The sequence below is a fragment of the Mesorhizobium sp. M1342 genome (assembly GCF_040317955.1).
Taxonomy (GTDB): Bacteria; Pseudomonadota; Alphaproteobacteria; order Rhizobiales; family Rhizobiaceae; genus Mesorhizobium.
In genome coordinates, this window is sequence record NZ_JAMYLI010000017.1 from 113,322 (window position 1) to 158,134 (window position 44,813).

Genomic DNA, 44,813 nt, shown 5'->3' on the forward strand with positions numbered 1-44,813 from the left:
TCGTGCCGCCGAGCGCCACCGCTATGATGAGCGCGACGATGGCAAGCTCCAGCGTCGCCGGCAGCCGGTTGAAGACGAGACCCAGCACATCCTGCCGCAGCGAGATCGAGGTGCCGAAATCGCCCCTGGCGACGCCCGACAGCCAAATGAAGAATTGTTGCACGATGGTCTTGTCGAGCCCATAGAGCGCCCGCAGCCGGGCGAGGTCGGCATCCGTCGCGCCGGGCGGCAGCATCATGGCGATAGGATCGCCGGGCGCGACGCGGATCACGACAAAGACGACGACGGCCACGCCGAACAGCGTGATCAGCATCGTCAGCAGACGGATCAGGAATCTTTGTAGGAGCATTCCGGCGTAGGCCTACTGCGTTCGGTGGCTGATGGAACGAACAGCCCCCTCATCCGGCCGCTTCGCGGCCACCTTCTCCCCGAGGGGAGAAGAGGTCGCCGACGGCTGAGCCAAGTCTCTTCTCCCCAGCGGGGAGAAGGTGGCCCGAAGGGCCGGATGAGAGGGCCTGCGTCGTTAAAGAAGACACGCTACCTCACGACAGCGTGCCTTCCCATATCGGTCAGGCCGGGGTCATCAGGGCCGGCAGCAGCGCGCCGGACACATGCTGCACCACATTGACGCCCTTGGCATGCACGATCGGCTGCGCATACTGCATCAGCGGCAGCACATAGGCCTGCTCGGCGATGTATTTGTCGACCGCCTTCCAGCCGGCGATGCGCTTGGCCTCGTCCTTTTCGCCCCACAGCGGATTGATCATGTCGATCAAATCCTGGCTGTCCCACACCGAATGCGGGCTCGGGCCGTACATGGCAAAGCCGGTCGAGGTGGTCGGATCGCCGATGGCATTGCCCCAATTGTAGAAGGCCGCCGGCGCCAGCTTGTCGGCGGCGCGAAGTTCGTAGTGCTTGGCGATCTCGTAGACTTCGATCGTCGCCTCGATGCCAACCTTGCGCCACATGCCGACGATCGCCTGGACCATCTCATAGTCCTTGGGTTTGAAGCCCTTGGTCGTCTGGATGGTGAACTTGACCGGCTTTTCCGGCGAATAGCCGGAAGCGGCCAGCAATTCCTTGGCCTTTTCCGGATTGTGCTCGACCTTGATCGACGCGTCGTAGGATGCGTATTCCGGCGTTTCCAGCGTATCGATCGGCTGGCCGTAGCCGCGCAGCAGCCGATCGACCAGCAGCTTCTTGTCGACGGCCATCACGGCGGCCTGGCGGACGTTCTTGTCCAGCATCGCCTCGATGTCGTTGAAGAAGATCATGCCGATGTCGGAAACGTTCTTGCACGAGCCGGCCAGCCCGTCCTTGGCGATCAGCCGGTCATACTCCTCATAGGGGATTTCGAGCGTCACCTGCGAGGAGCCGGATTCGATCTCGGCGACGCGGCTTGCCGCGTCGGCGACGAACTTGATCGTCACATTCTCGAAGGCCGGCTTGCCGCCCCAATAGTTCGGATTGGCTTTCAGCCGCAGGAACGCGTTGCGCTCGAATTTTTCGACCATGTAGGGGCCGGTGCCGATCGGCGCCTTTTCGAAGCCTTCGGCGCCGACCTTTTCGTAGTAGGCCTTCGGCATGATGTAGCCGGTCAGGAACGACATCCATTTGAAATACACCGGGTCGAACTGCACCACGTCGCCGGTGATCTTGTTGCCGTCGATCTTGAAGTTGTTGACATTCTTCCAGACGAACTGGATCGGGTTGCCGGTCTTTTCGTCACCTGCCCGCTGCAGCGACCAGACCACATCCTCTGGCGTGAACGGCGAGCCGTCATGCCAGGTCACGCCTTCGCGCACCGTCATCGTGATCTTGGTGCGGTCGTCGTTCCAGCCCCACTCGGTGAGCAGGCCCGGCGCGAAGGACAAATCGGGCTTCTGCGGGATGAACTGGTCGAACACCGACTGGTAAAGCCCCTGGATGGTCGGGTTGACGGCCGAGGGGCCGGTGGTTGGATCCCAGGATGGCAGGTTGACGTTGTAGGCGATGGTCAGTTCGCCGGCAGCCGCCTTGGCGATCTGCGGCAGGCCGACGGCGGCCACCCCGAGTGCCGCGGCGCTGTATCCCAGCAATTCACGTCTGTTGATTGTCATGGTCGTTCCCCTTGTTGGTTTTGTTTCTGCGCGCGGCGTCTTAGGTCATTGGTTCAGGCTTCTTGGGCAGCAGCGCCTTGCCCCTCGTCGCCTCAAGGAAATCTCCGGCTCCTACCTCCCGCCAAGCTGTTGTGCGAGCATGAAGCCCGACGCCGCACCTGTGCCGGCGCCCGGCCATGTCGCGGCTCCGGTGAGGTGCAGATGCGCCACCGGCGTGTTCCAGCCGGCATAGCCGCGCGCAGGGCGGAACAAGAAATTCTGCGCCAGATGATGGCTGCCGCAGACCTGGTCGCCACCGACGAGGTTCGGGTTCTCGCGCTCGAGATCGATGGGCGAGAAGACGGCGCGGCCGAGGATCTTGTTGCGCAGGCCGGGCGCATAGGTCTCGATGATGTCGAGGACACGCTCGGCGTAGGCGTCCTTCACCTCGTCCCAATGCGCGGGTGCGATCTTGCCGGCGGCATCGCCTGTGATTTCGGCGGGCAGCATGCGCACCTGCACCCACAGCACATGCTTTCCCTGAGGCGCTCGCGAGGGGTCGATCGCCGTCGGCTGGCCGACCACCAGCGTCGGCTCGTCCGGCAGCATGCCCGCCATCGCCTGCTGATAGGTGCGCGACATAGCGTCGAGCGACGGCGACAGATGCACATAGGCGAACTGCCGCAACTCGGCTCCGGCGCGCCATTCGGGCAAATCGTCGAGCGCCAGATGGATCATCATCGTGCCCGGCGCGTGGCGGAACTTTTGCATCGCCGTGTCGAAGCCGGCGTTACCCGAACCATTGGGCAGCAGCTTGCCGGTCAGCGCCTTGGGCGCGACGCCGGCAATGACCGCTTTGGCGGCGGTAAGCGTCTCGCCCGAAGCGAGCCGGACGCCGGTCGCCTTGCCGGCGGAAACGGTGATCTCGGCCACTTCGGCGCCGGTGACAATCTTGCCGCCGGCGGAGGTCACCATGCCCGACAGGGCGCGGATGATGGTGTCGGCGCCGCCTTTGCCCAGCACCATGCCAAAGCTCTGGTTGGCCATTGATTCCAGATAGGGGAACACCGCACCCCCGGCGATGTCGGGCGCGAAGTCGAGATGCATGCCCCAGGTGGCGAGCGTTGCCCTGATATGCAGCGACTGGAAATTTTCCTCCAGCCAGGCGCGGGGCGAGGACAACAGCAGCCGGCCTGTATCGAGCGCCCCAGACATGCCCTTCTTGCGCCACAGGTTCCACGCGATGCCGGCAAGCGCGCGGGCGCTCATCGGCGAGCCCAGCAGCCGGAACAGATGTTCGGCCTCCGCCGGGAAGGCGGCGACCAGCCTGCGCCATGTCGTGGCGTCAGTGGCGGAGAAGGCGGCCATGCGCGCAGTGGTCTTTTCCATATCGTTGCTGACGCCGAACCAGCGTCCGTCCGGGAACGCGCTGGCAAAACAGTCGGCAACGGGCGCGAACTCCAGCCCCTGCGCTTTCAATTCATTTGCATATTTCCGGTGGAAGGCCGAGCCGGCGAACAGGCTCAGATTCATCGCGCCGAAATCGTGGCGGAAGCCGGGAAGGGTGAATTCGCGCGTCTGGACGGCGCCGCCGATCGCTGCGTTACGCTCGAAAATCCCGGTTTTCCAGCCTTTGAGCGCCAAATGCGCGGCGCATGCCAGACTGTTGTGGCCCGCCCCGACAAAGATGGCGTCGAACTCGCTCACGCTTCGTCCCCATTTCCTTTATGCTTAAAGATAATTGCAGATGCATATGTTTTCGTCTAGTAGGATATTAAGGGCCGAGACGAGCCTTGATCATCACACGAAAGAGGGAACTTCAGACCATGGACACGCAAAAACTCCTCGGCGAGGTCGCCGGCCAGCTTCTTTCAGGCGCCATCAAGGTGGTCGACCTGTCGGCGCCGCTCGGGCCGGACACGCCGTTGATCAAGCTGCCGCCGGAACTCGCCGTCGACACGCCGAAGGTCGAGATCCACAACATCTCCCGTTACGACAAGAACGGTCCGTGGTGGGCCTGGAACTGGCTGAAGCTCGGCGAGCATTCGGGCACACATTTCGATGCGCCGCAGCACTGGATCTCCGGCAAGGATTATCCGGACGGCGCCACCGACACCATTCCGGCGCAGAACTTCGTCGGCCCGGTCAATGTCATCGACTGTTCGAAGGAAGCCGCCGGCGACCCTGATTTCCTGCTCACCGTCGACCACATCAAGGCCTGGGAAGCCAAGCATGGCGCGATCAATGCCGGCGAATGGGTGGTGATGCGCACCGACTGGTACAAGCGCAACGGCTCGGAAGCCGAGTTCCTCAACGCCAACGAGACCGGCCCGCACACGCCCGGCCCGACGGCCGAAGCCATCCAGTTCCTGATCAGCAAGGACAACAAGGGCTGGGGCTCGGAGACGATCGGCACCGATGCCGGCAAAGCCGGTGGCATGGAGCCGCCATTCCCGGCGCACACGCTGATGCACAAAGCCAACCGCTATGGCCTCGCCAGCCTTTGCAACCTCGACCAGCTGCCGCCAAAGGGCGCCATCCTGATCGCGGCGCCGCTCAAGATCGAGCACGGCACCGGCAGCCCGATCCGCGCGCTGGCGCTGGTGTCGAAGGGCTAAGCGAAAGCGTTTGCCGTGACCCAGCCGGATCACATCATCGTCGGCAGCGGCATCAACGCGCTGGTCTGCGCGGCGATGCTCGGCGGCAAAGGGGCGCGTGTGCTCATCCTGGAGCGCAACGACCGCATTGGCGGTTGCATGCGCACCGAGGAGATCACCGCGCCCGGCTTCATCCATGATGTGATGGCGACGACCTTCGTGCTGTTCATCACCTCGCCGGCCTTTGCGGCGCTGGGCGCCGACCTTGCACGGCACGGGCTGGAGTTCTGCCACACGGGCACGCCGACCGGCGTGCTGCGGCCGGACGGCAGCCACGCCGTGCTGCGCACCGACCGCGCTGCCAACGTCGCGGCCCTCAATGCGATCGCGGCAGGCGACGGTGACCGGCACGCGGATGATGTCGGCGGCATCGAGCGCAATGCCGGCCTGCTGTTCGGCTTGCTCGGCGGCAGCCTGTGGTCCTATCCGACCGCCAAGCTGCTGGCCGGCGATGGCTGGCGGCGCGGCCCGCGCGGTCTTGCCGCCTTTCTCGGCGAGGCACTGGTGCCGGCGCGCGGCTGGCTGGAAAACACCTACCGGTCCGAAACCATCCGCGCGCTGTGGGCGCCCTGGGTGCTGCATGCCGGGCTCGGCCCCGAAGACGCCTTTTCCGGCCAGATCGCCAGGGTTATCGCCTTCGCGCTTGAGGCGGCGGGCGCGCCGATCGTCAAGGGCGGGGCAAAAAACCTGCTGGCGGCCTTCGAGGCTTTGATCCGGGAACGCGGCGGCGACATCCGCACCGGCGCCGATGTCGCTTCGATCGTTCAAAGCAATGGCCGCGCGACCGGCGTGCGACTGGCCTCGGGCGAGACAATCACGGCCAACAAGGGCGTCATCTGCTCGGTTACACCGACGCAGCTCTATGGCAGGCTGCTTGGCGCGGATGCACCCAAAGCCGATGTCGAGGCGACGCAAAAGTACCGTTATGGCAAAGGCAATTTCCAGATCCACTACGCCTTGGACAAACCGCCCGCATGGCGGGGCGAAGGCCTGGACAAGGTGGCGCTGCTGCATCTGACGCCGGGACTGGATGGCGTCTCGAAAGCCTGCAACGAGGCGGCGCGCGGCATGCTGCCGGAGGTGCCGACCATCTGTGCCGGCCAGCCGCATGCGCTCGATCCGTCGCGCTGCCCCGAAGGCAAGGCGATCCTGTGGCTGCAACTGCCCGAGGCGCCTCGCCACATCAAGGGTGACGCAGCCGGCAAGCTGCAGGCACCGGCAGACGGGCAGTGGACCGTTGCGCTACGCGAAGCCTATGCCGATCGCGCCGAGGCCATCCTCGCCGGCCATATCGACGGCTTCAGAGATAGCGTCATTGCGCGTCGCGCCTATTCGCCCGCTGACCTCGAAGCGATGAACATCAATCTGGTCGGCGGCGACCCCTATGGCGGTTCCTCGACCATCGACCAGTCGTTCCTGTGGCGGCCGTTCAAGAGCAGCCGCAACCATCAGACCGGCATCAAGGGCCTCTACCATATCGGCGCCTCGACCCATCCGGGTGCCGGCCTTGGCAGCGGCTCCGGCTTTCTCCTTGCGGGGAGGCTGTGATGGAAGAGAAGGTCACTGAGAAGCGCCAGCGCATTTCGACCCTGGGGCAGATCGGCCTGCAGCAATTCGCGCCCTATCTGATGAACCGCATCATGGGCCGCTATAACGCCACCTTGCGCGACGATTTCCGCAAGCAGGGCCTGACCATTCCGCAGGTGCGCACGCTGGCCGTGCTGTCGGTCACCGACGGCATCACCGTCAACGACCTCTCGGTCTATACGGTCATCGAGCAGTCGACCTTGAGCCGGACGCTCGACTCGCTGGAGGGCCAGGGCCTGGTACGACGCGAACAGGGCGTCACCGACAGCCGCATCCGCCACGTGTTCCTGACCGACGACGGCCGCGCCGAGTTCGCGCGCGCCTGGCCGGCCATGCATGACGCGTTCGAGGCGATGTTCGACGACATCGACGACGCCGAATATTCCGCACTTATCGCCACGCTTTTGAAGATGCTGAAGAACATTCGCAAGCACGACATCTAGACCTACGCGTCGCCAGCCTCGGGCGGTACCGGAAGGAGAAAAAAATGGCCGAACGCTCTTTTGCCAAGGAAGTCGAAAAGCTTCGGCTGGGTGCCGGCGAGGAATTTGCCGGCGAAGGCATCCTCGCCATCACTAAAGCGCTGCTGCAATGCGGCGTCGGCTATGTCGGCGGCTACCAGGGCGCGCCGATCAGCCATCTGATGGACGTGCTGGCCGACGCACAGGACATTCTGGGCGAGCTCGGCGTGCATTTCGAGGCCAGCGCCTCCGAAGCCACCGCCACCGCCATGCTGGCCGCCTCGGTGCATTACCCGATCCGTGGTGCGGCGACCTTCAAGTCGACGGTCGGCACCAATGTCGCCTCCGACGCGCTGGCCAACCTCGCCTCCGGCGGCGTCACCGGCGGCGCGCTGATCATCGTCGGCGAGGACTATGGCGAAGGCTCCTCGATCATGCAGGAGCGCAGCCATGCCTTCGCCATGAAAAGTCAAGTCTGGCTGCTCGACCCGCGCCCCAACCTGCCGTCGATCGTCAAGTCGGTGGAGGACGGTTTCGAACTGTCGGAGATTTCCAACACGCCGGTCATGCTGCAGGTGCGTATCCGCTGCTGCCACGTGCATGGCCATTTCATCGCCAAGGACAACAAGCGGCCGCCGATGACGGTCGCCGATGCGCTCGACGCGCCCCGCCGCGACACCGGCCGCATCGTGCTGCCGCCCGCGTCCTTCCTGCATGAGAAGGAGAAGGTGCAGAAGCGCTGGCCGGCGGCGGTCGATTTCATCCGCAAGAACAAGATCAACGAATTCTTCGGCTCGGATCATGGCTCGGTCGGCATCGTCATGCAGGGCGGCATGTACAATTCGGTCATCCGCGCGCTGCAGCGGCTCGGCCTCGCCGATATTTATGGCGACACCGATGTGCCGCTTTATGTACTCAACGCCGTATATCCGCTGATCGATGACGAGTTCCTGTCGTTCTGCGAGGGCAAGCAGTCGGTGCTGGTCGTCGAGGAGGGCCAGCCCAACTATATCGAGCAGGCCTTCGCTTCGATGCTGCACAAGGCCGGTCGCGGCACCAGGCTGGTCGGCAAGGAACATCTGCCGATGGCCGGCGAATACACCGGCCAGGTCATGCTCGACGGCATCGGCGCCTTCCTGCGCGCCGAGGCGCCGCATCTGCTGCCCGGCGAAGTGCGGGCGCCCAACAAGGTCGGCGATGGCGTCGACGCAGCCGACCTGATCAACGTCGTTCCAGGACGACCGCCCGGTTTCTGCATCGGCTGCCCGGAACGGCCGATCTTTGCCGCGACAAAACTGGTCGAGCAGGAACTCGGCAAACATCACATCGCCTCCGACATCGGTTGCCACCTCTTCTCGATCATGCCGCCCTTCGAACTCGGCGCCACCACCATGGGCTACGGGCTGGGGCCCGCCTCGGCCTCGGCGTTCAATTCGCCGGATGCCAAGCGCCGCTCGATCTCCTTCGTCGGCGATGGCGGCTTCTGGCACAACGGCCTGACCTCCTCGATCGGCAATGCGGTGTTCAACAAGAACGACGGCGTCATCGTCATCGTCGACAATTTCTATTCGGCTGCGACCGGCGGGCAGGACATCCTGTCATCGCGCGCGGGCAACAAGACCAAGTCGACGAAGCACCCGATCACCGAGGCGGTGAAAGGCATGGGCGTCAAATGGTTGCGCCATGTCGACCGTACCTATGATGTGACCAGGATGCAGGACACGCTGCGTGAGGCGCTGACGACGGAAGAGAAAGGGCCGAAGGTCATTGTCGCCTCGTCCGAATGCATGCTCAACCGGCAGCGCCGCGAAAAGCCGCTGGTCGACAAGGCGATCAAGGGCGGGACCCGTGTCGTGAAACCGAAGTTCGGTGTCGACGAGGATATCTGCACCGGCGACCATGCCTGCATGCGTCTGTCCGGCTGCCCGTCGCTGTCGGTGAAGTCGCTCGACGACCCGTTGCGCGACGATCCGGTGGCGCATATCGACCAGAGCTGCGTCGGCTGCGGCAATTGCGGCGAGGTCGCCGATGCGGCGGTGCTGTGCCCGTCCTTCTATCGCGCCGACGTCGTGCACAATCCGAGCCGCTGGGATCGCTTCCTGGAAGCCGCGCGCCGTGCCACCATCAGCCTGTTGCAGCGCCGCCGCGAAAGCCGGCGCCTGACCTTCGCCGATGCTTGACGCCGTCCCCCCACTTCGCGCCCGCGCCGGCGCTCAGGATAGCGAGCGTGTCATCAAGCTCGCCGTGCTGGCGGTCGGCGGCCAGGGCGGTGGCGTGCTCGCCGACTGGATCACCGATGTCGCCGAGCGCAACGGCTTTGTTGCGCAATCGACCTCGGTCGCCGGCGTCGCCCAGCGTACTGGCGCCACCATTTACTATGTGGAGATGGCCCGCGACACCGGCCGGCTGCCGGTCTTCGCGCTGTCGCCGTCGCAGGGCGACGTCGACATCCTGATCGCCGCCGAATTGATGGAAGCCGGCCGTGCCATCATTCGCGGCTTCGTCACGCCCGAGCGGACGACGCTGATCGCCTCCTCGCACCGCATCGCCGCCGTGTCGGAAAAGATCGAGCCGGGCGATGGCCGGGCCTCGTCCTCCAAGGTTCATGCGACGGCGGAAGCAGCATCGAAGCGCTTCATCGCTTTCGACATGGAAAAGATCGCCGCCGACAATGGTTCGATGATCTCGGCCAGCCTGCTTGGCGCGCTGGCGGGGTCCGATGCGCTGCCCTTCACCCGCGAGAGCTACGAACAGGCGATCGGTGCCGGCGGCCGGGGCGTCAAGGCCAGCCTCGCTGCCTTCGGCGCTGCGTTTGACCGCGCGCGCGGCACGGCAGCACCGGCGCCGAAGCCGGCCGAGCCCGCGATAGTCGAATCTGCCCTGGGCACAGGACAGGTGAGTGGCCCGCAAAACCTGCTGCAGGGCTGGCAGACCTTGGCTGCCCGCATCGACCTGTTGCCGGTGGCCGTACGCGACATGGCACTTCGGGGCTTGAGAAAGGTCGTCGACTATCAGGACATCGCTTACGGGCGCGAGTATCTCGACTGGCTGGACGAGGCCGTCGCGTTGGACGGGCCGGATCGCGGCTATGGCCTGTCGATCGCTGCCGCCAAGCATCTGGCCAACGCGCTATGCTACGACGACATGATCCGCGTCGCCGATCTCAAGACGCGCTCGACGCGCGACAAACGCGTGCGCCGTGAGGTCGGCGTCAAGGACGGCTCGATCCTGCAGGTGACCGAGTATTTCCATCCGCGCATCGAGGAATTCTGCGGCACGTTGCCGGCGGGTCTGGGCAGCTACATCGAAAGCCTGCCGAAGCTCGCCGCCTTTCTCGATCGTCGCATCAACCACGGCCGCCGCATCCGCACCGACAGTTTCGCCGGCTTTGCAGCGCTCTGGTTCATCGGCGGCCTGCGCCGGTGGCGCCGCAGCCTGCTGCGTCACAAGGTCGAGATCGCGCATCTCGATCGCTGGTACACGCTGGCGCTCGACCATGTGCCCCAGGATTATGCGCTGGCTGTCGAAATCCTCAACTGCCGCCGGTTGATCAAGGGCTACAGCGACACCCATGTTCGTGCCCAATCGAAATTCGACCGGGTGCTGTCGGCGCTCGATCTGGTCAAGGGCCGAGCGGACGCCGCCGACTGGATCCGCCGCCTGCGCGAGATGGCACTGAAGGACGAGAAGGGCGACATGCTCGACGGCGCGCTGAAGACCGTGGCGACGCTGGGGCCGGATACGATCTAGCGGGCGTCCACAGATTGGACCGGCACCAGCCCACGCAACGGCACCGCCTCCGGGAACAGATGCAACAGGCCTGAATCGACGCGCCGTCGCAAATGCGCATCCACTTCGGCCCGATCCTGACAACCATGGAACCTGCCGCCGCAATGGTCCCGCAGGCGCACGAGATCGGCCATGACAGGCGACATCGGCAGGCCGGCGGCGTCGAGCAGGCTTGCGCTGAGGAAGCCGACGTCGAGCGGCGCCAGGTCAGGCATCGGATGGCGCAAAGGATGGTTGAAGGTGGTGAGCGTGTAGAAGGTGCGGTAGGCAAGCGAGCCAGGGGTCGCCAAGGCGTCGTCCCCGGCGATCGCGTCGACGAACGGCTTGGTCGCCGACGACTGGTGATCGCCGAACTCGAGCACCACGGCGCCGCGTTCACCGGCATCCGCTTCCCTCTTGTCGAGGAAATGCTGGAAATCGCCGCGCGCTACCGCCATCCGGCGCAGATACTCATTGGCCTGGAAATCGCCCGAGAAAGGCTCGCCCTCGACCTTCAGCTCGGGCTCCATCCGCCCCTCATAGGGTGAATGCGGAAACATGGTCTGGATTTCGAGGAACAGCGGCCGGCCGTCTTCCTTGCGGTGCCGGGCGATGAACGCCTCGGCTGCGCGATAGTAGAAGTTGTCGCGCAGATGATAGAAGGGCGCGGCAATGTCCTTGATGTCGAGCACGGTCTCGAAACCGATCGATTGCAGGAACGGCCCTTCATTGACGAATGAAAAGTCCATCGGCGTCATCACGACAGTTCGATAGCCGCAGCGCGCCAGCACCTCTGGCAAGGCTCCGGCGACCTTGTCCTGCAGGGTGATGGTCAGATAGGGGCTTCGCCAGCCGAAATCGGTGGCCGACAGGCCGGTCATCAGCGACAGATTGGTGATCCAGGTGCCGCCGCCAAATGTCTCGACCTGCATCGGATGCGGCGTGCCGGCTTTGGGTGCGAATCTCTGCAGGAATCCCGCGCCATTGCCGACCTGCGGAAAATAGCCGGGATCGGATTGGCTTTCGCTGAGCACGAAAAAGACGTCGGGAAGATCAGCCCGGTCGCCGCAATCGACCGTGTCGGCAAAAGGCGGCTGTGGCGCGACGGCTTGCAGCCGCTTTTCGAAGCCCGATTCAACAACGAGGTTGTGCAAATCCAGCAGCGAAACGAAGAAGGCCGACATGTGCCGGCCCTGCATGTAGTAGAAATAACGGTCCTTCGAGGCCTCGGCCGGAAAGGTCAGCGGCACCAGAACGACGAGCGCCGCCATGACCAGGACGCGTGCCGATACCGGCCAGCCGATTTTTCGATCGATCCGGAACAGAAGCACCGCCGCCGTAATGCCGAGCACCAGGGCAACAACGACCGGCGCGATCAGATGGAGGTAGGAGCCGAGCAGGAAGCGGTACACTTCCGGATCCTTCGACACGAAGACCGTGTCGTAGAAGTGCAGCGAAAACCCCTTCATCCTGAATTTGATCGCTGACACCACTGTGATGAAAGCGATGCCCATCCAGGCGAGATAGACGGAAAAGACAAGGCGCCCCGAAGCCAGGAAGAGAAGTCCGGCAAGGGCAGCCACCAGCGCCAGCGAGAACGGCACCGACAGCCATTCGTGCTCGGCCCGTCCGGCGGCGAAGACACCGGCTAGGCTGACCACGACCAGCGTCAGCGGATGACAGAGCACCCGCCCAAGGATTTGAAGCTGAGCCACAGATTTTCCCATGAATATGCCTGAGCATAGTTTCGGGAAACTCTTCGATTATTCGTGGGCTGAGAACAAATGTATAGTGAATTTAACCTTAATTCCGGGGATCGCGCTGTCCGCAACGGCGGGACCAGGTTTCACAAGCGCCTGGCCCTACCGTGCTTCGATCAGTAGTGGTGCCAGCGATGCCAGCGATGGTGCGGATGCCAGACGTGGACCGGAGCGTGCCAGTAGTGGTAGCGCGGGCGCACGATGACGACGCCGCTCGGCACGCAACGTCCCCATCTGTTCGGATGCCAGCCGATGCCGCAGCCCCAGCGGACATGCTCGACCGATGCCTGGGCGGCCGGCTGGGCAACGGACACGATGGGCATTGCGCTGGACGCGGTGGCTGTCACGACCGTTCCGCTGAGGGCCAGCATAGCGGCTGCTGCGTAGTTTTTCAGGCGACTCATAATTGGACTCCGAGTGCTTTCGAGTTTGAAGATGGCCGCCCTGCATGGTGCGATCGGGCAGGCTCGTCCCTTCGCATCGTTAAACGGCGTCTCCGGCCTTTTCCGTCGGTCGTCATGGCGATTTTTTCGGCGCAACGGCGGCGCGGCGTTCCATATGGCGCAGCAATGCCTGTGCCAGCACGCTCCGGTTTTCGTGTGACGTGTTCGCCGCGAAGTCGACAATGGCCTGTTCAAGCCGGCTGCGCACCGTCACATCGGCATTGCGTGCCCGCTCCAGCGCGGCGGACAAGGCGGCCTTGTCCATGACAGGCTGCTGCAACAGGTCCGCTGCCTCCTGCCTCGCCTGCTGGCCATCTAGAATGATCTGCCGGGACTCCACGCGAACCTGGCGCAGCGCCAGGCGGAACGCCTTGCGGTCCTGGTTGGGAAGCTGTCGGCCAGCCGATTCCAGCGAGACACCCGCGCCCGCTTTGGCATTTCTCAGCCAGACCGCACCGCCGGCAAATGCGCCTGCAAGAAAGACGTTCAGCACCACGGAAGCAATGACCAGACCACGGATCCAGCGCGGGCTCATAGGTTTTCCTCACCGTTCTCGGCATCCGGGCCGGCATCGCCAAACGCCGTCACATTGGCATCCAGCACATAATGGTCCGGCTGGACCTCCGGCGTGACGATGGTCACCAGGGCCAGTCCTGCCACGGCACCGGCCAGACCAATGCCGGCAAGTCCAAGTCCCAGCCACCAGAACCACTGACGCCGGCGCTGGCCGAGGTGCCGGCCGGCAGCCTGCAGAATGCTGCTATGCAGTACCTTGTCCGGGGCGTCGACGCGGTAGCTGTCGAGCAGCGCGTCAAGTGTCCCGGCCTGCCTCAAGATGGCCTTGCCCGCGCCGCTCGCGGCAAAGGCCGTGCCGGCCATTCGCTCAGCCTCGGGCCATCGCCGCAAGTCGCCGCCATAGGCCTGGGCCAAGGCGGCAAAGCGCCTGGCATCCATTTCGTTTCTGGACCCTTCAGCCATGTGTCTCCTCCTTGCCCGTAGGCGCCGAGCGCCAGGCGGCACCAGCAAGGCGCAATGGCCGTAGTGCGTTGGTGCTTGCCCGGTGCTTACTCATCGGCGCCATCCCCCGTCAGGATCGCCTGCAGCGACCGCCGGCCGCGCGCAAGCAGGCTCTCCAGGGCATCGACGCTGATCTGCAAGGTCGCTGCCGCCTCGATATTGGACATCTCCTGATAATAGACCAGAACGATCGCTTCGCGCTGACGCGGCGCTATGGCTTGCAGTGCCCGTTCGACCCGAAGCGCGTCCTCTTGGCGAGGGGCGTCGGGAAGTGCCGCAGGGTCGACCACGTCCGGCAGGTCGCCGGTCACCCACTCGCGCCTGCGACGCAGCCGGTCGTAGCAAAGGTTGAGCGTCACCCGGTGGATCCAGCTGTCGAAGCGCGCATTGCCGCGCCGCCAGCTCGCGGCATGGCGCCAGATCCGCACGAAGGTTTCCTGCGCGACATCCTCGGCCTCCGCCGCATCGCCGAGCATGCGCACGGCAAGCGCCAGTATACGTGGCAGCTTGCGCGCGACGAGCGTTTGCACGGCTGCGGGCTCGCCGGCGCCAACACGGCGAACCAGCTCCTCGTCCGGATCCGCAGCCATCAGTCTGCGCACTCCCGATGTTCATCGCGCGTCATTGCCTCTTGGTCATTGTTCCTGCTTGGGAGCGGTTTTGTGGCCCGGCAGTTCGTCGGCCGTTAAAATGCCGTCGGCATTCTTGTCCAGCCGGGCGAAGCGCCTGGCGAAGAATGCATCGAGTTCGGCGCGATCGATGAAGCCGTCATGGTTGGAATCGATCCGCGCGAAGGATTTGGCGGCGTCGCCTTTGGCGTTGCGCTTCGTCTGAAAGGCCTCCCATTCCAGCAGGCTGATCTTGCCGTCGCCATCCGTGTCGGCCGCCATAATCGCCTTTTCGCGCCGCTTCTGGAATTTGGCCAGCGTGATATCGGACGTGGTCCCCGAAGCGCCTGGCGCGGCAAGTGGCGCGGCCGTTGGCGGTGCAGGCGGCGTCGTTGCCTGGGCGAAAGCCGCAACGGTCTGCAAACTCAAGGCAACGACGGATATCGAACGACTGATCATGTTGTGCGTCTCCAGGTTGGCGCGTGGCAGACGGACTGTGCCGCCATCGCGCTTCAACCGTTAAACGCCGCGCCCCGGAAAATCCGTCGGTCGCACGTGCTGATCCGTTCATCCCAGGACAACAGAGGCTGCCCATCTCGATCTGATCGGGATGGAAGAAACTCTAGTCCGACTGGTCGGCCGCAATCAGTTGTTCGGGCTTGAACCCGGCATGTTGCGGGGTCCACACCTCGCCCTCGCGATTGAACCAGTGGCACAGATACATGCCCGAGGCTGCGCCATCGCTGATCGTCATCCTGGGGCCTCCGGATTTCAGCCTGACGACGTCTCCGGTCTTGAAATTGTTGGGCATTTTTTGACCTCCCATGCTGAGGCCATGAGTTTCACACCAAACCGGGGTCTCGACAATGGCAGATCTGCCAGGCCGGCGTCGCAATCCTTTGCACCAGCCGCGAAGGGGCAGACTACAAAACGGAGGAGGAATGGTGCCGCTTAGGTGACTCGAACACCTGACCCCCGCATTACGAATGCGGTGCTCTACCAACTGAGCTAAAGCGGCCCAGGAAGCCAAGGCCTCCAAGATGCGGCGGTGATAGACGCAACCGGGCGCGAATTCAAGATGCGACTTGGCAATTCCTGCGTCGGCGTCATGGCACCCTCGAAAGCCGGCCGCCGCTTTGTCCGCCAGTCAATCGCCAAGGGAATGCGGCGCACGGTGCGTGCGCTCCCTGTGCGCGAAATCGGCGAAACATGCTGATTTTGTTGCCGGAACAGCGCCGGAATGGACTTTGCACACCTCTGCGAGGCAGAATACGCCGCTCGCCCGTTGATTGATTGGTCGCCTGCGGCTAACGATCACGGCAAGGTTGGCAAAGACAGAGGGACCTGCTTGGACGCGATCGAAAAAGCGATCCGGAACGCCTTGGAGAAAGGCAATGCCGAGGACCGCGCGTTCCGCGAGAGGGTCTATCGCTCGGCTTTTGCCGCGCTCGATCGCGCGCTCCAGGCCAATCCCGGTGTGACCGTCGAGGTCGCCATCAAGCGCCGCAAGGCAATCCAGGCGAAAATCACCGAAATCGAATCCGAGTTCCTGCCGGCGGTGCCGGATGTCGGCCAGCAGGGCGATGCACCGGCGGTCGAACTCGGAGCGGACTCGGCGCCCGCGGTCGAAACCGGCCGACAGGCATCGTCCCCCGATGTCGTCGTCGACGGACCCGTGCAATCCGCTGCCGATGCGCCGCGCTCGCGCGTTCTGCCCGTCGTTCCCGACATCATGCCGGACGCCACGCTTCCCGATGCTCCGGCCATCGACATGTCGGTTCCGGCCTCGGCCGGCGCTACGACGGAAGTGGCGCCCGACCGCGATGAACGACGCATAAGGGGGCGTCGCCTGCCGCTGACCGCCATCTTCCTGACCGTGACACTGCTCGCCGCGGTTGGCATCGGCCTGTTCTTCGCCGTGCAGACCGGCGTGTTCAAGACATCCGCGCAACTCGACACCGCCCCGCCGCAGGCGCCGCCGACCGTCGAGGACGACGATTTCACACCGGCCGACGGCGGTCCGGCAAAACCCGGCGCCGCGGACCAGGCGCGCGACTGGATCAATGTGTTTTCGCCGGCCGATGCATCCCATGTTAGCGCGCCGTCTGACGCCAGGGCCGAGGTGATGAAGGACGATACCGGTTCGTTCCTGCGCATCCGTTCCGGCGCGTCCGGTTCGGCGATCAGTTTCGACGTCGGACAAGGCGTGCTGGAGAAGCTGGCCGGCAAACATGCCGTGTTCGACATCATTGCCCGCTCCGAAGAAGGCAAGGAGACGCAGATTTCGGTCGACTGCAATTTCGGCGAACTCGGCGACTGCGGCCGCAAGCGCTATGCGGTCGGCCAGCAGCAGAACGAATATCTGTTCGACGTTCAGTTTCCGGATAAGCGCCCGGGCTCGGCCGGCACCATTGCCATCAATTCCGACTTCGACAAGCAGGGCAAGGCCGCGGACATCTACGAAATCCGCGTTTCGATCGAGCCGTAGGAGCGCCGAACGGTCTAGCGGTCGAGCAGCGCCTGCAGCGTCTCGATGCGGTCGGCCTCGTTGGCCGGCTTGTCCCAGCGCAGCCGCGAAATGCGGGGAAAGCGCATGGCGACGCCGGATTTGTGCCGGGTCGAGCGGTTGAGCCCTTCGAAGGCGACTTCCAGCACCAGGCCGTTGTCGCGGTCGGCCCGCACCGAGCGCACCGGCCCGAAACGCTCGATCGTGTTGTCGCGGACATATTTGTCGATCTGCTTCAACTCCTCGTCGGTGAAGCCGAAATAGGCCTTGCCGACCGGCACCAGTTCCTCCTCGCCTTCGGCACCTGTCCAGACACCGAACGTATAGTCGGAATAGAAGCTCGAGCGTTTGCCGTGGCCGCGCTGGGCATACATCAGCACCGCGTCCACCGTGTGCGGATCGCGCTTCCATTTGAACCACGGGCCTTTCGGGCGGCCGGCGACATAGGCTGAGTCCCAGCGCTTGAGCATGACGCCTTCGATAATCGGATGCGGTGGCACCCGGCGCAGTTCCTCCAGCGTTTGCCAATCCGTGAAGTCGACGAATGGCGAAATATCGAAACGGCTCGGGTCGAGCGTCCCGACAAACGCTTCCAGCCGGCCGCGCCGCTCGCGAAACGACAGCGCGCGCAGATCCTCGCCGCCGACCTGGAGCAGATCGTAGCAGCGCATGAAGGCCGGGTATTGCTGCTGCATCTTCGGTGTCACCGTCTTGCGGTTCAGCCGCTGCTGCAGATCCGAGAACGTTCCCGTCGCCTGCCGGGGATCGCCGACAAGCAGTTCGCCGTCCAGCGTTGCGGAAAAATGCATGGCATCGGCGAGGTCCGGAAAGGCACCCGAAACGTCATCGCCGGTGCGCGAATAGAGCCGGCGGATACCGCCCTCGGCCACCGCCTGGACACGGATGCCGTCCCATTTCCATTCGGCGGCATAATCCGCCGGATCGAGCTTTTCGAGATCGCCGTCGCCAACCGGGTTCGACAGCATCACCGGTCGAAACAATGCCAACGCCGTGTTCCTGGGTTTTTCGGCCTTGCCTTCCAGCCACGCGAACAGCGCTGTGTAAGGCGGCGACAGCCCGTGCCAGAGCTCTTCGATCTCGGCGATGTCGACCTTGCCGAAATCCGCCAGCGCCTGTTTGGCCAGCCGCGCCGACACGCCGATGCGCAAGCCGCCGGTGACCAGCTTGATGATGGCAAAGCGGGCCGAGATGCCGGCGCTGTCGAGCAGCCCTGCCAGCACCTTCGGTCCGTCGAAGCGGCTCGCCGCCTGCAGTCTGGCGACGACCTCGCCAAGCGTCGGCTCGCGGTTCGCGATGTTTCCGGGCGTTTGCGGCCAGACCAGCGACACCGTTTCGGCGAGATCGCCGACATAGTCGTAGGAATAGCCGAACAGCACCGGATCCATGCGTTCGGTGACCAGCATGCGCAGCATCGCCGGCTTGACCGCGGCAATGTGGAGATCGCCGGTGATGGCAGCCAGCGCCAGCCCGCGGTCGGGATCCTCTACCGTGCGGAAATAGTCGGTCAGCAAGGTCAGCTTGCCGTTGCGCGACGGCGTCAGCACCAGGCGGTCGAGTAGTTCGGCGAAGCGGTTCATGGTGACACTACTGGATGGGCTTGGCACTTCGGCACACCCCCCTCTGTCCTGCCGGACATCTCCCCCGCAAGGGGGGAGATTGGCAGCTTCGATGCCAGCACTCTCCTTGCGCGGTTGGTGATTAGCGAAAGCGGCGGTGACATCTGATCTCCCCCCTTGCGGGGGAGATGGCCGGCAGGCCAGAGGGGGGTGTGAAGGATCGCGGCGCCGGTGATTGGTGGATCAGCAACTAGCATCAATCGCCCTCGTCCTCGTACCCCACCAGGTGCAGTGGTCGCGCCGCGATGCCTTCGAGCTCGCACCAGCGCACCAGCGCTTCCTCGCGGCCATGCGTCACCCAGATCTCCTCGGCTCCGGTCTCCCTGATGGTGGCGGTCAGCTCATCCCAGTCGGCATGGTCCGAGATGATCAGCGGCAGTTCGACGCCGCCTTGCTTGGCGCGCTGGCGAATGCGCATCCAGCCTGACGCGAAGCACGAGATCGGATCGGGAAAGCGCCGCGCCCAGCGGTCGGCGAAGGCCGATGGCGGGCCGACGACGATGGCGCCGGTAAAATCATCCTTGCCCCCGCTTTCGACGGTTGCCGGCTCCAGTTGCCCAAGGTCTATGCCTTGGCTCTGGTAATATTCACTGAGCTTGGCCAGCGCGCCATGGATGTAGAGCGGCCTGTCGTAGCCGGCGTCGCGCAACAGCCGCATCACCCTTTGCGCCTTGCCCAACGCATAGGCGCCGACCAGATGCGAGCGCTCGGGGAACTGCGCTGCCGATTTCAGCAGGCGGGCGATTTCTTCTGTGTCGGGAGGATGGCGAAACACCGGCAGGCCGAAGGTCGCTTCGGTGATGAACACATCGCACTGGATCGGCTCGAATGGCGCGCAGGTCGCGTCTCTCTGCCGCTTGTAGTCGCCGGAAGCGACGATGCGCGTGCCCTGATGCTCGACCAATATCTGCGCCGAGCCCAGCACATGGCCGGCTGGATGGAAGCTGACGCTGATGCCATTGAGTGCAATTGTCTCGCCGAGCTGTGCCGCTTGCGTCGTGCCAGCGAAATTCTCGCCGTAGCGCAGGCCCATAATGTCGAGCGTCTGCCGCGTCGCCAGCACCGAGCGGTGGCCGGAACGTGCGTGATCGGAATGGCCATGCGTGATCAGTGCCCGGTTGACCGGCCGCACCGGGTCGATGAAGAAATCGCCCGGCGGGCAATAGAGGCCCTCGGGCCGGGGATGAAGAAGGTCGCTGGGGCGCATGATTCCCAAGATAGGATATAATTCCGCGGCGGGAAGCCTGTTGTAACTCACTGCTGACTCCCGCATAGAGCACCGCCGGCTCGATCCGCCGGCAGGACCCATCGCCATGAAACCGCTTCAGGCCTCGTCCGGCGACTTGAACGCCGATCGCCGTGCCGATTATGCCGAGGTGCTGCACGCGGATGGCGATCACGCAGCAGCGGCGGAATTGCTGCTCGGCGCGCTGGAAATGACACCGCAATGGGCGATGGGCTGGTTTCGCCTCGGCGAAATGCAGCAGGCGGCGGGCGCGCCGGATCTGGCTGCCCAGGCCTGGACGATGTCGCTGCAACTCGATCCATCGGATCGTCAAGGCGCTGCATTGAACCTGCAATTGATCGGCAAGGCGCCGGCGCTCGACGCGCTCCCCAGCGCCTTCGTCGAGACACTGTTCGACCATTATGCCGAGAGCTTCGACGAGTCCCTGGTCGGCAGGCTGGGGTACCGGCTGCCTGAGATGCTCGACCAGGCCATTCGAGCGGCAAGGCCAGGCCGCGTCGCGCTGGCGCTCGATCTTGGCTGCGGCACCGGCCTGACGGGACAGAGGCTGCGGCCGATCGCCGACCGGCTGGAGGGGTATGACATTTCGGCCAGGATGCTGAGGAAGGCGCGGGCCAAGGGCGTCTACGATTTCCTTGATAAGGCCGATCTGCGGGATTTTCCCTATGCCGGGCCGAAAGCCGATCTGGTGACGGTGGCCGATGTTTTCATCTATGTCGGCGCGCTGGACGGCGTGGTGAAGACGATTGCCGGGCTGCTGGTCACGGATGGCCTGTTCGCATTTTCCGTGGAGACGCTGGCTGGCGACGGCGATTTCATGCTGCTGCCGTCGCGCCGCTACGCGCATGCGCAACACTATGTGCGCGATGTCCTGGCCGCCAACGGGCTTTCGGTCTTGTCACTGGAACCAACCGTGATCCGGCAGGATCGCGGGGAACACGTCAACGGGCTGGTCGTTGTGGCCGGGGCTCCGAACTCCGCCTAGCAAAGACCTGACGACAGCCAGTTCGGCGGTGTCCGCCGTTTTTGCCGGGCAGCGCGATAGGAATTTTTTCTTGACACCATGCCCTCAGCTATGGTACATTTTGGCCCATGGTGCTGATTTGTGCCAGTCACCCGCCGCACAGGCGGGTTTTTCGTTTGATGCTCCGTCAGCCACGCGCCGGCCAAGGCTCCGAAGGAACCCGTTGCCCCGAACTCGTCGCCCTGCCGTTGTGGCAGGCAAGCTGCCGGCGAAGGGGTCTATCGCCACCTCGCAAACATTCTTGCTGTGAAAAAGTCCGATTTGCATGCGCGACTGATATTTGCGATCTGCTCGCATCAGGGTGGGATATCAGGAGGAGCATAGTCGATGCGCTGGAACATGATGATCTTGGCCTCTTGCCTGCTGACCGCCGGCTGCGTCGGCGGCACTTCGATGTCGGAACAGCAGGATGCGAACGTCCAGTCCTCCCTGCAATATGACAACGTGCCCTGCGACCAGTTGCTGGCGCAGCGCAACGGCTTGGCGCAGCAATACAACCTTCCGACGAAGGCCAAGCCGACCTTCTCCAATCCGGCGATGGGCTTCGGCCCGTTCACGCCTGACATGCGCTCCAAGGCCAAACGCGATACCGACAAGGCGAGCGGCGAGATCGATGCCATGAACCGGTCGATCGATCGCCGCGAATGCGGCCAGCCGGACAAGCAGAAGAAACTCGCCCTGCCTGGCTAAAGATCCGAGGCCGCCACGGGTTGAGAATCGCAGGCAACAAACCACCTCGTAGGGCACGATCGGATGCATCTCTCGGAGCTCGGGGACCGCATATGTATCTTGGGGCCGTCCAACAGTGGCAAGTCGACCCTCGCCAACGCGATTGCCCGCAAACGTGATCTGGCGACTATTCATCTAGATCAACTCTTCCATCTCCCGAACACGGATTGGGAAGCGCGCCCAAGGGACGAATTCATTGCCTTGCATGACGCCGCTATCGCCGGTGAGCGTTGGGTGATGGATGGAAATTATTCGGTTTGCATGCCCCAACGCTTTCTGCGAGCGACGGGATTGATCTTGTTGGATATATCGACGCCGACAAGCCTGCTGCGCTATATCAGGCGAACGCTGTTTGAGATTGAACGGCGCGGTGCCTTGGAGGGCGGGCACGACAGCATCAAATGGGATATGATCCACCATATCACCGTGGCCACACCGAAAAATCGCAACCGGTACCGGGCAATGTTCGAACAACTCGATCTGCCAAAGGTCCAGTTGTCGTCACTGCGGGCAATCAAGAAATGCTTCCGGGAGTGGGACCTGGCCCGATGAGGCTGTCCTGGCTAGTATCCCGCCTTGCGATCCACCAGATTGTCGAGCTTTTCGCCGCGTTCGAAGGCGTCCATCTGGCGCAGCATGATCGGCGCCAGATGCACCGGATCGGAGGTCGCTGCCGCGTGCGGCGTCACGAACACTTTTGGATGCCCCCACAGCGGACTGGTCTTCGGCAACGGTTCGACCTCGAACACGTCGAGGCTTGCCTCCTTCAGCGTGCCGTCATCCAGTGCCCGTAAAATGTCGGCGTCCTTCTGCAGCCGGCCGCGCCCGGCATTGATCAGCACCGAGCCGCCGAGGCCGTTGCGTTTCCGCAGCTCCTTCAGCACGCCGTAGTTGATAATGCCCTTGGTCTCCGGCGTCAGCGGCAAAAGCACCACCAGGATGTCGGTCGCCTTGAGGAAGGGGATCAGTCCAGCCTCGCCGGAATAGGTCGCGACGCCTTCCATGGCCTTGTCGGTGCGCGACCAGCCATTGACGGCAAAGCCGAGCGACAAAAGCACCGAGGCCGCGGCGCGGCCGAGACTGCCGAGGCCCATGATGCCAACCGAAATGTCACCGGCAGGCCTCTGCTGCGGCTCGTGCCAGATCTTCTTCGGCTGCTGCGACCGGTAGAGCAGGCCCTGGCGATGATGGTCGAGAACCCGCCAGACGACATATTCGGTCATGTACTGGGTGAGGTTGTCGGCGACGACCTTGACGATCGGCACGTCGGGCAGGCCGGGATCGGCGAAGATATGGTCGACGCCGGCGCCGATCGAGAAGATGGCGCGCAGATTGGGCAGCGACGACAACAGGTTCGGCTTCTGCTTCCACACCACGGCATAGGTGATCGAGGGGTCGCTGGCGCCGTCCGGCTCCAGCACCACCTCGCGCTCGGCCGACAGGAGCTCGCGCCAGCGCTGCGGATGAAAGCCGGTGACGGCAAGCAGGATACGGCCTTTTTCCATTGCGGTCTTTTAGTTCCTCTCTACGCAAATCACTCGCTGACGATGCCGACCGGTGCCGTCTCGATCTTGAAGGCGGCCGAGATCAGCGCCCGAGTATAGTCGGTTTGCGGATTTTCAAAAATCTGCTGGGAAGGACCGGCTTCGACGATCCTGCCATTGCGCATGACGATGACGTCGTTGGCGAGCGCCCGGATGACTTTCAAATCATGGCTGATGAAAAGATAGGCGAGGTCGTGCTTGGCCTGCAGGCTGCGCAGCAGATCGACGACCTGCGCCTGCACGCTCATGTCGAGTGCCGATGTCGGCTCGTCCAGCATGACGAAGCGCGGGTTGAGCACCATGGCGCGTGCGATGGCGACGCGCTGGCGCTGGCCGCCGGAAAACTCGTGCGGATAGCGGTTGCGTGTCGCCGGGTCTAGCCCAACCTCCTTCAGCACGGCGGCCACCTTGTCGTCGCGCTCGTCGGGCGACAGCTTCGGCTCGTGGATCTTGAGGCCTTCTTCGATGATCTCGGCGATCGACATGCGCGGGCTGAGCGAGCCGAACGGATCCTGGAAGACGATCTGCAATTCGCGCCTGAGCGGCCGCATGGCGTTGAAAGTCAGCTGGTTGATGTCGCGGCCGTTGAACTGGATCGTTCCGGTCGACGAGATCATGCGTGCCAGCGCCAGGCCGAGCGTCGTCTTGCCGGAGCCGGATTCGCCGACCACGCCAAGCGTCTGGCCGGCGCGCACGGTGACATCGATGCCGTCGACCGCCTTCACATTGTCGACAGTGCGGCGGAAGAAGCCCTGCTTGATCGGGAACCAGACCTTTATGTCCTTGCCGGTCATGACAGGCTTGGCACCGGCATTGGCGGCCGGCGGCTTGCCCTTCGGCTCGGCCGCCAGCAGATGCCGCGTATAGGCATGCTGCGGATTGGCGAAGATCTCCTTGGTCGGCCCGGTCTCGACGATCTTGCCCTTGGTCATCACGCAGACGCGGTCGGCAATCTTGCGCACGATGCCGAGATCATGGGTGATGAACAGCATCGACATCCCCTTGCGGCTCTTCAAGCCGGCCAGCAGTTCGAGGATCTGCGCCTGCACGGTGACGTCGAGTGCCGTCGTCGGCTCGTCGGCGATCAGAAGTTCGGGCTCGTTGGCCAGCGCCATGGCGATCATCACGCGCTGACGCTGGCCGCCGGACAACTGGTGTGGATAGGCATCGAGGCGCTTGTGCGGATCGCGGATGCCGACCTCGTTGAGCAAGGCCAGTGTGCGTTCCTTGGCCGGGCGGTCGGCCATGCCCTGATGCAGCTTCAGGATCTCGACGATCTGCTGCTCGATCGTGTGCAGCGGATTGAGCGAAGTCATCGGCTCCTGAAAGATCATGGTGATCTTGTTGCCGCGCACCTGCCGCAACTGCTTCTCGCTCATCGCAAGCAGGTCGGCGCCCTGGAACAGGATCTTTCCCGAGGGGTGGCTGGCGCTTGGATAGGGCAGCAGCTTCAGCACCGAAAGCGCCGAGACCGATTTGCCGGAGCCGGATTCGCCGACCAGCGCCACCGTCTCGCCCTTGGCGATGTCGAACGAGATGTGGTCGACGGCCAACGACTGGCTGCCGCCCTGGCTGAAGGCGACGCTGAGGTCCTGTACACTGAGCAAGGGGGCTTCGCTCATCTGAACGTCTTGCGCGGATCGAAGGCATCGCGCGTAGCCTCGCCGACGAAGACCAGCAGCGACAGCATCAGCGAGATGACGACGAAGCCGGAGATGCCGAGCCACGGCGCATTAAGGTTCCGCTGTGCCTGCTTGAGCAGTTCGCCGAGCGAGGCGGAGCCGGGCGGCAGGCCGAAACCAAGGTAGTCGAGCGAGGTCAGCGTCGAGATCGAGCCTGAGAGCAGGAAGGGCATGAAGGTCAATGTCGCCACCATGGCGTTGGGCAGCAGGTGCCGGAACATGATGGTGCGGTTGGGCACGCCGAGCGCCCGGGCCGCGTTGACATATTCGAAATTGCGGGCGCGCAGGAACTCGGCCCGCACCACGCCGACCAGCGCCACCCAGGAGAACAGCAGCATCAGGCCGAGCAGGATGAAGAAGCCCGGCGGCAGGATGGCGGCGACGATGAGCAGGAGATAGAGCACCGGGATGGCGGACCAGATTTCGATGAAACGCTGGAACAAGAGATCCGTCCAGCCGCCGAAATAGCCTTGCACGGCGCCGGCCGCGACGCCGATCAAGGCCGAGCCGGCGGTCAGGATCAGGCCGAACAGCACCGAAATGCGGAAGCCGTAGATGACACGCGCCAGCACGTCGCGCGCCTGGTCGTCGGTGCCGAGCCAATTCCAGTTGCCGACCATGCAGGCGGGGTCGGCGGCACCCTGCGGATACTGGTTGCAGCGCTTCGTTGCGTCATACTGCCACGACGGCCTGGCCGGCGCTGCTTCCGGAATGGCGTTGTTGACGGTCTGATAGGAGTAGCGCACCGGTGGCCAGATCATCCAGCCATTGGCGTTGATCTCGTCCTGGATGACCGGGTCGCGATAATCGGTGACGGCATAGAAACCGCCGAATTTTTCCTCGGGGTAGGCGACCAGCACCGGAAACAGGATCTCGCCCTTGTAGGAGGCGATGATCGGCTTGTCGTTGGCGATGAACTCGGAAAACAGCGACAGCACGAACAGGACGAGGAAGATCCACAGCGACCAGTAGCCGCGCCGGTTGGCTCTGAAGTTCTGCAGGCGCCGCTTGTTGAGCGGCGACAGAAACGGCCGCTTTATCCGCGCGGGTGCCGCGTCCACGGGGACTGTAGCCTCCGACATCAGACGTCTCTCCGCTCGAAATCGATGCGCGGATCGACCCAGGTGTAGAGCAGGTCGGACAAGAGACCGACGAACAGCCCCAGCAGCGAGAAGATGTAAAGATTGGCGAACACCACGGGATAGTCGCGCTCGACCACCGACCGGAAGCCGAGCAGGCCGAGGCCGTCGAGGGAAAAGATGTTCTCGATCAGCAGCGAGCCGGTGAAGAAGGCCGAGATGAAGGCGCCGGGAAAGCCGGCGATGACGATCAGCATGGCATTGCGGAAGACGTGGCCGTAGAGCACCTGCCGTTCCGACAGGCCCTTGGCCCGCGCCGTCACCACATACTGCTTGCGGATTTCTTCGAGGAACGAGTTCTTGGTCAGCAGCGTCGTGGTGGCGAAGGCCGACAGCACCAGCGCGGTCAGCGGCAAGGTCATATGCCAGAAATAGTCGACGATCTTTCCCCACCAGGACAATTGATCCCAATTGTCCGAGGTGAGGCCGCGCAACGGAAACCAGTCCCAGAAAGACCCGCCGGCAAACAGCACCATCAGCATGATGCCGAACAGGAAGCCCGGGATGGCATAGCCGACGATGACGACGCCGCTGGTCCAGACGTCGAAGGGAGTGCCGTCCTTGACCGCCTTGCGGATGCCGAGCGGGATCGAGATCAGGTAGGACAAAAGCGTGATCCACAGTCCGATCGAGATCGACACCGGCATTTTTTCCAGGATCAGATCGAGCACCGAAATGTCACGGAAATAGCTGTCGCCGAAATCAAAGCGGGCATAGTTCCACAGCATCATGCCGAAGCGCTCGAGCGGCGGCTTGTCGAAGCCGAACTGCTTCTCCAGCTTCTTGATGAATTCCGGATCGAGCCCCTGCGCACCGCGATATTTCGAACTGACGTCACCGGCGGCGTCGAAATTGCCGCCAGCGCCCGCGTCGCCACCACCGCCGCCGAGGCGGTCGCTGCCGCCCTGATTGGTCAGCCGGGCGATGACCTGTTCGACCGGACCGCCGGGGGCGAACTGGATGACGGCGAAGGATATCGCCATGATGCCGAACAGCGTCGGGATCATCAAAAGGATGCGGCGCAGGATATAGGCGCCCATCAGGCCTTCTGCCCTCGTTGAGCGAACATCTCAGCCTTTGCCAATTCTTGCCGCCTTGCCCTTATCGAACCACCACAGCGTCTCGACCGGAAAGCCGAAATCGGGCTTCTGTTCGACAAAGCCGAACATGTCCCAATAGGCGACGCGGTGATTCGCCAGATAGTATGTTGGAATCCAGTCGAGCCGCGCGCGCAAGACCCGGTCGAGCGCTCTGAGCGCCGTGACGAGTTCTATACGGTCTTTCGCCTTGCCGGCTGCCGCGATCAGGGCGTCGATGGCCTTGCTTTCCGTGCCCGGATAGTTGCGCTGCCCCGGGATTTTAGCCATCCGGGAATTATAGAGCATCTGCAGGCTGTCGTCGGTCGGCGTCGCCCCGATCGACCATGCGAGCACGATGAGGTCGAAGTCGAAATCGCTCTGCCGCTGTTCATATTGCGCCGAATCGACTTGCCGGATCGAGGCGTCGATCCCGATCGCCTTCATACTTTCCGACCATGGGGTGAAGATGCGAACCATGCCGTCGTCTTCGGCCAGCATTTCCACCCGCAGCCGCTCGCCTTTGTCGTTGACGACGAAACTGCCTGTACGCTTCCAGCCGGCTTGCGCAAGCAATCTCGAAGCCTCGCCCAGCAGCTTGCGGTCATGGCCCGAACCGTCGGAAAGGGGCTGCGTCACCGCTTCACCAAAGACCTCTGGCGGCAACTCGGCCCGGAACGGCTCCAGCAGGTTCAATTCGTCAGGTGAGGGCAGGCCTTCGGCCTTGTAATCCGACCGTTCGAAATTCGAATGAGAGCGCTCGTAGGAGCCGTAAAACAGCGCCCGCTTCATCCATTCGAAATCGAAGCATCTGGCGATCGCCCGCCGCACCCGCTCATCGCGGAACTGCGGTCGCCGCTGGTTCACTGCGGCAGCCTGCATGGAGGGCGTTTTTTCGCCGGGAAATTCCCGTTTGACGACCTTGCCGTCCTTCAGCGCCGGAAAGTCGTAGCCGGTCGCCCATACCCGCGAGGTGAATTCCTCGCGAAAATGCGTGTCGCCTTTCTTGAAGGCTTCGAACGCCGCCTGCCGGTCAAGATAGAAGTCGATGCGGATGCGGTCGAAATTGTAGAGGCCGCGGTTCACTGGGAGATTGCGGCCCCAATAGTCGGCCACGCGGTCATATTCGACAGTCTGTCCGGCCGCCACGCGTCCAATCTTGTAGGGACCCGAGCCAAGCGGCGGTGTCATGGTCGAAGCATCGAAATCATTGGCCGTGTAAAACGCCTTGGAGACGATCGGCATCCCCACGATCGCCAGGATGTTTTGCGCGGACTGTTCGCCGTTGAAAGTGAGGTTGACGGTGGCGGGATCGACCGCAACCGCGTCGGTCATGTACCGCAACGCCTGGGAAAGGTTCGGATGGCCCTTGTCTTTGTAAAGCTTCAGCGCGAAGACAACGTCCTGCGCGGTCAGCGGCGAGCCGTCGTGGAAACGCGCTTGCGGTCGAAGCACGAAGCGGAAGCCGTTGCGGTCCGGCGACAGGGAAACGGTTTCTGCAAGCAGGCCATAGACCGCATCCGGCTCATCGAGCGCGCTTGTCATCAGCGAATCGAAACAGAGTTCGGTGCGCGGCGGCGCCTCCCCCTTCAACACCAGTGAGTTCAATGTGTTGAAGGTCAGGAAGCTCTGATTGAGGGTCGAGTTCGGCGGCGCGAAATTCATCTGGCCGCCCTTTGGGGCGTCCGGATTGACGTAGTCGAAATGCGCGAAATCGGGCTTATATTTGAGGTCGCCGAAGGCCGACAGGCCATGCAGCTTGGTGCCGGTCGCAATGTCGGCGAAGGCCCTGCCGGGCAGCAAGGCGGCGGCTGCCGCGGCACTGCCCAGGGCGAGAAAGTCGCGGCGGGCAAGGGCCGCCATCAATTGCCACCCTTGTATTTGGCCGCCAGCGCCTTCTCCTTGTCCGGGTCGATCCACCAAGAATCGATGTCGGCTCCGATATAGGCAGGCTGCTTGTCGGGGAATTTGAACTTGTCCCAATAGGCCAGCCACACCGCCGACCGGTAATATTGCGGCAAGACATAGAAGTTCCACAGCAGGATGCGGTCAAGCGCATGGGTGGCGGCGACGAGATCGTCTCGATCGGTCGCGAAGATAATGCGATCGACCAGGGCGTCGACGGTCGGGTCCTTGATGCCCATCAGATTGCGCGAACCGGGCGAATCGGCAGCTCTAGAGCTCCAGAAGTCGCGCTGCTCGTTGCCCGGCGAATCCGACTGCTGCAGAATCCCGGTCACGACATCGAAATCGAAATTATTGACGCGGTTGATGTACTGCGTCTGGTCGATGATGCGCAAAGTGGCGTCGATACCGATCTTGCGCAGATTGGCGATGTAGGGGCTGGCGATCACCTGGTCTGTGTCGTTCCAGCCGAGGATTTCGAACTTGAACGGCGCGCCGGTCTTGGCATTGACCATCTTGCCGGCCTTGATCACCCATCCCGCCTTGGCGAAGAGATCGACCGCCTGTTTCAGGTACTTCCGTTCCGCCTGCGGCGTATCATAGACCGGCAGCTTGAACTCCTGGGTGAAAAGTTCGGGCGGCAGCTTGTCGCGATATTTTTCCAGGATCTCCAGCTCCTTGCCCTGCGGCAACCCGCTCGAGGCCAGTTCGGTGCCCTGGAAATAGCTTGATGTGCGGGTGTTGAAGCCGAAGAACAGGGTGCGGTTCATGCTCTCGAAATCGAATGGAATGGTCAGCGCTTCACGCACCAGCCGGTCCTGGAACAGCGGCCGCCGCTGGTTGAGGACGAAGCCCTGCATCGGTTCCGGCGCCTGGGTCTGAAAATCCTTCTTGATGACATCGCCGGCCTGGAATGCCGGGAAATTGTAAGCCGTCGCCCATTTGCGCGAACTGTATTCGCGGTTGATGTCTTCCAGCCCGCCCTTGGTGAAGGCGAGCCAGGCGGCGTTGTCGTCGAGGATATAGGTGTAGCGCCGCGTGTCGAAGTTCTCGCGGCCGATCTTCACCGGCAGCTTGGCCGCCCAGTAATCCGGCACACGCTGCCAGATGATCTCCGAGCCCGGCTTGAAGCTGGCGATCTTGTAGGCCGCCGAACCGAGCGGGATTTCCAGGGTCGGCTTGGTCACGTCGCGTTTCTTGCCGTTGGCATCGGTGCCTTCCCACCAATGTTTCGGCAGTACGGCGAGGTCGCCGATTATCTTGGGCAGTTCGCGATTGCCCTTCTGGTTGAAATGGAACTCCACCTCGCGATCCGAAATCGCCACCGCATCGATAACATTCTCGAAATAGCGGCTGTATTGCGGGCTGTTGGCCTTGAGCACCTGGAACGACCAGATCACGTCATTGACGGTGATCGGCTGGCCGTCATGCCATTTGGCGCGCGGATCGAGCCGATAGGTCGCGGAGGAATAGTCGGCCGGATATTTGTAAGCATCGGCGATCAGCGGATGGCTGGTGCTGCCTTCATCGGTCGCCTGCTCCATCAGAGTGTCGTAGAGCAGACCGCCACCGAACCCGACGAGGCCGGCAGCCGGCGACCCCTGGACGACGTAGGGATTGAAGCTGTCGAATGTACCTGGCACCACCGAGTTCAGCGTGCCGCCCTTGGGCGCGTCGGGGTTGACGTAGTCGTAGTGCTGGAAATTGGCGCCGTATTTGGACTCGCCGATCAGCGATGAGGTGGTGCGCCATTCGTCGGCGCGGGCAGCCTGCAATCCCGCCGCCAGAAGGGCTGCCGCCAGGAACGACTTGAGAAGCGTTCGGCCAACCGTCATGCACTATCCTCTTCGCAATGCCCGCTCATGGGCAATCTAGATGATTTGGCGCTCGTGAAAACCGCCATGCGCGGCTTTGTCGCCGCCTATGCGGTTTTCCCAACAAAAAAGCCGGGCTGAACCCGGCTTTTTCAAGGTCGTCGAGATGATATCTGGTTATTGGGCAGGCGCCGGTGCGGGTGCGGCCGGAGCCGGGGCGGCAGGAGCGGCCGGTTTCGCGGGCGCGGCACCATCAGCCGGCTTTGCCGGAGCGGCTGCATCGGCAGGCTTGGCGGGCGCGCCTGCATCGGCGGCGGCACCCGGTGCCGGCAGCGGCTTGGGATTGTCGGACAGCGTGCGCAGATAGGCGATGACGTTGGCGCGGTCTTCTTCCTTCGGCAGGCCGGCAAAGCCCATCGCCGTGCCTTTAACGTCCTTCTTGGGCGACGTGATGAAGTGGTTGAGGTTATCGTAGGTCCACTTCTCTGTGCCGCCCTTGGAATATTCCTTCATGCCCGCCGAATAGGCGAAGCCCTCGTGAGAGGCGACCGGACGGTCGACGATATCCCACAGATCGGGGCCGACCTTGTTAGGACCGCCTTTTTCGCCGGAATGGCAGGCCTGGCACTTCTTGAAGATGGCAGCGCCCTGTTCGGCATTTGCATTGGCCAGAAGATCTGCGATCGGCTTTTCGGCTGCGGCAGGAGCGGCCGGGCCGCCTTCGGCGGGCTCCGCGGCCTCGATGGCGAAGCCGGGCTTTTCCGGCGCAGGCGAGGCAAACAGCGCATCGGACACAATGCCGACCGAGAAGACGACGAAAACGGTTCCGAGCAATCCGGCGAGCAGTTTGTTGACTTCGTTGGAATCCATACGCCCCTTGCTCCCTTTTCCGGCGGACAGAACCGTCCACTCCGTCCGTCGGTATCGTGACCCGTCCTGCCAGGGCGGTCAAATCGGGCGGAAACTAGGTCTTTTGCTGCGGCGTTGCAACACCTATAAGGGCGCTTCCAGTGAGACCTTTTGCCACTTTCCCTGTCCTCTTTCGAGACGCCTTGCACCCGAAATGTCCACGCTGATCCTGATCCCGGCCCGCATGGCCTCGACCCGCCTGCCGGGCAAGCCGCTGGCCGACATCGCAGGCGCCCCGATGATCGTCCATGTCGCCCGCCGCGCCGCCGAAGCCGGCCTTGGCCGGGTGGTGGTGGCGACCGACACGCAAAGCGTGGCGCAAGCGGTGCGCGCGCACGGGTTCGAGGCCGTGATGACGCGCACGGATCACGAATCCGGCTCCGACCGCATCCACGAGGCGCTGATCGCGCTCGACCCCGGGCGCAAGGTCGAAACCATCGTCAATGTGCAAGGCGACCTGCCGACCATCGATCCGCAGATTATCGCCGCGTCGCTCAGGCCTTTCGAGGACAGTGCGGTGGACATCGCCACGCTCGGCGTCGAGATCGTCCGCGACGAGGAAAAGACCAATCCCAATGTCGTCAAGATCGTCGGTTCGCCGCTTTCCGGCAGCAGGCTGAGGGCGCTCTATTTCACCCGTGCCACGGCGCCTTGGGGCGAGGGGCCGCTCTATCATCATGTCGGCCTCTACGCCTATCGCCGCGAAGCACTTGAGCGTTTCGTCGCGCTGAAGCCGTCGCCGCTCGAACGGCGCGAGCGGCTGGAACAGTTGCGGGCGCTGGAAGCCGGCATGCGCATCGACGCCGAGATCGTCCAGTCGCTGCCGCTCGGCGTCGACACGCCGGAAGACCTCGAACGCGCCAGACAGATCCTTTCAACCTGAGATATCGGCATGCCTGAAAAGACCAACAGAATATCCTTCCAGGGCGAGCCGGGCGCCAATTCCGACACCGCCTCCCGCAACGTCTATCCATCGATGGAGCCGTTGCCGTGCCCGACCTTCGAGGATGCGTTCAACGCGGTCGAGACCGGCAAGGCCGATCTCGCCATGATCCCGATCGAGAACACCATTGCCGGACGCGTCGCCGATATCCATCATCTGCTGCCGGAATCGAAGCTGCACATCGTCGGCGAATATTTTCTGCCGATCCATTTCCAGCTGATGGTGCTGCCGGGCGTGAAGCGCGACGAGATCGAGACCGTGCACAGCCACATCCACGCGCTTGGCCAGTGCCGCAAATACATCCGCAAGAACGGCTGGAAGGCGATCGTCGCTGGCGACACGGCTGGCGCCGCCAAGATGGTCTCCGAGGTCAAGGACCGCACCATGGCGGCACTGTCGCCCGCACTGGCAGCGACCCTCTACGGGCTCGATATCATCGAGCAAAACGTCGAGGACACCGACAGCAACGTCACCCGCTTTGTCGTCCTGACCAAGAACAAGCAATGGGCCGAACGCCCATCACCCGACGTCAAGATGATGACGACCTTCATCTTTCGCGTCCGCAACGTGCCGGCCGCGCTCTACAAGGCGATGGGCGGTTTTGCCACCAACGGCATCAACATGACCAAGCTGGAGAGCTACCAGTTGGGGGCGTTTACGGCGACGCTGTTCTACGCCGACATCGAGGGCCATCCCGACGATCCGCTGGTCAAGCTGGCGCTGGACGAGCTTCGTTTCTTCTCGCGCGAAGTGCGGATTCTCGGCGTCTATCCGGCCAGCGAGTCGCGTGAGCAGTGGAAAGTGGCGGACTGATCGCTACTGGGCATGATCTTGTCCAAAAACCGGTTTCCACTTTTCGGGACCATGCCCTAAATCACCGCGCCCAGCGGCACATAGTCGATCTCCATGAAGGCCTCGACCTCCGGCACCCAGCGGTCGCGCACGAAGGCGACATGGTCTGGATGGTCGTTGTACCTGTTGTAGGCGGCCTGGTCGGCGAACTCCATCGAGAAGCCGAAATGATAGTCGTTCTTGGGGCTGATCTGCCGCAATTGCTCGAAATGCGTGACGCCTCTGATCGCGGTTAGGATTTTCTTGGCGTCGACCAGGAACCGCTTTTCCTCCAGCGAATGCGGCGGATGCTTCAGCGTGAAAACGACGGTGTGACGGATCATGTCCTGCTCCTGCAATGTCTTTCGGTGTTCGCTGCCATCATTCTGAATTGACCCAGGCGCGGATGAGGTGATGCGCAATGGCGCCTTTCGGCGGCGTGACCAGATTGTCCTTGTGCGTCCTTTCCAGCATCAGGCGCACCTCGTCGCGAAAAAACCAGCGGCAGTCCTCAAGCTCGTTGAGGTCGGCCTGGATATCGTCATTGAGCGGCTCGCCGAAGCAGCCGATCATCAGCGAATAGGGGAACGGCCAGGGCTGGCTGGCGTGGTAGACGACGCGGCCAAGCCGGATACCGGCCTCTTCCAGCGTCTCGCGGCGCACCGCCGCCTCGATCGTCTCGCCCGGCTCGATGAAGCCGGCAAGGGCCGAGTACATGCCCGGCGCGAAATGCCGGCCGCGTCCGAGCAGGCATTTTTCCCGCGTCGCCGTCAGCATGATCGCCACCGGGTCGGTGCGCGGAAAATGCTCGGTGCCGCAATTCGGGCAATGGCGCTTGTAGCCGCCGGCCCGCATCTGCGATTCCGTACCACATTTGCTGCAGAAGCGATGGCTGGCATGCCAGGCAAGCAGGGCCGCCCCTTGCGCCATCGCGCCAGCCGCCGCCTCGTCGATCAGCCCTTGCATGTAGACCGAGCGGTAGTCGATGGCCTTGACTGCTTCCGGAAGCTGTTCGGGTTCGACGCCGGCGGGCACGGCCAGCACCGGTCCTCGTTCGGAAAAGCCGAGCAGGATGCCTTGCGCCAGGGAAACCTTGAAGGGCTCGCTCTCGGTCGCGCCGAACCAAGGGTCGAGAGCGCCGCTATCGCCGAGCTTCAGATAGAGCCGGCCGCCATGCATCAGAAGCAGCCGCGTCGCCGGGTCGGCCAGCGCCTTGTCGACCGAATCGTCGGCGCGGTTCTCGGACTGCCGGTCGATCATGTTGCCGGCAAAGCCGACGAACTGGCTCGGCTCGCGCAAAGGCGCGTCAAACAGGCGGAAGCTCATGGGGACTCTGGGATACGTTGAGGGATGGACACGGGGAACGCTTATAGCGCCGCCTTGATCGTTTCGGCAAACCGTCGCAAGTCGGAACGTTGATAGGGCTCTCGCAGACCATGTCCCCACACAGGGCCTGGCCAGCCGGGATCGCCTTCCGAACGCGCGATGACATGGATGTGCAACTGGCGCACGATGTTGCCGAGCGCGCCGGTGTTGATCTTGGTGCAGCCGGTCGCCTTCTTCAGCGCCTGCGCCACCATATTGGTCTCGAAGGTCAGCATCGTCTGGTCGAGCGGCGTCATGTCATGGATTTCCTCCGCGCCGGGCCGCTGCGGCACCAGCAGCAGCCATGGCCAGCGGCGGTCGTTCATCACCCGCAATTCGCACAGCCCAAGCCACATCAACTGTTCGCTGTCCGCCTCCAGCCGTGCGTCCAGCGTGAATCCGGCCTCCAGGCCCGGCAGCATCGGCGTTTCCCTTGCTTTTCTTGGTTTGCTCAACACATGAAGGCTAGAGCGGCGGCAAGGGGGCTGCAAGCGAATCATTGCGCCCCTCACGCATTGGTGCGCCAATTCCATATTTTGCGATTTCTTCGGCGGACTTGCATTTCGTCGCGCAATTGCCGATATGGAAAGCGGGAGGTTGGTGGTGGACGATCCACTCGCCAACCGGGTCAGGTCCGGAAGGAAGCAGCCCTAACGAGCCCGGAACGGGTCATTGTTCCAGCCTCCCACCTCATCGGCCCCTCTCGCGACATTGACGACGCATTGCAGCGCGGGCGAGACTATGCGCAGGAATCGGCCGCCTTCGGGCGCGGCCATTTGGAGCTTTACGGGCGTATGAGCGAAGCCGGAAATTCGGGACCAAAAAGCCTGGAGATAGGCAAGGCCGCCGCCTATCGCGTGCTGGCGCGCAAGTACCGTCCTTCGAACTTCTCCGAGCTGGTCGGCCAGGAGCCGATGGTGCGCACCCTCACCAATGCCTTTGCCACCGGCCGCATCGCCCAGGCCTGGATGCTGACCGGGGTGCGCGGCGTCGGCAAGACCACGACGGCGCGCATCCTCGCGCGGGCCCTGAATTATAAAACCGCTGATATCGACCAGCCTTCGGTCGACCTCGCGGTGCTCGGCGAGCATTGCCAGGCGATCATGGAGGGCCGCCATGTCGACGTCATCGAGATGGACGCCGCCTCGCATACCGGCATCGACGACATCAGGGATATCATCGAGCGCGTGCGCTATGCGCCGGTCTCGGCCCGTTACAAGGTCTATATCATCGACGAAGTGCACATGCTGTCGACGCAGGCCTTCAACGGCCTGCTGAAGACGCTGGAAGAGCCGCCGCCGCACGTCAAATTCATCTTCGCCACCACCGAAATCCGCAAGGTCCCGATCACTGTCCTGTCGCGCTGCCAGCGCTTCGACCTGAGGCGCATCGACGCCGGCGCGCTGGTCGCGCATCTCGGCTCGATCTCGGCCCAGGAAGGCATTGCGGTCGACGACGACGCGCTGGCGATGATCGCGCGCGCCGCCGAAGGCTCGGCCCGTGATTCGCTCTCCATCCTCGACCAGGCGATTGCCCATGGCGCCGGCACTGTCGGTGCCGCGGCTGTGCGGGCGATGCTGGGACTTGCCGACCGCGCCCGCATCGTCGATCTGTTCGAACATGTGATGAAGGGTGATGTGGCAGCCGCCCTTGGCGAATTCCGTGCGCAGTATGACACCGGCGCCGATCCGGCCGCCGTGCTGACCGACCTTGCCGAATTCAACCATCTCGTCACCCGGCTGCGTTTCGTGCCGACGGCCATCGAGGATGCCTCGCTGTCGGAGGACGAGCGGCAGCGCGGCGCCGATTTCGCAAGGACGCTGTCGGTCAGGGTGCTGTCGCGGACATGGCAGATGCTGCTCAAGGGCATTCCCGAAGTGCAGTCCTCCAACCGGCCGGTCAGTGCCGCCGAAATGGTGCTGATCCGGCTGGCGCATGCCGCCGACCTGCCGACGCTGGACGAGGCGTTGAGATCGCTCGAGGGCGGAGCGTCGGTCCAAAGCGGCGCGCCGCGCCCGAATGGCGCGCCTGCAAGTTCCGGCAACGGCGGTGGCGCCGGCGCGGTGGCGCAGACGCGCATGCCCGCCGGTCCTGGCGGTGCGCAGACCATGCGGCTGGTCGAAGCCTCGCCTGCTGCCGTTGCCTACGTCGCTCCTCCGGAGCCGGCCATGGAATCGGCGCCGCTGAAATCGCTGGCCGACATCATTGCGCTCGCCGATGCGCAGCGTGACATCGCCTTCAAGGTGCTGGTCAAGAGCTGCATCCGGTTTGTGCGCATCGAGCCCGGCCGCATCGACGTCGGCCTGACCGGCGATGCGCCCAAGATGCTGCTCAACGACCTGACGACGAAATTGCGCGCCTGGACCGGCCGCAGCTGGCTGGTCTCGCTGTCGAAGGAAGAGGGCGGCCAGACGCTCGCCGAAATGGAATCGGCCAAGCGCGAGACGGCTTTTCTCGATGCCAAGAGCGACCCGACCGTGGCCGCTATCCTGGCGCGCTTTCCCGGCGCCAAGATCATCGACGTGCGCATTCCAGACGCGCCGGAAGCCGAAACGACAGAGGCTGAAGTGCCGGTCGAGCCGCCGGCTTACGACGATGAACCCTGATCCAGCCACGAATCCGCAAAGGACCCGACCATGAAAGATCTTCTCGGCCTGATGGGCAAGGCGAAGGAAATGCAGGCCAAGTTCCAGGCCATGCAGGACGAGATCGCCACGCTGGAAGCGTCCGGCCAGGCCGGCGGCGGCCTGGTCAATGTGACGCTGACCGGAAAATTCGAGATGAAGTCGCTGAAGATCGATCCGTCTCTGTTCAAGGAAGACGATGTCGAGATCCTGGAAGACCTGGTGCTGGCCGCTCACAACGACGCCAAGACCAAGGTCGAGCAGATCATGCAGGAAAAGACCAAGGCGCTGACCGCAGGTCTGCCGATCCCGCCGGGAATGAAACTGCCCTTCTAGCATTCGGCGCGCGCGCCCATCATCGACATGACCGAAGAGCCCTCCGAAAGACTGATCGAGCAGCGTATCCGCAACAGGATCTACGAGATCCTGGAAATCCTGGCCGATTGTGACGACGGCGTCGATCTCGTCGGCATCAAGGGTTATTTCTATCTGTTCGAGGATTTCGTCCATCGCCCTTCGATCGAAGCCGGCACATCGGCGCTTTCGAAGGACGAGCGCGCGATCGTGCTGGAGATCGCCGAATTCCTGGAGGCGGCAAGCGAGACAAATCCGGACTTCACCAAGGCTGAGTTCATTGACAGCGACTGGCCGGGAAAGATCGCCCCGACGGCCAGGGAGGCGCGGACGCTGTTCCTCCGGCGCGGCCTGTTTTCGGAGAAGGTCGAGGAGCTTGAGCCTGGCCAGCGGCCATGATTGCGGCCGGGCTGCAGACCGGTTCCAGGAGAAATTAACAGCGTTTGCCCGGGAAAAGCGCGTAGTGCTTTCCCTTGGGGCAATTGCGGCGAAACAAAGAGAGAGAGGTCATCGCCTTTGTGAAATGATGGGTGCGATCTATCTGGAAAACCAGGAAATTGTGCCAATTTGGCAACAGCGCGTTGTTAATAACGTTTTGGCCATCATTTTGCCCGAAAGTGTCTCATTCTTGCCGCAGCCTGGGGGCGGGCACGAAGTGAGAGGGTTACCTGTTGATTTCTACGCGATGGAAGACGCCGCTGTTGCTCGGCGCCGTCATTTCACCCCTGTTTTTGGCTGCCTGTAGCCAGACCACTTCACACGGCATGTCCGTCGCCAGCCTGACCGACGCCATCACGCCGGGTTTCCTGAGCTCCCGGGCGTACAGCCACACGCCGAAGGACAAGGAATGCCTGGAACGGGCGATGTTCTTTGAATCCAACCGCTCGAGCCGCGACGGCATGATCGCGGTCGGCACGGTGGTGATGAACCGGCTGCGCTCCGGCAAGCACGGCAGCACCATCTGCGCGGTGGTGGGCGAGCGCGGGCAGTTTGCCCCCGGCGTCATGACAAGGCCGATGAATTCACGCGCAATGCCCGATGTCGAGGAAGCCGCCGACGCGGTGCTGAAGGGGGAGCGCAAGTCCAAGCTCAAGAACACCATGTTCTTCCACACCGCCGGCCTACGCTTCCCCTACAAGAACATGCACTACACCATGGTTGCCGGCGGCAATGCCTTTTACGAGAAGCGCGGCCGCAACTGGCAGCCGCTGCCGGACGAGCCGCAGGTCGCCATTGCCTCGGCGGCGCCGCAGAAGCCAGCGGAGCCGGTGACGATGGTCGCGTCCGCCGAGCCGGTGCGTCCGGCCAAGCCGGCCACCGTCCGGTCCGCTCCTGCCCAACAGACCTATATGACCGCGGCCGCCGCGCCGGCCGCGAAATCGGCGCGTGTCTCGGCGGAGCCGACGGTGGTGGCGATGCAGGAGCCGATGGAGGAACCGGATGCCGCCCGTTTTGGCGGAACCTTGAACACAAGGACGAGGGTCATCTCCTCGGTCGAGGAAGCGCCGCAAGAGGCGTCTATGGGTTTCCAGTCGACGCCTGAGAACACCGACGCTGTCGGCGCGATGATCGTCAGCCAGGGCCGGCCGCTCGAAACCAACTGATCTGCTCTCCATGATCCCATGGCCCCGCCCATTTTGGTCCGCCAGGGCCAATATGGCGGTCATGCGTATGCGGATGTTCCAAAGCGCTCTGAAAAATCCTAGATCAGAGCGATGTCGAAGCGAATCGCCGGTCCCGAGATCGAACGTCTGATCCAGCTCCTGGCCAAGGTGCCGGGGCTGGGTCCCCGTTCGGCCAGGCGTGCCGCCCTTCATCTGATCAAGAAGAAGGAGCAGCTTCTGTCGCCGCTGGCCGCCGCCATGGCCGAGGCGGCCGACAAGGTGCGCATCTGCTCGACCTGCGGCAATGTCGATACATCGGACCCTTGCATGATCTGCACCGATCCGCGCCGAGATGCCGGCACCATCATTGTCGTCGAGGACGTCTCCGACCTGTGGGCGCTGGAGCGCGCGGCGGCGATGAATGTGCGTTACCACGTTCTCGGCGGCACGCTGTCCCCGCTCGACGGCATCGGCCCCGAGCAGCTCAACATGCGCTCGCTGATCGACCGCGTCGCCGGTGGCGAGGTCAAGGAGATCATCCTCGCCGTCAATGCTACGGTGGAGGGCCAGACGACCGCGCATTACCTCACCGATCAGCTGTCCGGCTTCGATATCAAGGTGACACGACTGGCGCATGGCGTGCCTGTCGGCGGCGAACTCGACTATCTCGACGAGGGCACGCTGGCCGCGGCGCTGCGCTCGCGGACGGCGTTTTGACAAAGTTGCGGCAGAGGATGCGGATCATGATTGTTGCGCATCCGTCGAGGCTGGTGCCAAGCACCCCCCTCTGTCCTACCGGACATCTCCCCCGCAAGGGGGGAGATCGGATGTCATCTTTGTTTTCGCAAATCGCCGACATTGCAACAAGAGCGCCGCCGATGAAGCGGCCAATCTCCCCCCTTGCGGGGGAGATGTCCGGCAGGACAGAGGGGGGTGTGAAGGAACGCAAACCTCTCAGATTGGCTCTGTTTTCCTTTTTTGCAGTTCTTCTCGCGGTCCTCCTTTCCACCCCCGCCTCCGCCGCAAAGATCGACGACCAGTTTCGCGCCTGGCTGCAGAACGACCTTTGGCCGCAAGCCAGGGCGAAAGGCATTTCCAAAGCCACCCTCGATGCCGCCTTCGACGGCATCAATCCCAATCTGAAGCTGCCCGACCTGGTCAAGCCGGGCGATAAGGCGACCACGCCGCAGAAGCAGCACCAGGCCGAATTCGGCTCACCCGGCGCCTATTTCGCCGAGAAGACGGTTCGCGCGGTGACGGCGGGCGGCCGGGCGCGCGAAGCCACCAATGCCAGGACACTTGCATCTATCGAAAAGCGCTACGGCGTGCCGGGCGAAGTGCTGCTGGCGATCTGGGGCCGCGAGACCGGATTCGGCGCGGCGAAGATGCCCTACGACGCCTTCGAAGTGCTGGGCACCAAAGCGTTCATGTCGACCAGGAAGGACTTCTTCCGCACCGAACTGCTTGCTGCACTCGAGATCGTCGAGCGCGGGCTGGCTCCGGTCGGCGCGATGAAATCGTCCTGGGCCGGAGCGCTCGGCCAGCCGCAATTCATGCCGACCTCGTTCCTGAAACATGCCGTCGATTTCGACGGCGACGGCCGCGCCGACATCTGGAACTCGACGCCGGACGTGCTGGCCTCGATCGCCAATTATCTCGTCCACTATGGCTGGGTAAAGGGCCGTGGCTGGGGTTTCGAGGTGATGGTGCCGGAAAGCGTTTCCTGTTCGTTGGAAGGCCCGGACCAGGGCAAGAAAATCTCCGAATGGGCGGCAATGGGCGTTAGGCGCGTCGGCGGCAAGCCGTTTCCAGCGAGTGAGATGAAGGCCGAAGGCTTCCTGCTGATGCCGGCAGGGCGCAGCGGTCCGGCCTTTATCGCCACGCCCAATTTCTACGTGCTGAAGCAGTACAACACCAGCGACCTCTACGCGCTGTTCATCGGCCATGGCGCCGATCGCATCGCCCATGGCGATCAGAATTTTGCCGGCAGCTGGGGCGCGGTCGGCGGGCTCCACCGTTCGGACATAGCCGCTCTGCAACGCGCGCTGGAAGCCAAGGGCTATGACGTCGGCAGCGCCGATGGCCTGCCCGGCTTCAAGACCCGCCGTTCGATCGGCATTTGGCAAGCCAAGAACGGCCGCGCCGCCACCTGCTTCCCTGACACCAGCCTGGTCGCGGCGCTGAGATAGCCGCGACATTCGCCAGATTATCCTCGATCGGCAGCCTCGATTGGCTGGCCGATGCGTCGACATCCCACCGGCCTTTCTGGCCCATTGAGCCATCGTATAAATGCTCGTTGCCCGCCACGAGGCTGCCGGATATGGTGTTGACCAACTGGACAAAAACCGCAACGGTAAGAGATCAGTGGGGCCTTCTCCAGGCCCGAAAAGAATTGCACAACCCTGAGCCGGGAACTCAGGTCAACAAACAACAAAACAGGGAACAATCACGATGATGATGGAAAAGTTTGCTCTACGCTCTCGCTTCCTGCTGGCGGGTGCAGCCATGTCCGCGCTGCTTCTGGCCGGCGCGCCCGCCGGTGCGGTCACGCCCGCCGACACGCTGGTCGAAGGTTTCGCGATCGACGACATCATCTCCATGGATCCGGGCGAGGCGTTCGAGCTGTCGACCGCCGAGGTCACCGGCAACACGTATGATCTGCTTGTCCGTCTCGACCTCAGCGACACCTCCAAGGTCAAGGGAGACCTTGCCGAAAGCTGGACCGTCTCCGATGACGGCCTGACCTACACATTCAAGCTCAAGCCCGGCCTGAAATTCGCTTCCGGCAATCCGATCACCGCGGCCGACGTCGCCTGGTCGTTCGAACGCGCCGTCAAGCTCGACAAGAGCCCGGCCTTCATCATCGGCCAATTCGGCATCAGCGGCGACAACGTCGCCGAGAAGGCCAAGGCGGTCGACGAGACCACCTTCCAGTTCACCGTCGACAAGGCCTATGCGCCGAGCTTCGTGCTGAACTGCCTGTCGGCAACGGTTGCATCGGTGGTCGACGCCAAGCTGGTCAAGGAACATGTCGCTGCGGTGACGCCGAGCGCCGACTACAAATGGGACAATGATTTCGGCAATGCCTGGCTGAAGACCGGCTATGCCGGCTCCGGCGTCTTCAAGCTGCGCGAATGGCGGGCCAATGAGGTGGTCGTTCTCGAGCGCAACGATAATTACTACGGCGAGAAGGCCAAGCTTGCCCGCGTCATCTACCGCAACATGAAGGAAAGCTCGGGCCAGCGCCTGGCGCTCGAGGCCGGCGACATCGACGTTGCGCGCAATCTCGAGCCGAACGACCTCGACGCCATCGCCAAGAACGCCGATCTCACCTCGACCAGCGCGCCGAAGGGCACGGTCTATTACATCAGCCTCAACCAGAAGAATGCCAACCTCGCCAAGCCCGAGGTCCGCCAAGCCTTCAAATACCTGGTCGACTACGATGCGCTGAGCTCGACGATCCTCAAGGGCATCGGCGAAATCCACCAGACCTTCCTGCCGAAGGGTGTGCTCGGCGAATTGGATGAGAATCCGTTCAAGTTCGATGTCGCCAAGGCCAAGGAATTGCTGGCCAAGGCCGGTCTGCCCGACGGCTTCAGCGTAACCATGGACGTACGCACCGGTCAGCCGACGACCGGCATGGCGGAATCGATCCAGCAGACGCTCGGACAGGCCGGCATCAAGCTCGAGATCATCCCGGGCGACGGCAAGCAGACGCTGACCAAGTACCGCGCCCGCAACCACGACATCTATATCGGCCAGTGGGGCCAGGATTATTTCGACCCGAATTCCAACGCCCAGACCTTTGCCTCGAATCCGGACAACTCGGATGCGGGTAAGTCCAAGACGCTGGCCTGGCGCAACGCCTGGGACATTCCGGACCTGACCAAGGAGACGGAAGCAGCGCTGCTCGAGAAGGACGCCGGCAAGCGCGCTGACATGTACAAGGATCTCGAGAAGAAGATCCTGGACACCAGCCCCTTCGTCGTCATCCACCAGCAGCTGGAAGTGGCCGGCCTGCGCAAGAACCTCAAGGGCTTTGCCCTCGGCCCGAGCTTCGACAGCAATTTCGTCGGGCCGGTGTCCAAGGAATAGTGCTCGCGGACACGCCGCATGAGCACGGTTGAAAAGGAAGTGGCGGCGGGGCGCGGCAGCGCCCGTGCCGTCGCTATTGCATCATCGCTTGGCCGTTTCCTGGTCATCGCGATCACGACCTATCTTGGTCTGCTCGCGGTCACCTTCTTCATCGGTCGCGTCATCCCGATCGACCCGGTGCTGGCGGTGCTCGGCGACCGGGCGCCGGCCAATGTCGTCGAGCGCACGCGCCGCGAGATGGGCCTCGATTTGCCGCTGGTCGAGCAGTTCTACATCTATGTGAAAAATGCCCTGAACGGCAATTTCGGTGTCTCTGTGCTGACCACCAATCCTGTCATGACCGACATTCGCCGGGCGCTTCCGGCCACGACGGAACTGGCGACGCTGGGGACGCTGATCGGCGCACTGTTCGGCGTACCGCTTGGCGTGCTGGCCGCGGTCAGGCGCGGCAGTTTCATCGATCAGATCGTGCGTATCATCGGCCTGATCGGCTATTCCGTGCCGATCTTCTGGCTGGGACTGCTGGCGCTGGTGCTGTTTTACGCCAAGCTGCAATGGGTTGCCTTCCCCGCGCGGCTCGACATCGTCTACGAATACACCTTTACGCCGATCACGGGCTTCTATCTCCTCGACTCTGCGATGCAGGGGCAGTGGGACGTTTTTTACGACGCCTTCCGCCACATCATCCTGCCGGCCTCGCTGCTCGGCTATTTCTCGCTCGCCTATATCAGCCGCATGACGCGCTCGTTCATGCTCAACGAATTGTCGCAGGAATATATCGTCGCGGCGCGCGCCAAGGGCCTGTCGGAAACCCGCATCATCTGGGGCCACGCGCTGCGCAATGCGGCGGTGCCGATGGTGACGGTGATCGCGCTCTCCTATGCCGGGCTGCTCGAAGGTTCGGTGCTGACCGAGACCGTCTTCTCATGGCCGGGCATCGGCCTCTACATAACCAACTCGCTGCAGAACGCCGACATGAATGCGGTGCTCGGCGGCACCATAGTCATCGGCTCGGTGTTCATCGCCATCAATCTCCTCTCCGACCTTCTGTATCGGGTCCTCGATCCGAGGACGAAGGTTCAATGAGCAGAGGTATTCCACTTTCGGGCCTAGAGCAGTTCACCGTTTCACGGAAACGGCTACCCGCTCTAACTCCTTGTTTTTACGCAATTCCGGACGGAAAACCGTTTCACACTTTTCCTGGAATTGCTCCAGCTGCGGCCAATCACCCCCACTCCGGCCCTTCGGGTCACCTCTCCCCCTGCCCGGGGGAGAGGAAAAGCCGGTCGCACGCTTCGCGCCTTTCCTCTCCCCCGTCGAGCGGGGGAGAGCGACTATCTGGGGTGTCAAGTTGCAATTACGAACTCGTTGCGCGCATCGCGTGCTTTTGCATTGAGGATGACCAGG

42 protein-coding genes, 1 tRNA gene and 1 other RNA gene (1 of these 44 only partly in view) are annotated in these 44,813 nt (G+C 63.2%); 21 read left to right on the plus strand and 23 right to left on the minus strand.

From position 1 onward, the window contains the following. From NKH06_RS18955 to NKH06_RS18965, 3 genes are all read right to left on the minus strand, one after another. Positions 1–349 carry the start of an ABC transporter permease gene (locus tag NKH06_RS18955; RefSeq protein ID WP_023811468.1) on the minus strand. 659 nt of this gene lie to the left of the window's left edge, so the window shows 349 of its 1,008 coding nt (coding positions 1–349); its start codon is at positions 347–349; the stop codon falls past the left edge of the window. A 220-nt stretch (positions 350–569) separates the two neighbouring features. Then, positions 570–2,099 (minus strand): ABC transporter substrate-binding protein, encoded by a 1,530-nt coding sequence (locus tag NKH06_RS18960; protein WP_023811467.1) that lies wholly within the window; start codon positions 2,097–2,099, stop codon positions 570–572. 111 nt (positions 2,100–2,210) lie between these two features. After that, positions 2,211–3,785, minus strand: coding sequence for a phytoene desaturase family protein (locus NKH06_RS18965; RefSeq protein WP_352751800.1), 1,575 nt, complete (start codon positions 3,783–3,785; stop codon positions 2,211–2,213). Positions 3,786–3,904: 119 nt separating this feature from the next. Here NKH06_RS18965 and NKH06_RS18970 point away from each other — a divergent pair, with 119 nt between their 5' ends. The 5 genes from NKH06_RS18970 to NKH06_RS18990 are packed head-to-tail and all read left to right on the plus strand — an operon-like array spanning position 3,905 to position 10,533. Further along, entirely contained in the window at positions 3,905–4,696 is a 792-nt protein-coding gene (locus tag NKH06_RS18970; RefSeq protein WP_352893676.1) for a cyclase family protein, read from the plus strand. A 15-nt stretch (positions 4,697–4,711) separates the two neighbouring features. Beyond that, positions 4,712–6,283: a phytoene desaturase family protein gene (locus tag NKH06_RS18975; protein WP_352893677.1), complete on the plus strand. Its 1,572-nt coding sequence runs from the start codon at positions 4,712–4,714 to the stop codon at positions 6,281–6,283. After that, the gene (locus tag NKH06_RS18980; RefSeq protein ID WP_023811464.1) at positions 6,283–6,765 is read left to right on the plus strand and encodes a MarR family winged helix-turn-helix transcriptional regulator; all 483 of its coding nucleotides are present in this window, start codon (positions 6,283–6,285) and stop codon (positions 6,763–6,765) included. The genes NKH06_RS18975 and NKH06_RS18980 overlap by 1 nt, the downstream gene beginning before the upstream one ends. A 44-nt stretch (positions 6,766–6,809) precedes the next feature. Then, positions 6,810–8,963: a thiamine pyrophosphate-dependent enzyme gene (locus tag NKH06_RS18985; RefSeq protein ID WP_352893679.1), complete on the plus strand. Its 2,154-nt coding sequence runs from the start codon at positions 6,810–6,812 to the stop codon at positions 8,961–8,963. Continuing rightward, positions 8,956–10,533 carry an indolepyruvate oxidoreductase subunit beta family protein gene (locus tag NKH06_RS18990; RefSeq protein WP_023811462.1) on the plus strand — a complete coding sequence of 526 codons (1,578 nt, stop codon included), beginning with the start codon at positions 8,956–8,958 and terminating at the stop codon, positions 10,531–10,533. The genes NKH06_RS18985 and NKH06_RS18990 overlap by 8 nt, the downstream gene beginning before the upstream one ends. Here the strand turns inward: NKH06_RS18990 and NKH06_RS18995 are convergent. From NKH06_RS18995 to NKH06_RS19030, 8 genes are all read right to left on the minus strand, one after another. Next, positions 10,530–12,266 carry a sulfatase-like hydrolase/transferase gene (locus tag NKH06_RS18995; RefSeq protein WP_245273220.1) on the minus strand — a complete coding sequence of 579 codons (1,737 nt, stop codon included), beginning with the start codon at positions 12,264–12,266 and terminating at the stop codon, positions 10,530–10,532. The genes NKH06_RS18990 and NKH06_RS18995 overlap by 4 nt on opposite strands. A gap of 161 nt (positions 12,267–12,427) precedes the next feature. Beyond that, entirely contained in the window at positions 12,428–12,715 is a 288-nt protein-coding gene (locus NKH06_RS19000; RefSeq protein ID WP_023811460.1) for a GCG_CRPN prefix-to-repeats domain-containing protein, read from the minus strand. Positions 12,716–12,827: 112 nt separating this feature from the next. Then, positions 12,828–13,250, minus strand: a complete 423-nt coding sequence (locus NKH06_RS19005) for a periplasmic heavy metal sensor (protein WP_245273219.1) — start codon at positions 13,248–13,250, stop codon at positions 12,828–12,830. A gap of 35 nt (positions 13,251–13,285) precedes the next feature. Continuing rightward, the gene (locus NKH06_RS19010; RefSeq protein ID WP_023811458.1) at positions 13,286–13,732 is read right to left on the minus strand and encodes a hypothetical protein; all 447 of its coding nucleotides are present in this window, start codon (positions 13,730–13,732) and stop codon (positions 13,286–13,288) included. 86 nt (positions 13,733–13,818) lie between these two features. Beyond that, entirely contained in the window at positions 13,819–14,361 is a 543-nt protein-coding gene (locus NKH06_RS19015; RefSeq protein ID WP_023811457.1) for an RNA polymerase sigma factor, read from the minus strand. A gap of 45 nt (positions 14,362–14,406) precedes the next feature. Continuing rightward, complete coding sequence (locus tag NKH06_RS19020; RefSeq protein ID WP_352893681.1) at positions 14,407–14,838, minus strand: EF-hand domain-containing protein; 432 nt, start codon at positions 14,836–14,838, stop codon at positions 14,407–14,409. Positions 14,839–15,001: 163 nt separating this feature from the next. Beyond that, positions 15,002–15,190 (minus strand): YodC family protein, encoded by a 189-nt coding sequence (locus tag NKH06_RS19025; RefSeq protein WP_023811455.1) that lies wholly within the window; start codon positions 15,188–15,190, stop codon positions 15,002–15,004. Positions 15,191–15,321: 131 nt separating this feature from the next. After that, positions 15,322–15,397, minus strand: a tRNA-Thr gene (locus NKH06_RS19030). A 330-nt stretch (positions 15,398–15,727) separates the two neighbouring features. On the opposite strand from NKH06_RS19030, the gene NKH06_RS19035 reads away from it, so the two are divergent. After that, positions 15,728–16,867 carry a hypothetical protein gene (locus tag NKH06_RS19035; protein WP_352792484.1) on the plus strand — a complete coding sequence of 380 codons (1,140 nt, stop codon included), beginning with the start codon at positions 15,728–15,730 and terminating at the stop codon, positions 16,865–16,867. A 14-nt stretch (positions 16,868–16,881) separates the two neighbouring features. On the opposite strand, the gene NKH06_RS19040 is transcribed toward NKH06_RS19035, so the two are convergent. Further along, positions 16,882–18,483 carry a cisplatin damage response ATP-dependent DNA ligase gene (locus NKH06_RS19040; RefSeq protein WP_352893682.1) on the minus strand — a complete coding sequence of 534 codons (1,602 nt, stop codon included), beginning with the start codon at positions 18,481–18,483 and terminating at the stop codon, positions 16,882–16,884. 235 nt (positions 18,484–18,718) lie between these two features. Further along, positions 18,719–19,729 carry a ligase-associated DNA damage response exonuclease gene (locus tag NKH06_RS19045; protein ID WP_352893683.1) on the minus strand — a complete coding sequence of 337 codons (1,011 nt, stop codon included), beginning with the start codon at positions 19,727–19,729 and terminating at the stop codon, positions 18,719–18,721. 106 nt (positions 19,730–19,835) lie between these two features. Between NKH06_RS19045 and NKH06_RS19050 the strand changes: the two genes are divergently transcribed. The 3 genes from NKH06_RS19050 to NKH06_RS19060 all read left to right on the plus strand — a co-directional run bounded on the left by NKH06_RS19050 (position 19,836) and on the right by NKH06_RS19060 (position 22,073). Continuing rightward, positions 19,836–20,753, plus strand: a complete 918-nt coding sequence (locus tag NKH06_RS19050) for a class I SAM-dependent DNA methyltransferase (RefSeq protein WP_352893684.1) — start codon at positions 19,836–19,838, stop codon at positions 20,751–20,753. 366 nt (positions 20,754–21,119) lie between these two features. Next, the gene (locus tag NKH06_RS19055) at positions 21,120–21,482 is read left to right on the plus strand and encodes a hypothetical protein (protein WP_023811449.1); all 363 of its coding nucleotides are present in this window, start codon (positions 21,120–21,122) and stop codon (positions 21,480–21,482) included. A gap of 63 nt (positions 21,483–21,545) precedes the next feature. Next, positions 21,546–22,073, plus strand: coding sequence for a P-loop NTPase family protein (locus NKH06_RS19060; RefSeq protein ID WP_352610773.1), 528 nt, complete (start codon positions 21,546–21,548; stop codon positions 22,071–22,073). A gap of 11 nt (positions 22,074–22,084) precedes the next feature. On the opposite strand, the gene NKH06_RS19065 is transcribed toward NKH06_RS19060, so the two are convergent. The 7 genes from NKH06_RS19065 to NKH06_RS19095 form a co-directional block, all read right to left on the minus strand. After that, complete coding sequence (locus tag NKH06_RS19065; RefSeq protein ID WP_127321001.1) at positions 22,085–23,026, minus strand: 2-hydroxyacid dehydrogenase; 942 nt, start codon at positions 23,024–23,026, stop codon at positions 22,085–22,087. Positions 23,027–23,055: 29 nt separating this feature from the next. Next, positions 23,056–24,687: an ABC transporter ATP-binding protein gene (locus tag NKH06_RS19070; RefSeq protein WP_352893685.1), complete on the minus strand. Its 1,632-nt coding sequence runs from the start codon at positions 24,685–24,687 to the stop codon at positions 23,056–23,058. Then, complete coding sequence (locus NKH06_RS19075) at positions 24,684–25,829, minus strand: ABC transporter permease (protein ID WP_127321003.1); 1,146 nt, start codon at positions 25,827–25,829, stop codon at positions 24,684–24,686. The genes NKH06_RS19070 and NKH06_RS19075 overlap by 4 nt, the downstream gene beginning before the upstream one ends. Beyond that, the gene (locus NKH06_RS19080; protein WP_013527941.1) at positions 25,829–26,926 is read right to left on the minus strand and encodes a microcin C ABC transporter permease YejB; all 1,098 of its coding nucleotides are present in this window, start codon (positions 26,924–26,926) and stop codon (positions 25,829–25,831) included. The genes NKH06_RS19075 and NKH06_RS19080 overlap by 1 nt, the downstream gene beginning before the upstream one ends. Before the next feature lie 30 nt (positions 26,927–26,956). Then, positions 26,957–28,825, minus strand: coding sequence for an extracellular solute-binding protein (locus NKH06_RS19085; RefSeq protein WP_352893686.1), 1,869 nt, complete (start codon positions 28,823–28,825; stop codon positions 26,957–26,959). After that, positions 28,825–30,702, minus strand: a complete 1,878-nt coding sequence (locus tag NKH06_RS19090; protein WP_352864100.1) for an extracellular solute-binding protein — start codon at positions 30,700–30,702, stop codon at positions 28,825–28,827. The genes NKH06_RS19085 and NKH06_RS19090 overlap by 1 nt, the downstream gene beginning before the upstream one ends. 156 nt (positions 30,703–30,858) lie before the next feature. Further along, complete coding sequence (locus NKH06_RS19095) at positions 30,859–31,551, minus strand: c-type cytochrome (RefSeq protein ID WP_352439668.1); 693 nt, start codon at positions 31,549–31,551, stop codon at positions 30,859–30,861. A 193-nt stretch (positions 31,552–31,744) separates the two neighbouring features. Here NKH06_RS19095 and NKH06_RS19100 point away from each other — a divergent pair, with 193 nt between their 5' ends. After that, positions 31,745–32,473, plus strand: a complete 729-nt coding sequence (locus NKH06_RS19100) for a 3-deoxy-manno-octulosonate cytidylyltransferase (RefSeq protein ID WP_352864097.1) — start codon at positions 31,745–31,747, stop codon at positions 32,471–32,473. Positions 32,474–32,482: 9 nt separating this feature from the next. Further along, positions 32,483–33,346 (plus strand): prephenate dehydratase, encoded by an 864-nt coding sequence (locus NKH06_RS19105; RefSeq protein WP_352728993.1) that lies wholly within the window; start codon positions 32,483–32,485, stop codon positions 33,344–33,346. Positions 33,347–33,402: 56 nt separating this feature from the next. Here NKH06_RS19105 and NKH06_RS19110 read toward each other — a convergent pair whose 3' ends face one another. From NKH06_RS19110 to NKH06_RS19120, 3 genes are read right to left on the minus strand one after another with little or no spacing between them, the layout of a single operon-like run. Next, a complete protein-coding gene (locus NKH06_RS19110; protein WP_127293984.1) occupies positions 33,403–33,708 on the minus strand; it encodes a Dabb family protein in 306 nt (101 codons plus the stop codon). Between the two features lie 37 nt (positions 33,709–33,745). After that, positions 33,746–34,690 carry an NAD(+) diphosphatase gene (nudC, locus tag NKH06_RS19115; protein WP_352893687.1) on the minus strand — a complete coding sequence of 315 codons (945 nt, stop codon included), beginning with the start codon at positions 34,688–34,690 and terminating at the stop codon, positions 33,746–33,748. 41 nt (positions 34,691–34,731) lie between these two features. Next, positions 34,732–35,151 (minus strand): HIT domain-containing protein, encoded by a 420-nt coding sequence (locus NKH06_RS19120; protein ID WP_127293986.1) that lies wholly within the window; start codon positions 35,149–35,151, stop codon positions 34,732–34,734. Between the two features lie 170 nt (positions 35,152–35,321). Here NKH06_RS19120 and ffs point away from each other — a divergent pair. The 10 genes from ffs (at position 35,322) to NKH06_RS19170 (ending at position 44,492) form a co-directional block, all read left to right on the plus strand. Further along, positions 35,322–35,418: signal recognition particle sRNA small type (ffs, locus tag NKH06_RS19125), an RNA gene on the plus strand. 105 nt (positions 35,419–35,523) lie between these two features. Beyond that, entirely contained in the window at positions 35,524–37,335 is a 1,812-nt protein-coding gene (locus tag NKH06_RS19130) for a DNA polymerase III subunit gamma/tau (RefSeq protein WP_352893688.1), read from the plus strand. A gap of 30 nt (positions 37,336–37,365) precedes the next feature. Further along, positions 37,366–37,689, plus strand: coding sequence for a YbaB/EbfC family nucleoid-associated protein (locus NKH06_RS19135; protein WP_013527931.1), 324 nt, complete (start codon positions 37,366–37,368; stop codon positions 37,687–37,689). Positions 37,690–37,716: 27 nt separating this feature from the next. Next, positions 37,717–38,106, plus strand: a complete 390-nt coding sequence (locus tag NKH06_RS19140; protein WP_127293990.1) for a hypothetical protein — start codon at positions 37,717–37,719, stop codon at positions 38,104–38,106. After that, positions 38,084–38,452, plus strand: a complete 369-nt coding sequence (locus NKH06_RS19145) for a hypothetical protein (RefSeq protein ID WP_352439666.1) — start codon at positions 38,084–38,086, stop codon at positions 38,450–38,452. The genes NKH06_RS19140 and NKH06_RS19145 overlap by 23 nt, the downstream gene beginning before the upstream one ends. Then, the gene (locus NKH06_RS19150) at positions 38,379–39,311 is read left to right on the plus strand and encodes a cell wall hydrolase (RefSeq protein WP_128305644.1); all 933 of its coding nucleotides are present in this window, start codon (positions 38,379–38,381) and stop codon (positions 39,309–39,311) included. Before NKH06_RS19145 ends, NKH06_RS19150 begins: the two co-directional genes overlap by 74 nt. 111 nt (positions 39,312–39,422) lie before the next feature. Then, positions 39,423–40,028, plus strand: coding sequence for a recombination mediator RecR (recR, locus tag NKH06_RS19155; RefSeq protein ID WP_128305643.1), 606 nt, complete (start codon positions 39,423–39,425; stop codon positions 40,026–40,028). Between the two features lie 194 nt (positions 40,029–40,222). Beyond that, complete coding sequence (locus NKH06_RS19160) at positions 40,223–41,500, plus strand: lytic murein transglycosylase (RefSeq protein WP_352439665.1); 1,278 nt, start codon at positions 40,223–40,225, stop codon at positions 41,498–41,500. A 262-nt stretch (positions 41,501–41,762) separates the two neighbouring features. Beyond that, positions 41,763–43,406 (plus strand): ABC transporter substrate-binding protein, encoded by a 1,644-nt coding sequence (locus NKH06_RS19165; RefSeq protein WP_023811434.1) that lies wholly within the window; start codon positions 41,763–41,765, stop codon positions 43,404–43,406. Positions 43,407–43,424: 18 nt separating this feature from the next. Then, the gene (locus tag NKH06_RS19170) at positions 43,425–44,492 is read left to right on the plus strand and encodes an ABC transporter permease (protein ID WP_128304323.1); all 1,068 of its coding nucleotides are present in this window, start codon (positions 43,425–43,427) and stop codon (positions 44,490–44,492) included. The last annotated feature ends 321 nt before the right edge of the window (positions 44,493–44,813 follow it).

Bases quoted from the DNA above. Each gene is read 5' to 3' on its own strand.
- NKH06_RS19120 (WP_127293986.1), bottom strand. From the start codon at position 35,151: ATGCTGCCGGGCCTGGAGGCCGGATTCACGCTGGACGCACGGCTGGAG.
- NKH06_RS19170 (WP_128304323.1), top strand. From the start codon at position 43,425: ATGAGCACGGTTGAAAAGGAAGTGGCGGCGGGGCGCGGCAGCGCCCGT.
- NKH06_RS19140 (WP_127293990.1), top strand. From the start codon at position 37,717: ATGACCGAAGAGCCCTCCGAAAGACTGATCGAGCAGCGTATCCGCAAC.
- NKH06_RS19050 (WP_352893684.1), top strand. From the start codon at position 19,836: ATGAAACCGCTTCAGGCCTCGTCCGGCGACTTGAACGCCGATCGCCGT.
- NKH06_RS18980 (WP_023811464.1), top strand. From the start codon at position 6,283: ATGGAAGAGAAGGTCACTGAGAAGCGCCAGCGCATTTCGACCCTGGGG.
- NKH06_RS19110 (WP_127293984.1), bottom strand. From the start codon at position 33,708: ATGATCCGTCACACCGTCGTTTTCACGCTGAAGCATCCGCCGCATTCG.
- NKH06_RS19040 (WP_352893682.1), bottom strand. From the start codon at position 18,483: ATGAACCGCTTCGCCGAACTACTCGACCGCCTGGTGCTGACGCCGTCG.
- NKH06_RS19130 (WP_352893688.1), top strand. From the start codon at position 35,524: ATGAGCGAAGCCGGAAATTCGGGACCAAAAAGCCTGGAGATAGGCAAG.
- NKH06_RS19105 (WP_352728993.1), top strand. From the start codon at position 32,483: ATGCCTGAAAAGACCAACAGAATATCCTTCCAGGGCGAGCCGGGCGCC.
- NKH06_RS19020 (WP_352893681.1), bottom strand. From the start codon at position 14,838: ATGATCAGTCGTTCGATATCCGTCGTTGCCTTGAGTTTGCAGACCGTT.
- NKH06_RS19090 (WP_352864100.1), bottom strand. From the start codon at position 30,702: ATGACGGTTGGCCGAACGCTTCTCAAGTCGTTCCTGGCGGCAGCCCTT.
- NKH06_RS19015 (WP_023811457.1), bottom strand. From the start codon at position 14,361: ATGGCTGCGGATCCGGACGAGGAGCTGGTTCGCCGTGTTGGCGCCGGC.
- nudC (WP_352893687.1), bottom strand. From the start codon at position 34,690: ATGAGCTTCCGCCTGTTTGACGCGCCTTTGCGCGAGCCGAGCCAGTTC.
- NKH06_RS18985 (WP_352893679.1), top strand. From the start codon at position 6,810: ATGGCCGAACGCTCTTTTGCCAAGGAAGTCGAAAAGCTTCGGCTGGGT.
- NKH06_RS19075 (WP_127321003.1), bottom strand. From the start codon at position 25,829: ATGTCGGAGGCTACAGTCCCCGTGGACGCGGCACCCGCGCGGATAAAG.
- recR (WP_128305643.1), top strand. From the start codon at position 39,423: ATGTCGAAGCGAATCGCCGGTCCCGAGATCGAACGTCTGATCCAGCTC.
- NKH06_RS19000 (WP_023811460.1), bottom strand. From the start codon at position 12,715: ATGAGTCGCCTGAAAAACTACGCAGCAGCCGCTATGCTGGCCCTCAGC.
- NKH06_RS18970 (WP_352893676.1), top strand. From the start codon at position 3,905: ATGGACACGCAAAAACTCCTCGGCGAGGTCGCCGGCCAGCTTCTTTCA.
- NKH06_RS19080 (WP_013527941.1), bottom strand. From the start codon at position 26,926: ATGGGCGCCTATATCCTGCGCCGCATCCTTTTGATGATCCCGACGCTG.
- NKH06_RS19100 (WP_352864097.1), top strand. From the start codon at position 31,745: ATGTCCACGCTGATCCTGATCCCGGCCCGCATGGCCTCGACCCGCCTG.
- NKH06_RS19160 (WP_352439665.1), top strand. From the start codon at position 40,223: ATGTCCGGCAGGACAGAGGGGGGTGTGAAGGAACGCAAACCTCTCAGA.
- NKH06_RS19070 (WP_352893685.1), bottom strand. From the start codon at position 24,687: ATGAGCGAAGCCCCCTTGCTCAGTGTACAGGACCTCAGCGTCGCCTTC.
- NKH06_RS19095 (WP_352439668.1), bottom strand. From the start codon at position 31,551: ATGGATTCCAACGAAGTCAACAAACTGCTCGCCGGATTGCTCGGAACC.
- NKH06_RS18960 (WP_023811467.1), bottom strand. From the start codon at position 2,099: ATGACAATCAACAGACGTGAATTGCTGGGATACAGCGCCGCGGCACTC.
- NKH06_RS19135 (WP_013527931.1), top strand. From the start codon at position 37,366: ATGAAAGATCTTCTCGGCCTGATGGGCAAGGCGAAGGAAATGCAGGCC.
- NKH06_RS19060 (WP_352610773.1), top strand. From the start codon at position 21,546: ATGCATCTCTCGGAGCTCGGGGACCGCATATGTATCTTGGGGCCGTCC.
- NKH06_RS19165 (WP_023811434.1), top strand. From the start codon at position 41,763: ATGATGATGGAAAAGTTTGCTCTACGCTCTCGCTTCCTGCTGGCGGGT.
- NKH06_RS19010 (WP_023811458.1), bottom strand. From the start codon at position 13,732: ATGGCTGAAGGGTCCAGAAACGAAATGGATGCCAGGCGCTTTGCCGCC.
- NKH06_RS19065 (WP_127321001.1), bottom strand. From the start codon at position 23,026: ATGGAAAAAGGCCGTATCCTGCTTGCCGTCACCGGCTTTCATCCGCAG.
- NKH06_RS19025 (WP_023811455.1), bottom strand. From the start codon at position 15,190: ATGCCCAACAATTTCAAGACCGGAGACGTCGTCAGGCTGAAATCCGGA.
- NKH06_RS19085 (WP_352893686.1), bottom strand. From the start codon at position 28,825: ATGGCGGCCCTTGCCCGCCGCGACTTTCTCGCCCTGGGCAGTGCCGCG.
- NKH06_RS18990 (WP_023811462.1), top strand. From the start codon at position 8,956: ATGCTTGACGCCGTCCCCCCACTTCGCGCCCGCGCCGGCGCTCAGGAT.
- NKH06_RS19055 (WP_023811449.1), top strand. From the start codon at position 21,120: ATGCGCTGGAACATGATGATCTTGGCCTCTTGCCTGCTGACCGCCGGC.
- NKH06_RS19045 (WP_352893683.1), bottom strand. From the start codon at position 19,729: ATGCGCCCCAGCGACCTTCTTCATCCCCGGCCCGAGGGCCTCTATTGC.